This window comes from Candidatus Cardinium hertigii, assembly GCF_003788695.1.
In genome coordinates this window covers 17409-75079 of sequence record NZ_RARA01000027.1, presented here as the reverse complement: position 1 = coordinate 75079, position 57671 = coordinate 17409, and the positions used below count along the sequence as shown (strand labels likewise).

Annotated in this window: 35 protein-coding genes, 4 tRNA genes and 1 pseudogene; 21 read left to right on the top strand and 19 right to left on the bottom strand. The window is 35.6% G+C overall.

The features are described 5' to 3' along the window. Window positions 1–103: 103 nt before the first annotated feature. The 5 genes from EDM02_RS04890 to EDM02_RS04870 all read left to right on the top strand — a co-directional run bounded on the left by EDM02_RS04890 (window position 104) and on the right by EDM02_RS04870 (window position 8125). Entirely contained in the window at window positions 104–2071 is a 1968-nt protein-coding gene (locus EDM02_RS04890) for a DUF3857 domain-containing protein (RefSeq protein ID WP_123663546.1), read from the top strand. Between the two features lie 293 nt (window positions 2072–2364). Further along, on the top strand, window positions 2365–4062 hold the full coding sequence (gene lnt / locus EDM02_RS04885; protein WP_123663544.1) for an apolipoprotein N-acyltransferase: 1698 nt from the start codon (window positions 2365–2367) through the stop codon (window positions 4060–4062). Window positions 4063–4133: 71 nt separating this feature from the next. Continuing rightward, entirely contained in the window at window positions 4134–4424 is a 291-nt protein-coding gene (gatC, locus tag EDM02_RS04880; protein WP_123663542.1) for an Asp-tRNA(Asn)/Glu-tRNA(Gln) amidotransferase subunit GatC, read from the top strand. A gap of 42 nt (window positions 4425–4466) precedes the next feature. Continuing rightward, on the top strand, window positions 4467–5537 hold the full coding sequence (locus EDM02_RS04875; protein WP_123663540.1) for a lysylphosphatidylglycerol synthase transmembrane domain-containing protein: 1071 nt from the start codon (window positions 4467–4469) through the stop codon (window positions 5535–5537). A gap of 461 nt (window positions 5538–5998) precedes the next feature. Next, window positions 5999–8125: a hypothetical protein gene (locus EDM02_RS04870; RefSeq protein WP_123663538.1), complete on the top strand. Its 2127-nt coding sequence runs from the start codon at window positions 5999–6001 to the stop codon at window positions 8123–8125. A 234-nt stretch (window positions 8126–8359) separates the two neighbouring features. Here the strand turns inward: EDM02_RS04870 and EDM02_RS04865 are convergent, their stop codons facing one another. After that, entirely contained in the window at window positions 8360–8974 is a 615-nt protein-coding gene (locus tag EDM02_RS04865; RefSeq protein WP_123663536.1) for a hypothetical protein, read from the bottom strand. Window positions 8975–9081: 107 nt separating this feature from the next. Between EDM02_RS04865 and EDM02_RS04860 the strand changes: the two genes are divergently transcribed. The 3 genes and pseudogenes from EDM02_RS04860 (at window position 9082) to EDM02_RS04840 (ending at window position 15806) form a co-directional block, all read left to right on the top strand. After that, window positions 9082–9339 carry a hypothetical protein gene (locus EDM02_RS04860; RefSeq protein WP_123663534.1) on the top strand — a complete coding sequence of 86 codons (258 nt, stop codon included), beginning with the start codon at window positions 9082–9084 and terminating at the stop codon, window positions 9337–9339. A 2606-nt stretch (window positions 9340–11945) separates the two neighbouring features. Next, a pseudogene (gene leuS, locus EDM02_RS06050) lies at window positions 11946–14723 on the top strand (leucine--tRNA ligase). 201 nt (window positions 14724–14924) lie between these two features. Then, window positions 14925–15806: a DMT family transporter gene (locus EDM02_RS04840; RefSeq protein WP_123663526.1), complete on the top strand. Its 882-nt coding sequence runs from the start codon at window positions 14925–14927 to the stop codon at window positions 15804–15806. Here EDM02_RS04840 and EDM02_RS04835 read toward each other — a convergent pair. Beyond that, window positions 15801–17051 (bottom strand): MFS transporter, encoded by a 1251-nt coding sequence (locus tag EDM02_RS04835; RefSeq protein ID WP_123663524.1) that lies wholly within the window; start codon window positions 17049–17051, stop codon window positions 15801–15803. The two genes, EDM02_RS04840 and EDM02_RS04835, sit on opposite strands and share 6 nt — an antisense overlap. A 934-nt stretch (window positions 17052–17985) precedes the next feature. Further along, a complete protein-coding gene (locus tag EDM02_RS04830; RefSeq protein ID WP_260215057.1) occupies window positions 17986–19098 on the bottom strand; it encodes an HD domain-containing protein in 1113 nt (370 codons plus the stop codon). Between the two features lie 658 nt (window positions 19099–19756). On the opposite strand from EDM02_RS04830, the gene rsmH reads away from it, so the two are divergent. From rsmH to EDM02_RS04805, 5 genes are all read left to right on the top strand, one after another. Continuing rightward, window positions 19757–20677: a 16S rRNA (cytosine(1402)-N(4))-methyltransferase RsmH gene (rsmH, locus tag EDM02_RS04825; protein ID WP_260215056.1), complete on the top strand. Its 921-nt coding sequence runs from the start codon at window positions 19757–19759 to the stop codon at window positions 20675–20677. A 13-nt stretch (window positions 20678–20690) separates the two neighbouring features. Further along, window positions 20691–21446, top strand: coding sequence for a ZIP family metal transporter (locus EDM02_RS04820; protein WP_123663521.1), 756 nt, complete (start codon window positions 20691–20693; stop codon window positions 21444–21446). 251 nt (window positions 21447–21697) lie between these two features. After that, entirely contained in the window at window positions 21698–23710 is a 2013-nt protein-coding gene (gene ligA, locus EDM02_RS04815) for an NAD-dependent DNA ligase LigA (protein ID WP_123663519.1), read from the top strand. Between the two features lie 598 nt (window positions 23711–24308). Beyond that, entirely contained in the window at window positions 24309–24857 is a 549-nt protein-coding gene (locus EDM02_RS04810) for a DUF6913 domain-containing protein (RefSeq protein WP_420886343.1), read from the top strand. Between the two features lies 1 nt (window position 24858). Then, window positions 24859–25989 carry a cysteine desulfurase family protein gene (locus EDM02_RS04805; protein WP_123663515.1) on the top strand — a complete coding sequence of 377 codons (1131 nt, stop codon included), beginning with the start codon at window positions 24859–24861 and terminating at the stop codon, window positions 25987–25989. A gap of 200 nt (window positions 25990–26189) precedes the next feature. Here EDM02_RS04805 and EDM02_RS04800 read toward each other — a convergent pair whose 3' ends face one another. Both EDM02_RS04800 and EDM02_RS04795 read right to left on the bottom strand, forming a co-directional pair. Next, entirely contained in the window at window positions 26190–26657 is a 468-nt protein-coding gene (locus EDM02_RS04800) for a DUF4293 domain-containing protein (RefSeq protein WP_123663513.1), read from the bottom strand. 136 nt (window positions 26658–26793) lie between these two features. Then, window positions 26794–26867: transfer RNA gene (locus tag EDM02_RS04795), tRNA-Asp, on the bottom strand. A 278-nt stretch (window positions 26868–27145) separates the two neighbouring features. Here EDM02_RS04795 and EDM02_RS04790 point away from each other — a divergent pair. Further along, complete coding sequence (locus tag EDM02_RS04790) at window positions 27146–27427, top strand: HU family DNA-binding protein (protein ID WP_123663511.1); 282 nt, start codon at window positions 27146–27148, stop codon at window positions 27425–27427. A 144-nt stretch (window positions 27428–27571) separates the two neighbouring features. Here the strand turns inward: EDM02_RS04790 and pth are convergent, their stop codons facing one another. After that, a complete protein-coding gene (gene pth / locus EDM02_RS04785) occupies window positions 27572–28195 on the bottom strand; it encodes an aminoacyl-tRNA hydrolase (RefSeq protein ID WP_317614980.1) in 624 nt (207 codons plus the stop codon). Next, complete coding sequence (locus EDM02_RS04780) at window positions 28158–28751, bottom strand: 50S ribosomal protein L25/general stress protein Ctc (RefSeq protein WP_317614979.1); 594 nt, start codon at window positions 28749–28751, stop codon at window positions 28158–28160. Before EDM02_RS04780 ends, pth begins: the two co-directional genes overlap by 38 nt. A gap of 454 nt (window positions 28752–29205) precedes the next feature. Here EDM02_RS04780 and EDM02_RS06165 point away from each other — a divergent pair, with 454 nt between their 5' ends. After that, window positions 29206–29475, top strand: a complete 270-nt coding sequence (locus EDM02_RS06165; RefSeq protein ID WP_123663504.1) for a SemiSWEET family transporter — start codon at window positions 29206–29208, stop codon at window positions 29473–29475. A 54-nt stretch (window positions 29476–29529) separates the two neighbouring features. On the opposite strand, the gene EDM02_RS04770 is transcribed toward EDM02_RS06165, so the two are convergent. The 6 genes from EDM02_RS04770 to EDM02_RS04745 form a co-directional block, all read right to left on the bottom strand. Next, window positions 29530–29606 (bottom strand) — tRNA-Arg (locus tag EDM02_RS04770). Window positions 29607–29697: 91 nt separating this feature from the next. Beyond that, window positions 29698–29772 (bottom strand) — tRNA-Pro (locus EDM02_RS04765). Window positions 29773–29802: 30 nt separating this feature from the next. Continuing rightward, window positions 29803–29891 (bottom strand) — tRNA-Ser (locus EDM02_RS04760). Window positions 29892–29954: 63 nt separating this feature from the next. Beyond that, window positions 29955–31334, bottom strand: a complete 1380-nt coding sequence (locus EDM02_RS04755) for a UDP-N-acetylmuramoyl-tripeptide--D-alanyl-D-alanine ligase (protein ID WP_184891151.1) — start codon at window positions 31332–31334, stop codon at window positions 29955–29957. A gap of 89 nt (window positions 31335–31423) precedes the next feature. Then, window positions 31424–32968 (bottom strand): BamA/TamA family outer membrane protein, encoded by a 1545-nt coding sequence (locus EDM02_RS04750; protein WP_123663500.1) that lies wholly within the window; start codon window positions 32966–32968, stop codon window positions 31424–31426. Window positions 32969–33275: 307 nt separating this feature from the next. Continuing rightward, window positions 33276–33497 (bottom strand): DUF2795 domain-containing protein, encoded by a 222-nt coding sequence (locus EDM02_RS04745; RefSeq protein WP_123663498.1) that lies wholly within the window; start codon window positions 33495–33497, stop codon window positions 33276–33278. Window positions 33498–33852: 355 nt separating this feature from the next. On the opposite strand from EDM02_RS04745, the gene EDM02_RS04740 reads away from it, so the two are divergent. Continuing rightward, window positions 33853–35085 carry an ABC transporter permease gene (locus EDM02_RS04740; RefSeq protein WP_123663496.1) on the top strand — a complete coding sequence of 411 codons (1233 nt, stop codon included), beginning with the start codon at window positions 33853–33855 and terminating at the stop codon, window positions 35083–35085. 270 nt (window positions 35086–35355) lie between these two features. Beyond that, the gene (gene metG / locus EDM02_RS04735; protein WP_123663494.1) at window positions 35356–37041 is read left to right on the top strand and encodes a methionine--tRNA ligase; all 1686 of its coding nucleotides are present in this window, start codon (window positions 35356–35358) and stop codon (window positions 37039–37041) included. A 48-nt stretch (window positions 37042–37089) separates the two neighbouring features. Here metG and EDM02_RS04730 read toward each other — a convergent pair whose 3' ends face one another. Continuing rightward, entirely contained in the window at window positions 37090–39654 is a 2565-nt protein-coding gene (locus tag EDM02_RS04730) for a valine--tRNA ligase (protein ID WP_221179614.1), read from the bottom strand. 607 nt (window positions 39655–40261) lie between these two features. Here EDM02_RS04730 and EDM02_RS04725 point away from each other — a divergent pair. Together EDM02_RS04725 and EDM02_RS04720 are read left to right on the top strand one after the other, a co-directional pair. Then, window positions 40262–41209 carry a hypothetical protein gene (locus EDM02_RS04725; protein ID WP_123663493.1) on the top strand — a complete coding sequence of 316 codons (948 nt, stop codon included), beginning with the start codon at window positions 40262–40264 and terminating at the stop codon, window positions 41207–41209. 1016 nt (window positions 41210–42225) lie between these two features. Then, window positions 42226–43689 (top strand): coiled-coil domain-containing protein, encoded by a 1464-nt coding sequence (locus tag EDM02_RS04720; protein ID WP_123663492.1) that lies wholly within the window; start codon window positions 42226–42228, stop codon window positions 43687–43689. Between the two features lie 94 nt (window positions 43690–43783). Here the strand turns inward: EDM02_RS04720 and mfd are convergent, their stop codons facing one another. The 5 genes from mfd to EDM02_RS04695 all read right to left on the bottom strand — a co-directional run bounded on the left by mfd (window position 43784) and on the right by EDM02_RS04695 (window position 54499). Further along, window positions 43784–47119, bottom strand: a complete 3336-nt coding sequence (gene mfd, locus EDM02_RS04715; protein ID WP_184891150.1) for a transcription-repair coupling factor — start codon at window positions 47117–47119, stop codon at window positions 43784–43786. A gap of 435 nt (window positions 47120–47554) precedes the next feature. Continuing rightward, the gene (locus EDM02_RS04710) at window positions 47555–48700 is read right to left on the bottom strand and encodes a leucine-rich repeat domain-containing protein (protein ID WP_123663489.1); all 1146 of its coding nucleotides are present in this window, start codon (window positions 48698–48700) and stop codon (window positions 47555–47557) included. A 743-nt stretch (window positions 48701–49443) separates the two neighbouring features. Further along, window positions 49444–50496: a hypothetical protein gene (locus tag EDM02_RS04705; RefSeq protein ID WP_123663487.1), complete on the bottom strand. Its 1053-nt coding sequence runs from the start codon at window positions 50494–50496 to the stop codon at window positions 49444–49446. Between the two features lie 355 nt (window positions 50497–50851). Then, window positions 50852–52129: a leucine-rich repeat domain-containing protein gene (locus tag EDM02_RS04700; RefSeq protein ID WP_123663485.1), complete on the bottom strand. Its 1278-nt coding sequence runs from the start codon at window positions 52127–52129 to the stop codon at window positions 50852–50854. Between the two features lie 306 nt (window positions 52130–52435). Further along, entirely contained in the window at window positions 52436–54499 is a 2064-nt protein-coding gene (locus EDM02_RS04695; RefSeq protein ID WP_123663483.1) for a ComEC/Rec2 family competence protein, read from the bottom strand. 327 nt (window positions 54500–54826) lie between these two features. Here EDM02_RS04695 and yidC point away from each other — a divergent pair, with 327 nt between their 5' ends. Next, a complete protein-coding gene (yidC, locus tag EDM02_RS04690) occupies window positions 54827–56596 on the top strand; it encodes a membrane protein insertase YidC (RefSeq protein WP_123663481.1) in 1770 nt (589 codons plus the stop codon). A gap of 18 nt (window positions 56597–56614) precedes the next feature. Next, window positions 56615–57229, top strand: a complete 615-nt coding sequence (gene ruvA / locus EDM02_RS04685) for a Holliday junction branch migration protein RuvA (protein ID WP_123663478.1) — start codon at window positions 56615–56617, stop codon at window positions 57227–57229. Window positions 57230–57671 lie beyond the last annotated feature (442 nt).

The window sequence follows — 57671 nt, the reverse complement described above, 5'->3', positions numbered from 1 at the left end:
TTTATATAAATATATTTTGATTGTATTATACATATGCGTAAGTTGCACTTCTAGTTTGTCAGGAACGGGCTAACTAAAATCATTTTTTTAAAAGAATTCCTATATGTTAACATTTACAAATACAAAAAAATACTTTTCATTAACGGTAGCTTTTTTAACCAGTGTGCTAGCTAGTTGCGCACAGTATACAGCTCAAATGCAAAAAGATGCATTAGCCAATCAAAAAATAGCAGAGACAACTGAAGCAAAGTGGGCTAGTTGTGAAGATGCTCCAGTAGAAATCGAGTTTAAAAATCGGGATATTAAAATCAATGCAGATGGTACTTATGAGGAAGTAAAAGAAATTCAACACAAAATACTAAACGAATCAGGTAAAGGAAAACTCAGCTCTTATCAAATTTTTTATTTTGAGAATACATCAGAGCTTAGCATAGTAGAAGCAAAGACTATACATGAGGGTAAAGAATACTTAGTCACCTCAAGTATGATAGAGGATAAACCTGTGGCAAGTACGTGTCAAGGGTTTGCGCAAATAAGGCAAGTTTTGATAGCTTTTCCACATGTGGAAATTGGTGCCAAATTGTACGTAAAATATTTAACAAAAAAAACAAAAACGGAAGTGCCTAATCATTTTAATACTGAATATTCGTATGGTCGATATGATTATTTGAGCAAGAGTCATATAAAAATAAGTTCAGCATTACCACTGCATATGGTAGTAAATGACCCTGAAAACGTACTAAAAATTACCAAAGACAGTGAAAATAACTGTCGTGTTTTAACCATTGATTTAGCTAAACCAATTTACAGAGCTGTTGCGGAGCATAAAGGCTTTATTGATCGTAAGCAGTACACTTGGGTTTCTATATCCACTGCCACTAGCTGGTCGGCATTAGCAAAAAAGTTAGCTCCGAAATTTGTTCAAACGATGAACCAAAATTTACCAGACATTTTTACAGCTATAGTTAATCTAACTAAGCAAGAGCAAGAGGAAGTAATACAAATCAATAGGGTAACTTCTTTATTACGTGAAAAAATCCGCTATATGAGTGATCTAAGAACCTTGGAGGGGCATTATTTTCCTAGAGATTTAGCTACAATTGCTGATTCCCAATTCGGGGACTGTAAAGATTTTTCAGTAGCTACCGCAGCTATGTTAAAAAATTTAGGGTATAAAGTTCAGGGTGCATGTGTAATGTCATCGGATTCCATGCCTATAGTAGATGCATTACCAACCTTGAAGAATTTTAACCATTGCATTATAAAAGTAACTGGTAAGCAAGGGAAGATATATTGGATTGATCCTACTCACGATGTTAGCATGGCTCAAGGTATTTTTTCAAATATTGCTGGTAAGATGGCGCTGGTATTGGATGACAAACAACCAAATTGTTATGAAACCATACCAACTATAGATCCTAAAAATTCCAAGGAAATACGCATACAAAAATTAACCATCCAAGACAATAATGTAGTTAATAATACTGGTACACTGAATTGTATTGGTGAAAAGGCTCGACGCTGGACAGAGTATAGGTTAAGTAATTCTGATCAAGAAATTAAAAATATCCTGTTTGACTACCTAGGTGATAAAAATATATTAGAAAAAAATAAACATGAATTGCAATTGCCCTCAAACCTTGATTCCAGGATAGTAAGTGATCTTACATTCAGCTATAACTTTGATGATGATCACCAATTAGCTAAAACCAATTTCGGGCCTGTTATAAGGCTTAGTTCGCCTCAGTGCTGGAATTTTTATCGCGTGCCAGAAGACAATGTTTCTAGTATGTGTATTGGAGATCCCCAAACGTATCAGTATGAGAGGATTATTAGTAATATGCATATAAAGAACATTAATCGTTTGAATTATAAGGTTGATAAGCCGTGGTGTAGCCTACAAAGAATGTGTGCATACCAGGGAAAGGATACCGTAATCAACGATACGGTTGTAATCAAACAATCCATTATCCCATCTAAAGATGTACATACAGCTAGTTTTAAGGCTTTTAGAGATGATTTACGGCAAAACTTTTTAAATGCTGCAATTGTTTTAGAATCGGTAAGTTAATGCGATAGCTTGTTGCATATGTAATATTAATAGCTAATCTAGGACCCTATGTTTAGACCTATTTTCAATAGGTCTAAAATGGTAGCTGTAGTTGCACTTTTAACCTTTTTGTAAGTTTCTTTTGATTTTGGTAGATTTACCCAGCAATAGACAGCTTTCGAAGCTAAGCTTTAGTAAAATACGTATAATTCAAATAGCCTGATTCCATGCATTTTTATGAATTTTATGTTTTAGTTGCAAAAGCAGTCTATTGAATTTTTGTAACACATTTTCTAAGAAAGACTTTACAATCTATGCGCTCTTACCTGGTTTTTACCGCATACCCCTTATGGGTAGATAAAATTTTTAAACAACTTTGTTCTAAAAAATCCTCCAGTGGTTATATATGCCTTTTAGCGGTCTTAAGTAGTAGTTTTTTTGGTTTAGCTTGGTGTTCTTTTTGGTTTGGTGCTTTACTATTTATAGCTATTGTTCCCATTTTGCTTATCATTAAGCTTTTAACAATGCGTGCCAAGCGTAAATCTTTTATGCATGGCCTGTTCTATGTGTTTTTAACCCTATTTCTTTGGAATACGTTAACGATTTGGTGGATTAGTAATGCTGATTTAGTAGGTTTTATTTTTATAGCCTGTTGTAATGCTCTTTATCTTTCCTTTCCTTGGTTGTTTTATTATTACATGCGAAAATGGGTTGGGGTATATGCAGGCTATGCAGCATTAGTAACTGGTTGGTTAACATTGGAATATGTCCATTTTGCTTGGGAATACTGGGAACTTTCTTTTCCTTGGTTAAATCTGGGAAATGGTTTAGCAGCATTGCCTTACTGGATTCAGTGGTATAGCTATACTGGAATACTTGGAGGTTCTCTTTGGATTTTGGTTCTTAATATCTTGATTTACCATTTGTTGTTTGAAAACATAACTCCTCTTATGGTAAATGGGTTTTTATACTGGTTACTGCTACCCATATTTATAAGCGTAATAATGTATTATAACTATAAAGATCAGGGAATGCCGGTAGAGGCAGTGGTAGTACAGCCTAATATTGATAGTTATACCGAAAAAGATACTTCTTCTTCCAGCTTTATCCCTCATGCCCATCAAATAGATCGGCTATTAACCCTTTCTAAGGAGCAGCTTACGCCAGCAACTGGTTTAGTAGTCTGGCCTGAGTCAGCACTGAATTTTTGGATTGACGAAAGCATGGTGTATGATTATGTATGGTTGCAGCCTATACGGCAATGGCTAGACCAGCTTCCTGCGTTAAGCCTTATAACCGGTGTCAGTTCGTTTCGCTCTTACGGCGCCATTAAAGCCACGAAAACAGCTAGAAAAAACGGAAGAAACTATATGGACTGTTTCAATAGTATTTTCCATTTGAAGGCTGGCAATACATTAGATATATACCATAAGGAAAAAAGATTGCCATTTGGGGAATATATTCCCTATTATAGCGTGCTTCCAGAATGGATATCCTCTTGGATCAGACAAAAGTTTATAGACCTCGGGAATATAGATCCTTGTTTTGGCCAGGGAAGTGGTAGTAAAGTTTTTGAAATAAACCCGAAAATAAAAGTTGCAGCTATTAACTGTTACGATTCGCTTTATGGTGCTTTTGTAGGTAGTGCTGTCCAAAAAGGAGCAAATTTGCTTACTATAACAACCAATGATAATTGGTGGGGCGATACCCCCATATATCACCATCACTTTCAGTATAGCCGCTTACTGGCTATAGCCCATCGCAAAAGTTTAATACGTTCAGCCAATACCGGTATTTCTGGATTTATAAACCAGCGTGGAGATGCAATAGCCAAAACGCAGCGGCTAGTTCCTGCTGCTTTACGTCAAGTGGTTTATGCAAATAACCAAATGACCTTTTATAGTTTATATGGAGATTATATTGGGCACATAGCTGCTTGGGCTTGTTTGCTATTATTTTTTATTTTGTTTATTGCTCGGCTAAAATATCTGGGTCTTTGCAGCAGCAGGTAAACATAAAATTTTGTTCTCTTTAATTTATAAATTAACTTTGTACCCTGTTTAAGGTTTTTTTACCTTTGTTTATGATAATCGATAATGATCTTTTAGATAAGCTAGCTTATCTGTGTCGCCTTGAATTACCCCTTCATGAGCGAGATGCTATGCTTCATGATTTAAATGAAATAGTAGCTTGGGTAGAACAGCTAGATGAACTGGATATTGATAATAATGTGGTGCTAGAACCATCTGTTGTATTGGAAGCTACGCGTTTACGTCCAGATGTTGTATTAAATACCCTGTCGCATGACGAAGCGTTAGCGCTTGCGCCCAGTAGTGATTCAAATTATTTTAGGGTTCCTTCTGTAAAGGGGTAGGCGTAAATACATATACCCCATCCAATTTAAAACCATAGTCAGATGCAACCCGATGCTCCAGAAGCACTTAAAACGTTAAATATTAAAAAAATATGGTTACCCGTTCTATGTGGATTAGCCATTACGGGATTTTTGTTTTATAAATCCGGTAAAATATCGAGGGCAACCGTTGCATTATTAAGTGAACCCAATTGGAATTATTGGTGCATAGCTCTTTTGTGTATTGTTTTACGAGAGGTAGGCCATATTTTCAGGTTGCGTATTCTTAGTAACAGCTCCTTAAGCTGGACTAGCTGCTTTTATATTGCCATTCTTTGGGAGTTTGCTTCTGCTGTAACGCCATCAGTAGTAGGGGGGGGGGTAGTGGCTATTTTTATCTTTTCCAAAGAAGGCCTCTCGCTGGGAAGATCTCTTTCCTATGTTATTGTGAATGGGATTATGGATAATATATTTTTTCTTTTAGCTGGGTTACGTGGTTTTTGGGGGGCATATGAATCTTTTTTTGCTATGGCAGATGAATTCAGTGGTACCGTAAAGACCATTTTTTTTATAAGCTACATGATGCTTTTGATCTATTCCTTGATTATAGCCATTGGTGTTTTTATAAATCCAAAACTATTAAAGTGGATTTTAATGCGTGTGACCAGTATAACTTTTTTGAAAAGATGGCGTCGCTCTGCCTATCAGTTGAGTAAGGATATTATCACTACGTCAAATGAGTTTAGGGGACGTAGTATGCTTTTTTGGAGTAAAATTTTGTTTTGTACCATGCTAACCTGGGTGGTTCGGTATGCTTTTCTTAATTGTCTCATTGCTGCTTATAGTTATAGTGCTGTTTCTTTTAGTGAACACTTGGCTATTTTTGGAAAGCAAGTGGTCATGTGGTCATTGATGCTGGTTCCTGTCTCTCCAGGTGGCAGTGGGATTGCAGAATTTTTGTTTCAACAATTTTTTGAACCTACGTTGGGTGATTATACCTTGATGATAGCAGTGTTATGGCGGGTATGTACGTATTATCTTTACCTGACCTTAGGGGCTATTTTCCTTCCTAAATGGATTCGAAGGGTATATAGCAAAAGTATAAGCTTACACAAATCTGTTTCAGAACTATAACCATAATAGATCTCTTGCCAAACCTCTATTTTTCATAATCCATACCCTTGTATCGTATCCGATATGCTTTTTTTTAGGTTTTTTAGCCGTATCCGTTCACTCAATGGCGTCAACTTAAGGTTTAGCTGTTATTGATAACCAAGTAGAATAGGAGTGTAGGCTAATCATAAATTGCCTTAAGTTGACGCCATTGTCCGTTCACTTACGTGGAAGAAATGTTTTTAATTTAATTATTTCATTACTAAATTACTTGCTGCTTTTTTTGCTTGATCAAAAAAGTTACTGTCTTAAAAAGCAATCATAGTTATTCAATATTATGTTAAAGATTTTAAATTTACATTTTTATTTGTTATATTGGGGTCAGCTAAAAAAGCGTTTGTTTTTTCAGCATCCGATAAACAATATGAGGCCGTTCAGACTTATACGATAAAAAATATAAATCCCTATAAAATGAAAATAATATGTTTTACTTAGGCCCTATTTTTACTTTTATCCTGTTAAGTTTAAGCGGTTGTCAACAGCAAACACTACAAATGGAGGCGGGCAAACGTAATAGTCTATCCCATACACCACCACCTACAGGAGGTGTACAGATGACCATATGCGATCCCAAAAAGATACTCGATCAAATAGGAGGATTTAGACCAAAAGATTACGAAGATTTAGCGTATATATCCAATGTATGGGGCAAAGAAGCATTATTTCAATTCTTAAAGGAGCTAGGGCCTGAAAATAAAAACCTATTAGAACCAGACACCTTTAGGGAAATAGTGGTTATTACTAAAAATAATCCTGGTAGCTGTTCGCTTTTAAGTTTTATTTTTTCGAAACTTGCAGCAAATATGGACGGATTTGCCACGCATATACACTTTAAAAAGTTGATGAAAGCCATTGCGTGTGCCCATTCGTTAGAGGCACCTTGTTTATGCTTTGATAAGCTCATTGAATCGAATTTACTGACTATAAGCAATTTTAATAAGCTTATGGCACAACCAGATAGATGGGACCAAGCATGCGACCTGTTAAGTTTATTTGCTAATTGGAATATCCTGAATCAAGGAACTTTTGATTCCGTTGTTGATATTGAAAATAAGGAACAACTTATAGAAGTATCGAAGACATTGCATATACATCCTTATCACTTAGCATGTACGCCATTGTATGCTGTTACAAAAATTTATCAAAATAATCCATCTTTATTATTCCCAAATATACTCTGGCAATTTACACAATTGCTGGACCATGCGCCTGCCCATTCGTTAGAGGTACTTTGTTTATGCTTTGATAAGCTCATTGAATCGAATTTACTGACTATAAGTAATTTTAATAATCTTATGGCGCAACCAGATAGATGGAACGAAGTAAGATACCTGTTAAGTTTATTTGCTAATTGGAATATCCTGAATCAAGGAACTTTTGATTCCGTTGTTGATATTAAAAATAAGGAACAACTTATAGAAATATGGAATACACTGGATATGCATCCTTCTCACTTAGCATGTACGCCATTGTATGCTATTACAACAATTTATAAAAATAATCCATCTTTATTATCACTACCACCAAATATACTCTTGGCATTTACACAATTGCTGAATCGTAAACCAGTAGCTGTATCACAACCGTTCTTTGCACTGTTACAAGAAGCTTGGATGGTAAGATTACTTACAGAAAGGTCCTTTACGAGATTGATGTATCCAGCACTATATATATATCAAGCTACAGAGAATGGTACAATTATAGCTTTTAATTGTATGGATCAGTTTAATAAACTGGCTGAAATTAAAGATGTATTGTTTGATTCTGGTGTGCTTACTATAGATCTATTAGATGAGCTCATAGATCTAGGTTGGACTTCATGCGAACATGATTTAGTAAGTCGATTAGTAAGTCCTACCATGCAACATATACTAAAAACATATGTTATCCCACAAGAGCAATTTGCATCATTACTAAAATTAAATGAGGCGTGTTGGTCTATATTAGAAAAACGTATTCTAAATAGCTGTGCCATCACGCAAGAGACATTTGAAGTATTAAAAAATCAGCATTGGGTGACCATAAAGGGCATGCTAGATATATTCTCCTTCCAACAGCAGGCATTGGAAGCATTGATGCAATTAGATAAAAAAGATTTTATTCATTTAGAGTCTGTTATAAAGCAATATAAAGACGCAAAAGAAGAGATTAGGTTAGCATTAGATTTTAGTGGTAATGTTAATGTTCTTACTCGATTAGCCAATACGTATATAGAGCAATTTCTAATCAAGAAAGACCAATCATTGCAAACGTTATCTGATCATCTCAAGAACATAATAACATTATTGCGGCGGTATCCACTCATCCACGCGAAAGACAAGGGTGTATCATTATTAAAATTAGACAATGAACGGTTGTCTATACTAGTCGCTATTACAAACGTATATCTAATTAGTGGATTTAATGAGAAAGAATATGAAATTTTACTAAGGTCAGATTATCAAAGGCTAATGAAGATACAGAAGGATCTACAAGACCTTGTAGGTAATAATACACGATCACTTACGGAAGATCAGCTGGATACCATATTGCAAAATTACAGGCATTAAAGGAGGTATCCGTTCAGTGGAGTGGCTTAAATCGGTTACTAGCTCTAAAGAAGTATCCGTTCAGTGGTGTGGCAGGGTGCTGAAATTCAGAATAAAAAGAACCCGATGATCTATTTATTTTATATTTTACCCAAAAAGTAATTTTTAACGTTTTGTTTTTAAAGTTTATTAACAGTACTTTTATAAAGCACATATGTATTGAACAATTGCTTTAAGGTAGGTGGACAGATTTTTTCAATCCGAATTATTTAGCATAGGTTCTATTTCTTTTTTAAATACTTGCCAAGGATCTCTACTATTAAATTCAACATTAATTAATTTCATACCTACTTCTTGAACGATCGGGTGTTCTTTAATGCGTAAAAATCGATTGGAATCTTCAATATATTTTTCTTTTTCTCCTTGATACTCAAAATGTTCCCCAGCACGTTGTGCTGCTGTTGCATAGTTTTCCGTTAATACAATGGAAAGAATAGGATAGTTATTGTTAATATGTTTTATAAACAAAAAGAAAATCTGCTTAGCATCTTCCAAGATCCAATCGGATAATTGATTCCGATAACCAAAAGTTTCTAAAAAAGAGCCTCTAGAAACAACATAATTCTCCCAATCCACTTTATCAAATACTTCCTTGCTACAAGTAAGATAGAGCAAAGCTTCTGTAAAAGCTGAAACCACTACCTTGTAGTCTACAATAATCTTGTTGGCCAGTTCCCCATAAATGGATCCTTTCGGATCTGATATAGTCTGTACTTGTTTTCCTTTTTTTTCAAAGTAAGCTGCTACAAAGCCAGCGATCTCCTGCCTAGGCGTACCTGAGATACCATTAATAGTATACCAAAAAGTCATTGTTATGGTTATTATATTTTAAAAAAATTTACTTAGTTTAAAGATAAGTATCACTATAAATATACTCTTTTGCATAGTATTTTACTAATTGAATAATAAGAATAGGCATGTCACCTTTAGCTATAGACAATAGCATTGTATATGTTTTTCTACTGGTTACTTTAATGCTAGGACTTTTTGCAGGGAGGGGTAAACAAACGATCCACTCCTATGCCATTGCGCATAAACAGCATAGTACCGTTACGTTGGTACTAACTTATCTAGCTACTGATATTGGAGCCGGTAGTTTATTTAGTGACGCAGCCTCAGTATTTAAACAGGGTGTTATTGTAAATCTATCTATTACATCTCTCGCTATTGCATAATTATGTTAAAGATTTTAAATTTACATTTTTATTTGTTACATTGGGGTCAGCTAAAAAAAGCGTTTGTTTTTTCAGCACCCGATAAACAATATGAGGCCGTTCAGACTTATACGATAAAAAATATAAATCCTATAAAATGAAAATAATATGTTTCACTTAGTCCCTATTTTTACTTTTATCCTGTTAAGTTTAAGCGGTTGTCAACAGCAAACACTACAAATGGAGGCGGGCAAACGTAATAGTCTATCCCATACACCACCACCTACAGGAGGTGTACAGATGACCATATGCGATCCCAAAAAGATACTCGATCAAATAGGAGGATTTAGACCAAAAGATTACGAAGATTTAGCGCATATATCCAATGTATGGGGCAAAGAAACATTACTTCAATTCTTAAAGGAGCTAGGGCCTGAAAATAAAAACCTATTAGAACCAGATACCTTTAGGGAAATAGTGGCTATCACTAAAAATAATCCTGGTAGCTGTTCGCTTTTAAGTTTTATTTTTTCGAAACTTGCAGCAAANGCATGTACGCCATTGTATGCTGTTACAAAAATTTATCAAAATAATCCATCTTTATTATCACCAAATATACTCTGGCAATTTACACAATTGCTGAACCATGCGCCTGCCCATTCGTTAGAGGTACTTTGTTTATGCTTTGATAAGCTCATTGAATCGAATTTACTGACTATAAGTAATTTTAATAAGCTTATGGCGCAACCAGATAGATGGAACCAAGTAAGAGACCTGTTAAGTTTATTTGCTAATTGGAATATCCTGAATCAAGGAACTTTTGATTCCGTTGTTGATATTGAAAATCAGGAAAAACTTCTAGAAGTATGGAATACACTGCATATGCATCCTTTTCACTTAGCATGTATGCCATTGTATGCTATTACAACAATTTATCAAAATAATCCATCTTTATTATCATTACCAAATATACTCTGGAAATTTACACAATTGCTGGACCGTCAACCAGCAGCTGTATTACAACCATTCTTTGCACTATTACAAGAAGCTGGGATAGTAAGATTACTTACAAAAGTGTCCTTTCAGAGAGTGAGATGTAGAAGTCAATATCTATATCAAGCTACAGCGAATGGTATAATTATAGCTATGAATTGTATGGATCAGTTTAATAAACTGGCTGAAATTAAAGATGTATTGTTTGATTCTGGTGTGCTTACTATAGATCTATTAGATAAGCTCATAGATCAATTTCATACTGTTTGCGAACATGATTTAGTAAGTCGATTAGTAAGTCCTACCATGCAACATATGCTAAAAACATATGTTATCCCACAAGAGCAATTTGCATCATTACTAAAATTAAATGAGGCGTGTTGGTCTATATTAGAAAAACGTATGCTAAGTAGCTGTGCCATCACACAAGAGACATTTGAAGCATTTATAAAAAATCAGCATTGGGTGACCATAAAGGGCATGCTAGATATATTTTCCTTCCAACAGCAGGCATTGGAAGTATTGATGCAATTAGATAAAAAAGATTTCATTCATTTAGAGTCTGTTATAAAGCAATATAAAGACGCAAAAAAAGAGATTAGGTTAGCATTAGATTTTAATGCTACTAACGTTCTTACTCGATTAGCCAATACGTATATAGAGCAATTTCTAATCAAGAAAGACCAATCATTACAAACGTTGTCTGATCATCTCAAGAACATAATAACATTATTGCGGCGGTATCCACTTACCCACGCGAAAGACAGGGGTGCATCATTATTAAAATTAGACAATGAACGGTTGTCTATACTAGTCGCTATTACAAACGTATATCCAATTAGTGGATTTAATGAGAAAGAATATGCAATTTTACTAGGGTCAGATTATCAAAGTCTAATGAAGATACAGAAGGATCTACAAGACCTTTTTTTCTAGTGTTATTTTGTATCTGTTCAGCGGTATGGCTTATACGTATCCGAGGCCGTTGCAATAGAAAAATTGCAACGTATTTTCTATGGAAATTTAGATGTAATCTATATATTTTTGTACGTTCAAGGTACTAAAATATTGTTTTTTATCTACTCTTAAAGACTTTTTAGTAATGGCTAGGTAGACGCTTGTTTCTTTTATTAAAAATTTTTTTTTTTTTTCTATTGCAACGGTCTCAAAAGGTGTATAATGGTATTGCATACTATGCTGCACTACATATCTAAACTCATGTATACATAAAAAGCTTATAAAATCAACATTGCCGCAAAAATAGGGATTAGCAGTATAGAAATTAGAAAACATCAACCGCCGTGGCAGTGAAGAAAAATAAGTAGGAAAACTACCAAGCAAAAAACAACAACAAGTAATAATAGCTATTCATTCGAAATAAAAACTGTTGATTTATAACAAATCAAATATAATATATTACATATTACGTTGCTAATAATAGGAAAAATTCGAACACCCCTGATGTAACTGTAGTGCATTTTTATGCTTTTCTTATTAATTTTATCTACATTATTATCCACTGTTATTCGGAGAGGATGAAAGTATGAGGGGCATACTATTTTTACAGTCAGGTAGGGGTAACGCTACCCAATTTATAATTTTTTATTATTGATCTCTTTACTAAAGATATTCACATGCAACCATATATATTTACCTCAATAGAACAAAAATGGCAAAGTAGATGGGAAGAGCAAAAAGCTATTATGCAAAATGCATCCCTTAACAATGCACCTAAATATTATATACTGAACATGTTTCCTTATCCTTCAGGATCAGGATTACACGTAGGGCACTACGCAGGTTATGTAGCTTCGGATATCATCTCTCGTTACTATAAACATCATGGATACCACGTTATGAATCCAATGGGCTTTGATGCTTTTGGTCTACCTGCTGAACAGTATGCTATTCAAACGGGGCAACATCCAGCCATTACCACCGAAAAAAATATAAAAAAATATGTACAACAGCTCAAGCAGGCTGCCTTAGACTTCGATTGGGACAGAGCAGTTAACACGAGTGCACCTGCCTATTATAAATGGACACAGTGGATATTCTTACAAATATTCAATGCTTGGTATAATAAAACTACAGAAAAAGCAGAACCCATTGATACACTTATTCAAACATTTGAGCGTAAGGGAAATAAAAAAGTAGATGCTGCCTGTGATACGGATACACCCATTTTTTCAGCTGAGGAGTGGCATGCGTTTTCTGAAACAGAGAAACAAGCTAAACTGTTGCATTATCGATTGGCCTATTTAAAAGATAACATGGTAAACTGGTGCGAAGCACTGGGTACGGTTCTGGCCAATGAAGAAGTCAAAGATGGGGTTTCTGAAAGAGGAGGCTATCCAGTCATTCGCAAAAAAATGAAGCAATGGCACTTACGTATGACTGCCTATGCAGAACGTCTCTTAAGGGACCTAGACACCCTAGAGTGGCCTTTTCCCACTAAAGAAATGCAACGCAATTGGATTGGTCGTTCTGAGGGTGCGGAAATTACCTTTAGAGTACAAGGCCAACGGGACCAGACTATTACTGTTTTTAGTACACGACCAGAAACCATTTTTGGAGCCTGTTTTATCGCCTTAGCGCCTGAGCATCCCTGGGTTGACTTTATGGCAAAAAAAAGAGGTGACCCCGAACTGATTGCCTACATTCTTTAAGCTAAAAATATTTCAGATCGAAATCGTATGGCAACAACCACATTTTTAAGTGGTGTATTTATAGGTACCTGTGTTATCCATCCCTTTACAGGTGCTCCCCTTCCGATCTGGGTAGCAGATTATGTATTGCCCTATGGTACAGCTGCTATTATGGGCGTTCCTGCGCATGATAGCCGAGATTATGTTTTTGCGCAATCTTTTGATTTACTGGCCTTTCCTGTAATAGAAAGTAATATCTTTGTAGAAGATGGTCCATATGAAGAGCCTAAAGGTAGGCTCATTAACTCTGATTTTCTAAATGGCCTCTCTGTACCAGAAGCTTTTGAAAAAATTATAGCAAATCTCACGCAAAAAAGGATTGGAAAATTCAAAGTCAACTATAGATTGCAAGATCCTATATTCAGTCGACAACGGTATTGGGGAGAACCGCTACCCATTTACTACAAGGAAGATCAGCTACCCTATCCTCTTGCTGAGGATCAATTACCGCTATTGTTACCGAATGTAAGCAGCTATCAACCAAACAAGTCTGGCGCACCACCATTGAGTAATGCATTACATTGGGTTACCCCAGAAGGATATCCTTTAGACTTAACTACCATGCCAGCTTGGGCAGGGTCTAGTTGGTATTTTTTGCGTTATATGGATCCGCATAATACAAAAGCTTTTATGGATAAGGAAAAAGAAGCGTATTGGCAAGGGGTAGATTTTTATATAGGTGGGCCTGAACATGCAACTAGCCATCTGCTGTATGCACGCTTTTGGACCAAATTATTACAGGACTTGGGCCATATTTATATGAGTGAACCATTTCCAAAATTGTTTCACCAAGGCATGATCCAGAATTTTGCTGCATTTGTTTATCGAATAAAAAACAGTAATACCTTTGTTAGCTTCAATTTAAAAGCGCAATATGATGTAGTATCTATGCATGTTCCAATAGAATTTGTGAAGAAAGATATTTTAAATAGAGAAGCTTTCAAAAATTGGCGTTCTGAATTTGCGCATGCTACTTTTATTTTAGAGGGAGATAAATATATATGCGGAAAAAAAATGGAAAAAATGTCTAAATCTAAACATAACGTAATCAACCCAGAAACGGTTATAGCCCAATATGGAGCCGATGCATTGCGTTTGTATTTGATGTTTTTAGGACCACTAGAACAATCTAAACCATGGGATTTAGCTGGTATAGAAGGGATCTCTCGTTTTTTAAATAAAGTATGGCGCTTTGTACACCATGCTAAAACTTTTTGGACCCATACTGCATTACTACCTACCCAGGAGACGCTTAAAATCATACATAAAACCATCAAAAAAGTTACGGAATCTATCGAAAAGTGTTCTTTTAACACGGCTATTAGTAGTTTAATGATTTGTATCAATGAGCTGTCAACTTTTGAAAAAGTAGCACAATCTATTGTAGAAAACGTCATTTTACTATTGGAACCTTTTGCTCCCTACATGGCTGCTGAACTATGGGAAAGCATAGGGAAGAAAGGTAGTATTATGAAGGTAGCTTTTCCCATCTGGGATGAAATATATTTAGAAGAAAAAAGTTTTCAGTATCCTATTGCAGTAAATGGTAAATTGCGTACCAAAATGGTTTTTGACTATCATACACCTCATACGGTTATAGAAAAAGAAGTGTTAGCCAATAAAGTCATTCAGAAATGGCTCGGAGATAAAAAGCCTATAAAAGTGATAATTGTTCCCAATAGAATGGTCAATGTGGTCTTGTAACATGAGGTTATGGCAATAGAAAAGTATCCGTTCATTTGCATGGTAGTCATATTTTATGTAACATTGATGATTTTATCCATTTTAAAAGAAGTAGTTTTAAAAAAAAATGGATAAAATCATTAATAATCTATAAAATACGGCTGCCACGCATCTCTGGACAAATATACTTTTTATACTTTTCTTAAAAGCACTGTAAATAATATGGAATTACTTAAAAGATCAAATATGTATGGAGCGATATTTGCAACGCTATCTGCTTTATCCCTTACTATTTCTATGGCACTAACCAGTAAGCTAAGTAGTGATATTCCCACAGTGTTTGTAGTTTTTATTAAAACTTGCTTTGGTTTTACGCTCTTAATGCCTTTTATAATTAAAAAAAAATCACTGATTTCCAAGCCTATAAAATATCCACTTCATCTCTTAAGAATTATTTTATCACTGGGAGCAATCTTATGTACGTACTATACTTACCGTAATCTGCCTGTTGCATTTGCCACTTCTATTGGTATGACAGAAGCTTTATTTACTACTATTCTTTCTGTAATAATATTGAAAGAAAATATTGGATTTTGGAAATGGAGCTTAGTATTTTCCGGATATTGTGGTGTTATATTGATCATAAGACCCACTTCTTTTGCATTGGAATTTGCTATAATTACTGCATTATTAGCAAATTTATTATGCTCAGCTTCTTTCATTATCCTAAAAATTATATCTAGATATAATGCTATCCCTACTATTATGTTGCATGCTAATTTAGCCATTATTATTATTTCAGGGCTACTTAGTGCTATCAGATGGAAAAATATACAGGTAGAAGATCGGGATATGGTTATTCTATTTTGTAATGGTGCATTAGCTATTATATCTCAATTTTGTTCTGTTAAAGCTTTAAAATATGCTAACCCTTCATTTATAGCCCCTTTTCAATATACGAGAATGCCTTTTGCCATTCTCATAGATATAATTATTTTTAAAAAAAGTCCAGATGGATTTACAATAATAGGAAGCATTATTATTATATGCTCCGCTTATTTACTTTCTTATATAGCAGATAAGAAATCCAACTTAAATTTATAATCTTTTCTCAAAATTTTGTACTACACCATATGCTATTATTGCAAATAAAGTAAGATACACAATGGGAAATAAATTAAAATTAAAGTGCTTCATACCTACTAAACAGACATAATTGGCATTACCTCCCATTAACATGGATCCGATAGCGTGCCCAAGGCTTATAGTACGATGGCGATTATGGACAGGCAAATATTTAACAAAAATGCCATGCGCTAGCGCATTAATAGGTGCCACAAAACAGGCTAACATAAAACAAGAAACCAATACAAGATGAAACATTCCATTCTTAACAGCCATAATAAAGAAAGCGCTCGTTAAAATGGTACCAAATAAACCCACTCTTACTACTATTATCTCACTAAATCGATCTGCTAACCAACCAGAAATAGGCATAGCAATAGTAAAGCATACTATTATCCAAATTGAAAAAGTAGAGATCAGGAAAGCAGCTTGCGGCATAACAATAGGCAAATATTGTTTCATAAATATAATGGCAATTTGATAGGTCGCACCAAAACTACCTGAAAGGAATACTACCATTAAAATCATACGCCACTGATTTTTTAATAGCGTACCAAAATTTTCTATTTCCAGTCTTTTTTCCTTATTTTTTATAAAATCTGGTGTTTCAGCAAGCTGCTGACGGAAACATAAAACTATTAAAGCGAGCGGTAAACTTATCCAAAAGGGAATACGCCAACCCCACTCAGGAAAAATAGGCGAACCAAAAAAACTCGTAGCACTGATCCCCAGTAGGAGTCCTAAAGCTCCCGTGCACCGTGCTAAAGCTGAAGCCATAGATCTATATTTGTCTCCTAAATGTTCAATAACATAAATAGCTGCTCCATCATACCCGCCGCCTACAAATGCACCTTGCATCAAACGGCTTAAAACTAAAACTGCTGTACTCCATGAACCAATTAATGCGTATACCGGTAACAATCCTATAATTACAGTAGGAATAGCCATGCCTATTATGGTTATCGTAAGGACGATTTTACGTCCGTACACATCCCCTATACGCCCAAAAAATATAGCTCCTATAGGTTTTGTTGCATAAGCTGTTGCATAAATAGCAAAAACATACATTAAACTAGTTATATGATCAGTATTAGGAAAAAATTTAGCCGCAATAATACCAATTGAAAAGGTGTACAAACTATAATTATAATATTCAATAATGGTTCCTAAAAAGGCCCCAATAACTTTGGTCCCAATAACTTTAGTATTTAATTTTATTTTCATATGCATCGTTAATACATCTTCCTCCAAGATACCATATAATGGTACTATGTGCAATGAGGCCGTTGTAACAGAGCATATTAAAAATTCTGACATACCCTTTACGGCTTTTTAGACGTATTTATAAGGTTATGCAATAGATAAGTAGAACGCTGAGATTTGTCATCCCGATTATTCCTATGCGCATTTATAAGCAATGGTGGACTATGTACAAGGATTGTTAGAACAATTGGGGCTTAATTTTTCTGTATCTGCTTATGCAACGCAAAAGCCAGCGAATACCCAGAAAGAGTATATAAAAAGGTAATATAAACAATCCTAAACAAATAGGAAAGATCATAAGTAAAAAGCAGGTTGACACTAAAAACCCGATTATACCTTTGAAAATTATTAAACATTTAAACAAAAAAATGCCTATACTGGTTAGACATTTAAACAAAAAAATACCTATACTGGTTAGACATTTAAACAAAAAAATACCTATACTAGTTAGACATTTAAACAAAAAAATACCTATACTAGTTAGACTGTATGAATTTAGGAAATTATTCATTGCTTTGATTTTTAAAATGGATAATAGTTAAAAATAGAAGTCATAACTCAAGTTTAGCAACTCAAATTTAGCATATTTTTGTATAAAATTGTTATGGATTATCCCTATAATTGCTAATGAATGTAATAGGTAGATATTACATACTAAGCTAGTAAATTACCATAACCCATTTCCTGAAGAAAATGTAAGTAAGGAAAAAATTTTAAAGTTTTTGGCTAGTTGTAAGAACCGTATCCGTTCAGTGGTGTGGTAGGGTGCTGAAATTCAGAATAAAAAGGACCTGATGATCTATTTATTTTATATTTTACCCAAAAAGTAATTTTTGACGTTTTGTTTTTAAAGTTCATTGACAGTACTTTTATAAAGTACATTTACATTATACGATTACAGTTTGTATTTCCAATGTGCTGCCTCACCCTGCTCTGCTATGTAATCCATTCTTTCTGTACGTATTTGTACCTCTAACCTTCCATATTTATTTGTTTCAAAGGTAAGATGCAGCGATTCATAGCTACTAACCCTGGGTACACTAATCCAGTCCCTTATAACGCTACACATCGGTTCATAAATTTCACTAATAATGCTCAAAACTTTCCAGCAGACTATTTTTTCTTCTGCTAGTGTTTTGCCTTGCATGCCCATGATAATAATTCTAATAGCAGCAAGGTCATTAATTTGGTTAAATTCTACTTTTAATTTTTGAATTTTACGCCAAATGGAATATACAGATTTAACTCGTTTTTTCATGACAAAATCAATGCCATGGTTTTTAACTACGGAATAAACCTCTTCTGAGATCAGATCTAATCTTTTTTGTCTTTGTACTTTAGTCATGCCCAGTTTTGCAGTAATTGCATAGTAACTTAGTGTATCAGCACGTTTTAACCAAAAGTCCGCTAATTTGGTTTGTACGTTGTATAGCTGTATTCTATGTGATAGTGGAATATAAAAACACTTTAACTCAAATAAAAGTTGAGAACTAAAATAGTCCGATGTGGTCTCGTCATTTTCCAATATAACTCCACTACAGTGTACGCGGATGATATCGCAAATTTGCAATAAGATTGCTAAAATATGGGGAGAAGTTAGATCTGGAATACTTGGATAATTACGAATCGTACCACTCTGCAGCTTACAGCTCTTTAACGCATCAAGCTCCGTCAGTATGGAAGCTGCCTTTGCGCCAAAGCGTTGGGTAACTTCTTCTTGCTCGATTAAGCCTGCTAAGAAGGGTGGCGTTAAAATTGCAGCAATAGCAGTAGCAAGGCCCAAATGCATTTCTGTAGCCGCAATAATTGCTACCTGGAGGGACTCTTCTGGACAACGAAAAAATGGAAAGGTAGATGTATTTACTTTTTCCTCAAGGCTTTTTACGAATGTACATGCTTCGTGTACAGCTGTCCATGCCCTCTTAATTCCATTTGAATGGTCTGATACGGCTCTTGCAAGTTGATGCAAATTCCAGGAATCTACATCAGGTATTTCGTTTCTTTTCATTATTTCTTAAATAATAAGGTTTTTTTGCATTATTAACCAATTCTATACTTCTTAAGTGTAAGGTTTTTTTTGCATCATTAACCGATTCCGTGGTCTAGCCATATCTGTAATGCTGTATATTACATACAAATTTATAATCTGTCTTAACAATTTTCTTAATAATTAAAGCAGAAAAAAACAATATCCCCCCGCAATGAGCCACTCACTAAACTGCAATCAACTAGCTAACTAGTTTTAATTGCATCTTAGGTAAAGTTTGTTAGAATAACAAAAAACTGAAGGCTGTTTTTTACAATGCTTGTTTTATACAGTTGAAATAAAATAATTAGTCTTAATAGCTACAAAAACAGTGTCATTTAGATTTTATTTTTATGGTAAGTGTCTTTTTATTAATATTTAAGTTTATCATATTCAGTTTAATCTATTTTAGATACTTTTTCAGTTCCTACTAAACTATTCTATATATTCTATAAACTATTCTATCTAGAGTTAGGTAGATTGGTATACGTTTTGTATGCCTACCTATTGCACGTGATGGCTTTCTGGGTTTAACACAAGCTTGTTTTTTGGATGTTTATATGCTGTTTATTTGTATTTTGAAACGGTCTCATTATCTTTACGAAGAAAGGTAAGTAACCAAACATAAATTTATACTATTTTGGTCATTTTTGCAAGAAACTATCATATACCGGTAATGTTAAATGAAGTGGTTCAAGGATTGGCTATTGTGCCAATAGGTAACTATGCAGACGTTACCTTCGGAGGGGGCGGCCATGCAAAAAAAATAGTTGAATTGCTTACCGCAGGGCATTTATTTGCATTTGACAAAGACCCAAACGCTGCGCAAATAGCTCAATTTTTTACAAATCAATCTTTCACCTTTACCAGGGCGCCATTTCGTTTTGTAAAAGAATTCCTGAACTTTTATGGTGTAATAACTTTAGATGGATTATTAGCAGATTTGGGAACCTCTTCTTACCAAATAGATACACCAGAACGGGGTTTTTCTACACGATTTGATAGTAAGCTGGATATGAGAATGGATCCCAAGTCTCCGCGTACAGCAGAAGCAATTTTGCATAGCTATACAGAAGGGCAACTTGCCCAGCTATTATATGTTTATGGAGAAGTTGCTCAAGCAGCCCCTATTGCTAAGGCGATTGTAAAGGCACGTAGTTATACACCTATTGTAACTACTTACCAGTTGAAAACTATTGTTGAGCCATTTGCTCCTAAAACAAAAAAAGATCAGTATTTTGCAAAAATATTTCAATCATTTCGTATTGAAGTGAATAATGAACTTACGGAATTAAAAAATCTGTTAAATCAAAGTATTGACATAATCAAACCGCAAGGGCGTATTGCCATTATTGCGTATCATTCTTTGGAAGATCGATTGGTTAAAAACTTTTTAAATACAGGAAATGTATTGGGCAAAATAGAGCGAGATGCATATGGCAAGCTATTGCGTCCCTTTATTCCCCTGCAAAAAAAGGCTTTTATGCCATCTATAGAAGAAATACATAGCAACCGCCGTTCACGTAGTGCGCGGTTGCGTATAGGCATACGTGTTGGATAGATAGGATTATAATATGATAGTAGAATTTTTTGCACTTTTCCTTTCCGCATTATTGGGCGGTATAGCAGTTGCCCTTCGAGGTGCCCTCACGGCTAGGGTTTTACAACTTCTACTAGTTTTTTCCGGGGGGTACCTACTGGCTAATACTTTGTTGCACTTGATGCCTGAGCTTTTTGTTTCAAACGTTAATCCCCTTTATATCGGTGGTTGTATAATGATCGGCTTTTTTTTACAGCGTTTTATAGAAACTTTTAGTAGGGGTGTAGAGCATGGGCATGCTATGGCGCCAGCTTCACATCATGTAAAACATCATAAAATATTTTCTTTTTTAAGTTCTATAGCATTGCATGCGCTTTTAGATGGAACCATTTTGACCCATGGTCATCTACATGCACATGGTCATTTACATGCTAAAGAAGGGCTTTTATTAGGTATGATGCTCCATAAGTTTTTAGAGGCCTTTGCTTTAATGAGCGTATTGCGGGGTTTTATAACCTCACGGAGACGTAGTTTGCTCTATTTAGTTGTATTCTCTCTAGCTTCCCCAATGGGATTATGGTTAAGTAACTATGCGAATCATTATATTGCTGGCTGTGGTGGTATGATACTTCTTGCCATTGTAACGGGTAATTTTTTGTACATTTCGGCTACCATCCTCTTTGAAGCTACTCCAGGCCACCATTCAAATCAGGTCATGTTGTGGACCAGTTTACTTGGGGCTTCTCTGGCTGCGTTAGTTGAATTTTTATTAGTATTCTTTCTAAATTGATGTAAGTAACGGTTGTTATCGCATGGATTATCTAGCTTTAGCTTATCAAATGGATAGTATAGATCCTATGAAGTGTAGATACAAAGTATTGACCATGCAGTGTAATTTTAATACAAAAACCAACCAGTAGTCAGTAGTTAGTAGTTGTTTTATTTTTGGTAACCATCTGCTTAAAGACCGTGTATGCGCATAAACCCTTTTGTATTAAGAAAAAACCTTTATAGTAATAGTGTTCATTTAAATATCCGAATATGCAACCATCCGAACTAGCTATAGGTAATGAAATCAAGCGTTTGGTGCATTTGATTAAGCATCAAAATGAGAACTATTTCCAAAAAGGAATTTCTGAAATTTCTGATTATGAGTATGATCAATTACTAAAGCGATTGAGCCTATTAGAGGAAGCCTATCCACATTTAAAACAGTCGCATTCTCCAACGGAAGCGCTTGGGGAACGTCCCATTCCAGGTTTCTCTTTGGTTTATCACCAAGCACCTATGCTTTCTCTTGCTAAGACCTATTTAGAAGAGGAAATAGCGCAATTTGTTACAAGGGTGAACAAGATACTGCCCGGTTCATCTATAGATTTTTTATGTGAGCCTAAAATCGATGGTATGGCTTTAAGTATTGTGTATGAGCAAGGTAAGTTGGTACGTGTAGTTACACGAGGTGATGGTGAAAAAGGTGATGATATCACACGGAATGCTATCAAATGTTTACCATTTCCTAAAACAATAGAAGATTTTTCCTATCAATCATTTGAAGTGCGGGGAGAGGCTTGTATGCCTAAAGCTGTATTTGAAGCATTAAATAACGTAAGAAAAGAGCAAGGCGAAGCATTATGGGCTAATCCGCGTAATATTACAGCAGGAACTTTAAAAACATTAGATATAGATTTAGTTAAAGGGCGTTCATTAGCATTTTATGGATATAGCTTTTATTCTCAAGCACATCCTTGTGCTACACAACAAGAAGGCTTGGCATTACTTTCTAAATTAGGTTTTGCTACTGCACCTTTTTATAAGCTATGTAGTAATACTACAGAAATCATGGCCTATATTCATTATTGGGGACAACACAAAGATGAGCTGCCTTTCGGTATAGACGGCATTGTTATTAAAGTAAATGATTTGACTCAACAAACAGCGATTGGAATGACATCAACATCTCCCCGTTGGGCCATTGCTTATAAGTATCAGCCAGACATGGCCCATTCTATCTTAGAAAAGGTAACTTTTCAGGTAGGTAGAACAGGTGTAGTTACTCCAATAGCCCACTTTCAGCCGATGGCATTGGCCGGAACCATGGTACGTCGTGCATCTTTATATAATGCAGATGCGTTAGCTAAAAAGGATCTCTATGTAGGTGACACCATTTTTATTGAAAAAGGGGGAGGCATTATTCCCAAAGTAGTAGGGGTAGATGTTACCCGGCGTGTTAAAACCAGTATGCCTATTGCTTTTGCCCAAATATGTCCTGCTTGCCACACAGTACTCCAGCGCGAAGAGGGAACAGTTGCCTATTATTGTCCTAATAAGCAGCAGTGTTTGCCTCAACTCAAAGGTGCTTTATTGCATTTTGCCCACCGCAAAGCTATGGATATTGATTCTTTAGGACCTAAAACGGTTGAGGCATTATGTAAAGCTAAATTGGTTACAACAGCAGTAGATCTTTATACACTGCGTTATGAAGAGATGCGTTCTTTGGAAGGGTTTCAACAAGTAATGATCCAAAAACTTTTATCTAATATTAAAAGTTCAAAATCAAAATCTTTTGACAAAGTAGTATTTGCATTAGGTATTCAATATGTGGGAGAAACCGTAGCTAAAAAACTAGCTTTATACTTTAAAAGCATGGCGCGATTGCAGCGTGTTACCATAACCGAGTTATTACAGCTACCAGATGTAGGAGAAAAGATTGCACAAAGCATAATGGATTATCTACAGGATCCTTTTCAACAAGCCATCCTGGTGGGTCTGCAAAAGGCGGGATTGCAATTTGCAATGCAAGAAGAATTAGTTCTGCATAGCAAGCTCCCATTAGCCTCTAAAAAATTTGTTATTACTGGTATATTTCAGCAGTTTACTCGCCAGGAATTGATTAAATATATTGAGCAAGCAGGTGGAACGCTATTGTCTTCTATTTCGGATAAAGTCGATTATTTAGTAGTAGGTAGTAAGGCTGGATCGTCTAAATTGGCAAAAGCAAAAACATTAGCGATTCCCATTTTAGGAGAAAATGATATTGCCCGTTTGGTTCTTTAGTTTTTTTCTCGAAAGCTATTTAAAATTTATAAGCTCAGTTAGTTAGGTATCCGTTCAGTCATGTGGCCTATGCGTATTCGTGTTCGTACCCATTAAAAATAGTACAATAATGTAAGTTTATAGAAAATGCGCCTTGAACAAAGCTGTGATTAGAAAAGAAAGGCTGCAAGCTTAGTAGAAAATCAGCCTGTTTGAGCCCTAGGCTGTAGGCCTGGGCGAGTTCTGATTTTCAGCTTGCAGCCTGAACTTTTCAACAGATTTGTTCACCAGCGCTTGATTTTTTTTGGCTACTTTTTTTGATCAAGCAAAAAAAGTAGCTTTAATTGCTATAATCTATAAAATATGGCTGCCACGCAAGTGAACGGACAATGGCGTCAACTTAAGGCAATTCATGATTAGCCTACCCTCCTATTCTACTTGGTTATCAATAACAGCTAAACCTTAAGTTGACGCCATTGTGTGAACGGATACATTAAATCTAGTATAATATAAAAGAGTGGTTGAGAAAACTAATTAAAACTTGTAACTTGAATACCTGTCTGAGCATGAGCATGCATTTTTGCTGTTTATAAGATTACCCCTTGACCTCTATACAGTTATGAACCTATATTTAACGTTCAAGTTTTTTATTTTAAAAATCATTTCCCGATTTTTGTCGAAAAAAATAGCTATTGAGCGTAGCAATGTAGGACTGAAAAAAGCAGCCACTATAGGGGTAATGTATAGTTATGAGGCACCTGCCAAACATGAAATCGTACAACGTTTTATTCGAGAGTTAAAAAATTTGGATAAAAAAGTTATTGTAGTGTGTTACACTACAGAAAAGGATCGGGTGTACCCTAGTAGTAGTTTACTATATGCTTTTGGGCATGAAGCCATTACCGCTTTTGGCAAAATAAAAAATGATCGTATACAAAAATTCATAGATGTTTCTTTTGATTATCTATTTCATGTAGATATGGAAACCAATCCAGTGTTAGATTATATCATAGCGCATAATCGAGCTAAATGTCGTGTAGGGCATTTTGATCCTATGCGCAGAAGTTTATTTGAAGTGATGGTAAAAGTAAGACGAACCATTCCCATAGAAGATATGAAACGATTAACCCATCAAATGTTACATTATACTGGATGTATGGAGAGCTAGTATGGATATCTATTTAGATAATGCAGCTACAACCAAATTAGATCCAGAAGTATTGGATGATATGATTCCTTATATGACTAATATTTTTGGAAATCCCTCCTCTATTCATCGATATGGTTGTCGGGTTAAATCTGCAATTGAAAAAGCTAGAAAAAAAATAGCTATGTTATGCAATGTTTCTCCTTCTGAAATATTGTTTACCTCTGGAGGTACAGAAGGGAATAATATGCTATTAAGGGGGATTGTAGAAGCGATGCATATCCAAGCTGTTTTAACTTCTCCATTGGAACATCTTTCTGTGCGTGCGCCGCTAGAAAAACTAGCGCAACAGGGCAAAATTACGTTAACCTATGCGCGTGTTAACCAAAGTGGAGATCTATTTCTTGATGAAATAGAACAGTGGCTACAAAGTCATAGTCATGGTCATGCTTTATTAAGTTTTATGCAGGTTAATCATGAAATTGGTAATATAACAGATATAGTGGCCATTGGTCAGCTTTGCCAAAAATATAATGCATTTTTTCATTCAGATACCATCCAAAGTATCTATTATCTAACCCATGACTTCCGATCGCTCCAGCTTGCAGTCGGATCTGCACACAAAATACACGGACCTATAGGTATTGGATTTGTGTATATTGACCCCAAAGTTTCCATTACGCCACTTATTTGTGGAGGAAGTCAAGAATTAAATATGCGCGGAGGTACTGAAAATGTAGCACACATTGTTGGAATGGCCAAAGCCCTAGAAATTGCTTTTCGAGACCGGATAAAAATAGCCAATCATTTATTTTCTATTAAAAAATATATGATAGAACTATTAAAAATGCACGTTCCTAACGTGAAATTTAATGGCCATAGCGAAAGTTTAACCAAAAGCAGTTCCACTTTATTAAACATTTCATTGCCTGCTTGGCAGGACAGCGATATGCTTATTTATAATCTAGCTATTCATGGGATAGCAGCTTCTACAGGCAGTGCTTGTACAAGTGGAAGTGATACAGGCTCGCTCGTTATAGCCGCTTTACAAAAAGAAACCCCTCATGCCATACGTTTCTCCTTTAGTAAATATACTACTCGTGCAGAGATTACAAAAACAGTTGAATGTTTGAGGCAACTGTGTACCAGCTAAAACGTCAGCATCTTCATCACAATGCCCGCCAGGTTTTCCCATCATCGGTCTAGAACCAAACGCGCTGGTGGATTGTCATGGTACTGGCTGGCACAAAGCCGCATAGCGCGGAGAGCTTAGATGCTAATAAACGCTTACCATTATCCAGCCTTCATGGTGATTTCTCTCATGCGGCATTTCTAACGGACTTTGCATAAACATTACCTTAAATTATCTTCATTAACCAGCCTCTCATCATTTTTAATATGATGGCGGGCTAATACGTTAGCTAATAAAGCCATAAAAGGCAATACAATGCCTGCTTTATAGCTGCTTATACCATCTACTAGCAAATATGTGCTATCGGCCTTTCTAATAAGCCAAAAAACCCATACCAATAATAGAATTAATATAACGTTTATGCCAAAGGTTAAACGAAGCTGTAACTTTCTATTATCATGCCGAACAATAGCATATGCAGCACTTAATATACTTAAACAAGCTAACAAACAAGTTAATCCATAAGGCATGGTAATATACTGACCACTAGAACCAACCAGTGCATAGGGCGTCAGGAGAAAAGAACAGGCATTATGCAATGACATTTTTATCCAAACAGAAACACACAGAAAAATGACCATAAAAATAGATACAACAGCTAAATAGAGCGATTGAATTCTTTGAATCATGCGTATAACTATGAAAAAACAAAGTAGATAGATTTACGTATAGAGCTGATGGCGCTACTGCAAAGCCCTTATATGATTAGAGGAGCAATTCTTGATATAATCACTAATCTAAATTATAATATATACCAAATAATAGCGGTCTGGACGGGACTCGAACCCGCGACCTCCTACGTGACAGGCAGGCATTCTAACCAACTGAACTACCAGACCCTTTAATAAAAAAGAATTGCTACATCTACGTACAAATGTAGTGGATAAATTTTTATTTATCAAAAATAATAAGCATCTTATTTAGAGAGAATTATTGCAATTTCAAACGGTCGCATGTAATTATATAAGCGTATTAATTACCTTGTTACAAGTAGAAAAAAACAAATGTGTCTAATATATGGCTCCATTTTCATTAATTTACCGTAAATGATGATGTATCAAAATAAAATTCGAACTTAGATACCGTATCATACAATTTTTAAATCAATTCATAAACCATGACTAAAGCAGAAGTAATTTTAGCAATTTCCCGTAAAACTGGGCTAGACAAAGAAGATATAAAGAACATCATAGATGGATTATTTTCTGTAATCCAAGATTCTGTAGTAGACAATCAACGTGTGCATTTTAGTGGATTTGGGAGCTTTTTTAAAAAGAAACGAGCAAGAAAAATTGGACGTAACATTAGTGCCAACACTGCTATTATTGTAGAAGAGCATTATATTCCGTCTTTTAAACCCTCTAAGTTTTTTGCAGCAAAAATTAAAGCTCTTACATAACGTTATATTAGCACTAGATATCAATTTTTATTGCTAAGGCTATAAAATAGCTGGGTACAATAACTGAATTAGGAAAGACGTTGTGCAAAGCTAACGGATTAGCTTTGCCACAATTCCTACAATTGTGCTTATAGCACAATACCCCTAATTAAACTGGTTCATAGCATGTACGATGCCAGCATGGCACCAGGTAAGTAATATTTCACTTGCCTTGTCTAGCTGAAAAGAGAGTTCTTTTAAGGCCTTTGGTGAAAAATTTTCCATAACAAAATCACCAAGGCCTCCTTTAGGAAAATCATTACCAATGCCCACACGAAGACGGGGATAATAATCTGCTGCTAAAAAAGCAGCGATGCTTTTTAGACCATTGTGGCCTGCAGCAGAACCTTGGGCACGCAAACGCATGGTACCAAAAGGTAGCGTAACGTCATCTGCTGTTACCACCATTTGTTCAATCGGTATTTGTAAGGTATTCAACCAATATCTAACAGCTTTACCACTGTTATTCATATAGGTTGTCGGCTTAATCAAATAGACTTGATGATCTTTATAAGCAAAAGAAGCCATAACAGCCAATCGGTCTGCCTGGAAAGTAACTTTTTGTTGGCGTGCCAGATGATCTATTACCAAAAAGCCCACATTATGCCTGGTATAAACATAATCGGCACCGATATTGCCCAATCCAACTAGCAATAGCTTCATAACAGAAAAGTAGATTTCTGTTTTTATACTACTTCTTACCCTTTTTCTCCTCTTTACTTGTAGCACTACGCAATGCCCTTGGAATCTCAATAGAAGCTATTGGAGTATTAGGCAATGCCAAAATGGTATAGTGTTTTGTGGGAATTTGATGTACGCGCACAATATGACCCAAATCAAGTTCAGAAACGTCTATATCCAATACAGATGGCATATCTTTAGGGTAAGCAAACACAACTAGCTTTCTTTGTTTTTTAGAAAGAACACCCCCTTTTTCCACACCTTTCGCTTTGCCAGTGCATGCCGTAGGTATTTCCATTTTTATTTTTTTGTCATCAAAAATTTGCAAGAAATCTACATGCAATATCATTTCACTTACAGGATGGAATTGTATTTCTTGTAAAATACATCTGTAAACAGATCCTTCAATATTTAAATCTACAAAATGCGCATGAGGCGTGTAAACCAAATCACGTAAAAAAACCATAGGCACAGAAAAATGCACTTGATCTGTTCCTCCATATAGTACACCAGGTACCTGTGCATCTATTCTTAACTTTTTAGATTCAACCTTACCGAGATTTGCTCTTTTATACCCTAAAATCTCTATTGTTTTCATATGCATTAATTTATAATATTTTAAAAATCTAACTCTTCTTGTATGTATTATCTAACTTGTACTTATATGTATTATCTAATGGTTAATCCATAAGCATCCGAAATACCATCCTATTCCTACTCCTGCTCCCTGTTAACAATACAAATACAGGCAAATTTAATAAAAAAAGAGCCAATATAAAAAGGTTGCAGAGAATGATCTAATGCTCAATCCATACCAATCATTGGCGTAAAAATTCAAAGAAATTATCCTTATTAATTTGTATTCCAAATTTAGTAAAAAAGAAAAATTAGTAAAAAAGCTTATACAGTATCTAAAATCAACTAGAAAATATGTAAATTGTTGGTAAGCCTGTAGTAGATAGGTGGATCTGTTCAGGTAAATGTATTACCGGAGGCCTTGTTCAAAGGAACGGGCCGGCCAAGTCCTAACAAAACATAATACATTAATATAATAATATATGTTGCAGTATACAGTAAAACACATAGAAATACTAGGATTCATAGCAGCGGGGTTAGGTACGCTATCGCTTTTGCCTCAACTAATAAAAATTGTATTATCCCGTTCTACAAAAAGTATTTCATTAATAATGTATATAGTAATTACTATTGATTCATTATTATGGATTATTTATGGAATAGCGTTATCATTAACGCCTCTTATTATACAAAGCAGTATCACATTAGCATGCGCTGCGGCTATTATAGTATTGAAATTATTATGGGAGTAGTAGAAATACATTTAGCATATCGATTCCCCTTTCGGTAAAAACGCCACCAAACAATGGTGGTACCGGAAGGACTCGAACCTTCAACCTACTGCTTAGAAGGCAGTTGCTCTATCCAATTGAGCTACGGAACCCACAAAAACGCATACAAAATGTATCTAAGCATTCCAGCATGATACTGACCTTTTTTCTATTTGTTTCTATAATTATGATATAAAGAGGCCGTCGGGGCGGCAGGATTCGAACCTGCGACCTTCTGCTCCCAAAGCAGACGCGATAACCGAGCTACGCTACGCCCCGAATTAAAACAGGCGCTTTCTCTAAAATAAGCGGATAGGGGGGGATTCGAACCCCCGGTACAGAGTAATCCATACGGCAGTTTAGCAAACTGCTGGTTTCAGCCACTCACCCACCTATCCGTTAAAATCTCACCATACGAAGGCTAGCATAAAGTTACTAAAACATAACGAAAATATAAAATCTTATGGCTCCCTTACTAGCTCTACTAGCGTATGTATTTCTACGGTATTCCCCCCCTTGAATAAAATTCCACTATGTTGAAAATGATGACTACGTAAATAATCAGCTAACACTTCTTTATTAGCAAAACCATGCATTTTAGCATGAAATACCTTATCTACAGCAGCCATAAAAAAAGCACCACATAGTAGAACCAAATCATAACCAGGATGCAAAAGCTGTTTAACAATCTTGTTATGCCAAGCAGTAGTTTGGCTCCCTAATTCAGCCATATCACCCAAAATCACCACCCGATAACGTACTTTCAATTGTAACAGTGCATCAAGTGCTAACTGCACCGAAGCAGGACTTGCATTATAGCTATCAATAATGAATTGGTTGCTACCTTTGGTAACAAACTCCATCCGTTTATTGGCGGGAATATAGGCTTGAATGGCTTGATGGGCTGCCGCTGGGGCTACCTTAAAATACTTGGCTACACAAAGCGCTGCTGCTATATTATATATATGGGATTTTCCTAATAAATGGGTAGTAACTTCCGCTCCTTCTGCCGATCTATAACGTAAAAAAGGCTCCTCGGCCATCAAATCAAGCGGTGCATAATCGGTAGCTTGAGGATAAGTAATAGGCTGGGTAAAACGTTTGCTTAAAGTTAGTAATAAAGGGTCTAGCGTATTCAAAAAAACAATCCCCCCAGTAATATAGAGGTAATCATATAATTCTCCTTTACCTTGTATCACGCCCTCTAAAGTACCAAATCCTTTACCCTGCGTCACACGCTTTAAGCTACCAGTTACTTCTAAATGAACCTCTCCAATAGCAGTAATAAGGCCATGCGTAGGTTGAACTATTTTACAACATAAGGCAATATCATCCAATTGTGTGGCACCCATCTCTATAACAGCTATTTGAGTATCTTGAGCCAATTTCAAAAGTGTTAAAGCAATCCCAATAATAGTATTCAAGTTGCCCTTGGTAGCTACTGTTCTATAAGTAGTGCTTAAAACACTATAAATAAGTTCTTTAGTAGTAGTTTTACCATAAGAGCCTGTTACAGCTATAATAGAAAAATCAGGACCATATTGCGAACGATGGTAAGAGGCGAGTTGCACTAACATAGAGAGACTATCCTCTACCACTATATAAGCAGTGGATGGCCCTGCATAGGCAGGGTCATCTATAATGGCATAACTGGCCCCTTTTGCTAAGGCTTCTGCAGCAAAGGCATTACCATTAAAACGAGTACCTCGAATAGCAAAAAAAAGTGCCCCTGGAGGGACATGACGAGCGTCAATGGTTACCGCCCGATTGATCAAATATTTTTGATAAAGTTCTTCTATAGAAAACATATGATAGGTAAATAAGGAATGCACTATTTTCATTGCGTATCTTACGCACATCGTATCTAATCACCTTCTCAAGCGTCAAAAGTTTGGATGCGAAATAAGCCACTACATAATATCAGTAACTATTAACTGTAAGGCACAAGTGTAGGCTTAGCTATATTATTCTTAAAATGACAAATAGAAAGCGTTACCGATGGTACCATCTTGCGTAATAAGGGGCTATACGCCATGGCCAACTCCAGTGTGGGCCATGGTCTGATCATATGCGCTAGTCGAAGAGCCACTCCATAATTGTTTATCAATGTGGGATTCAATAACGCATTATTGCGATTGTAGAGCGCTATAAATTTAGTAAATCCAAGCACAACAAAACGTAGGGGTTTTACTACCATAGGCCTATGGAAGGTGCTATACACATCCACATGTAGCCGTGCATTGATAGGCTGACTAATGCCATACAGATCCTCTTTTTCAGGTTTTGCTAATTCCTCAGGATCACGCTCACTGATTCCCAACATCCGTTCCTTGGGCATACGGTAACCTGTGATATAGTTCATACGGATAAATTGCCGAATATCATTATACTCTGTATACATGAGAGAACCAACATAATCTAATTTTAATGCCAACACTCCTTCTTCTAAAACTTTTTTATGAAGAAAAGCAGCTGTTTTACAGCTCAAGTGTAAATATTTGCAAAAAGAAGAGGAAGTATTTACTACATTTTTAATGCAAGACATGCCGACATATGGCCTATTTCTATTATATTCACTTTTTTGGTACCCACATAATATTTCTATAGATCCTCCCTTGGGTAATAGCTCCAAACACTCAAGCGCATATACATTCTTTATGCTTACGTAACCATCTACTACCCATCCTAGTTTGGCTAAAATAAATTTTTGGTTATGATAAGGCCTATTTTCCATATTGGTAACAGTAGGACGTATAACAAATTTTTTGTTATAACCACTCAAGGCAACAAGCCAATAATAGGACAAAAGTTCTGTTGTTGCTTTTATGTAAAAAAACTTACCGATCCATAGATTTTGAAAATCAAATTTATAAGAATCCTCTTTTTTCTTTTTATTCCTTATTTGTCTATAACATTGACCCCCTAGTAGATAATTCCCATTTAAGCTAGGTAGCTCATATTCTAACCCATATCCCCATCTTTTTTTTAGAAAAAACTGATTGCTTATAATATGCCCATATCCCCATGCATTGTTATGCCTTATGGTAAAAAGAGGCCCCTGTTCAAGATCAAAATCAGCAGTTATAGGGAACCGATCCTGTGTTTGTATGACTATATCAACCACTTCTGTTTGGTTATCAGAAGGAATTGGTTTGCTTGTAACGAATACGGTCGAAAAGTAGGGCAATGCTAATAATTTTTTCTTTATACGCAGCAGATCTTGGTAATGGAAAATAGTTCCGGGCTTGAGATCAATATGTCTATAAATTAACGATTTATGCGTTATAGGGGAAAGCCATTTGATCAAACGGAGATAAGGATATGGCTTAACGGGCATTGGATCCATAGTGGCTATGGATTTTATGGTTATTGTTCCAAGCTTATGCTCAGTAACGCTATGCGCATAGGCTTGGAATCTAAATAGAATAGGTAAAAAAAGTATTAATCCACTGATTAACCTTACACTTTGTAACATATACTTAATTTTTATATGACAGTAGGTACGACTAAAAGTCTCTAGAACCAACATCTAAAAAGATGTAGCATACCAATTTTAATAGAGGTTCAGGATATACCGCTAGCTTAATAGATAATCTTAATAAATAATCTTAATGGATAGTTTTCCCAACTGTATCCAATACAGTCGGTCAACCATGCACTATGATTAAAAAAACAACTGCTTATTTACTAGTAATGATTACCAAAACAAGTGCATGAAAAGCCGTCATGTAAAAATACATATTAAGCTGATACATAGTTATATAAGCTTAATATGTACCTTATTAATACTCATCCTCATTAAAAATAAAATCATCTCCTGTCGGATAATCAGGCCATATTTCTTCAATAGATGTATATGGATAATCATCATCATCCAACTCTTCTAAATTTCTAATAACCTCCAAGGGGGCTCCAGACCGTTTAGCATAGTCTATTAACTCATCCTTAGTAGCTGGCCAAGGAGCATCTTCTAAATGAGATACCAATTCAAGTGTCCAATACATAATACAAAAATGAAAAAATTTTAAATTGCGTTTCTTATATGGTTGCGTTTCTTATTTTATTACTAGTTTTTATAAACTATAACTTAAATAATAAGTTTATAGCTTTTATAGCTTTTAGCAGGTGAAGGTAATGTAAAGTTTACTTTTATGCAAGTGATCAAATGCTTTTTTTAAAATTTAATGCAATAATCCATTGAGTAACCAGAGAGCGAGTTCTGATTTTCAGCTTGCAGCCTGATTTTTCAACAGCTTTGTTCACCAGCGCTTGATTTTTTTGGCTACTTTTTTTGATCAAGCAAAAAAAGTAGCTTTAAAATAAGTAGTTTTTTTAAAAAAATGGATAAAATCATCAACCATGCAAATTTATTTTTTTATCGCGAAGCGTTATGCTAAAAATGAAAAAAAAACATTGGTATACAGGTTATCTAGGCTTACTTGTTACAGCACAGCATTAGGAACGGCTATTTTAATATTAATATTATCTACTATGAATGGAGTGGAAAAATTATACGCTTCTTTATTTTATGCCTATACTTCTGCACTAAAAATAGAGCGCAAAACAGGTAAAACCTTTTTCAGTAATACCAAACTAAAAGCAAGCATTACAGAGATTCCCGGTGTCACTGATATAGTAGAAATTTTGGAAGAAACCTCACTAATACGATATAATGGTAAGCAAGCCATTGTAACCATCAAGGGCGTCTCAGATAATTTTAAACAAAGCGATTTTTACAGAAATTGTAGACGTATAGATGCCATTACCTTTACTGGAACCAAGGGAGGAAAAGAACAAGCTATTATGGGCATACATATTAGAAGATTGTTACAATTAAAATCTAGCAACCATACTATAGAGGTTTTTTATCCCCAAATAAACAGCCTAAACCTTAGCCTAGGTAAACCATATAAACGAGAAATTTTGGAGGTAAGTGGTTTATTTTCTATAACGGATACAATAGATAGTAAATATATTATTACGCCTATAAACTTTGTAGAAAAGTTAACCAACTGCTTACATAAACGTACCTATTGGGAAGTAATTATAGAGAATGGCGCTAATGTAACCAAAACGCAAGCGGATATACAAAAACTTTTACCAAAAGAATTAAAAGTATCCAATCGATACGAGCAGAACGCAGCTAAGCGTAACGCTATTTATATTGAACGACTCTCTGTATATTTTATTTTTACTTTGGTATTACTATTAGCTTCTTTGCATATTTTCTTTATGCTATGTATGCTCATTCTAGAAAAGAAAAAAGATATAGCGCTACTAGCTGCACTTGGTGCTGCGCCAACCCAAATAGGTAAACTTTTTTTATACAATGGGCTTTTGGTATCCTTAGAAGGCATTCTATATGGCTTAATCATTGCAGTAACGGTTGGTTTTTTACAGCAAAAATTTGAACTTATTACACTCACTAAACTTAGCCGTACTGGATCCGTTGCTTATCCCGTAGCCATGCAGGGTAGTGATTGCTTATCTATAGCTATGACAACCCTTATCTTTGGAGCCTTTGCTTCCTTTTGGCCAGCAAAACAAGCTGTTAAATTGGCAAACAAAGAAAAAAATAGGACTAATCATTAAAATAGTATAGTTTATGTCCTTTTTAAGGCTTTTAACTAACACTTTTGTATAGATTTCCTTTTTTTATAAAATTTTTGTTTTCTATTGCAGCGGCCTCAATTTAGGTGTTTAGTCCCAGATTGTGGTGAAGTAAATTATAATTGTGTATTTTGTAAAAACTTACCAACAACAGAAGCATTATGGGACAAATATTACATGGGTGCGCCAAAACGACTTCGGACATTCTGTACTGCATTTTTTGTACGAAATATTTGTATTATCATAATTAAGATGCATAGCAAAAAAAGATATACCATTACTGCTGCGCTTCCCTACGCCAATGGACCCATTCACTTAGGCCATGTGGCTGGTGCGCATCTTCCGGCTGATATTTATGTTCGCTATTTAAGGCAAAAAAAAGCTTCCGTCATTTTTATTAGTGGATCTGATGAGCATGGGGTTCCAGTGACGGTTCGTGCCCAGCAAGAAGGTACTACGCCGCAAAAAGTAGTAGATAAATACCATGCCTTAAATAAGAAATCGCTTGAAAAATTGGGTATAAGTTATGATATTTTTGCCAGAACTTCCTCTCCCACGCATTATGACACAGCCACCGATTTTTTTAAGAATTTGCACCAAAAAGGCATATTCGAAGTAGCGGAAACAGCACAATACTATGACCCTATTCATCAGCAATTTCTATCTGATCGATATATCAAAGGTAGCTGTCCGCACTGCCATAACCCCAATGCTTATGGAGATCAATGTGAAGCTTGTGGAAGCACCCTGAGCCCAGAAGAATTAATAGCACCTGTTTCTGCCATTAGTGGAGAGAAGCCTATTTTAAAATCAACCAAGCATTGGTACTTACCGCTACACAAATATGCAGATTGGCTTAAAAAATGGATTTTAGAAGAGCATAAAGATTTTAAAACCAATGTGTATGGTCAGTGTAAAGGCTGGTTAGACCAAGGGCTACGACCGCGTGCTGTAACCCGTGATTTAACGTGGGGCATTCCTGTACCCCTACCTGAAGGACAGGGGAAAGTACTCTATGTTTGGTTCGATGCGCCCATTGGCTATATTAGTGCAACCAAAGAATGGGCAAAAGCACAACAAGTAGCGTGGGAACCTTTTTGGAAAGATCCCAATACCACACTCATACATTTTCTAGGAAAGGACAATATTGTATTTCACTGTATTATTTTTCCTGTTATGCTCAAAGCGCATGGCCAATTTATTTTACCTCAACAGATACCAGCTAATGCATTTTTAAATTTAGAAGGTAAAAAATTTTCTACTTCCCGCAACCACGCTGTTTGGCTAAACGATTATTTAGAAGATTTTCAAGGAAAAGAAGATGTGTTACGTTATGTACTTTGCACTATCGCACCAGAGAACAAAGACAGCGACTTTACTTGGAAAGATTTCCAAAATAAAAACAATAATGAGCTGGTAGCGAACCTGGGTAATCTAGTTAATAGAACAGTAAGTTTGGTACACCGATATTTTAAGGGAATAGTTCCGCCAAACATGCACCCTAGTATAGCTGATCAAACTTTACTTGATACGTTAACCGCTTCTTTTACAACAGTTGGTGATGAAATAGAACAATTTAAATTTAAAGAAGCACTGCAGTTCTGTATGGGCTATGCTGCCTTGGGCAATAAATACCTAACAGATAGAGCCCCATGGCATTTGGTAAAAAGTTCCCCAGAAGCCGCTGGAACAGTATTACATATTGCCCTACAGCTTATAGCTACGATAGCTTTGTTGATCAAACCTTTTTTACCTACCACTAGTGATAAAATAGCCATTATGCTGGGATTAAAATCAGTAGGCTGGGATGAGGTAGAAATCGCTCATTTGGTAAAGGCAGGAGAACGATTAGCAGTACCTACCTTATTATTTGAAAAAATTGAAGACGCGGTTATAGAAGCACAACGGAAAAAATTAGAAAATAATTATACATTATGAGATGCAAATTTGGTTCCTCTTATCAAGAAAAAAGGATACTATGAAATATTATTTTTTATATGCAAACTGTATCCATATGGAACATTTTTTTCCTACCATTTGCAAACCTGGATGATGCAATGGTGTCTTGCTAAATACCACTTCTGTTGTAGTGGTAACTGTTTTTAGATCTGTCAGTAACGCTTCATCTAAAATGGCACCGCTAATCGTAAGCAGCTGAATAGCTGCCTTTATAGATACTTTTTGATCTGTTTTGGCCTTACGTACTAAACTAATAACTTCCCTAAGTTGATCTACCTGATCCAGTTGCATTTGATTTAAAGAAGCATGTAATGGCTCTTTAGGCCAATTTCCAGTTTGATGTATAGATCCTTTATGTGGATAGAGCCACTGGGAAAGTTCTTCGGTGATATGCGGTAAAATAGGGGCAAACAGCTGTAATAGCACATAAAAAGTATGGTACAGTGTTATAATAGCACTATGCTGGCCTTGGTTATCCATGTTTATTTCGTTGTAAGCCCTAGCTTTGCTTATTTCAAGGTAATCATCACAAAAAACAGACCAAAAAAACTTTTCTACTCCTACCAATGCTTCGGTATAGGCATAAGCTAGAAAGTGCCTATAAGCCTTTTCTACCAGATTGGTTAGATCGTGCAACAGCCATTTATCTAGGGTATGGGTAACTTTTTCTTGCGTAATTTGAAATGGGAGGGTTAATACTTCTTCTTCTAGTTTGCTAACATGTTGTGCTATACATCTAGCTGCATGCCATAGTTTGGTCACCAGCCGTTTTCCATTTTTCATTACATTTTCACAATAGCAAGTATCTGTTCCTAAGCGGGCATTGGCCGACCAATAGCGTATTACATCGGCACCATATTGGGCCAGAAGGGCTTCAGGAACTATAACATTTCCTTTCGATTTAGACATTTTTTGCTTATCGGGGGCTAGGCACCAGCCATTGATCATAATGTTTTTCCAAGGAAGACTATTTTCATGTAAATGCGCTTTGAGTAAAGTATAAAAAGTCCAAGTACGTATAATTTCATGCGCTTGCGGTCTCAAATCCATTGGAAACAACTGGGTATGCCTTTTATAGTCTATACTAAAATCTTGGTTAATCGCATGGGTAGAAAGTTGGGGCGAAATACTACTAGTAGCCCAAGTATCCATTACATCATAGTCTGGTTCTACTTCTTCTCTGGTATAGCCTATTGGTAAATCCTGTAGCGGATTAACCGGTAATTGATCTATCGTCGGAACTAAAATTTTGTTCTCTTCTCCGGAGCGTTTAGAGTACCAAATGGGAAAAGGAACTCCAAAATAGCGTTGACGGCTAATACACCAATCCGAAGTAAGGTTATTTATCCATATTTCAAGCCTATTTCTCATCGAGTCTGGGTGCCATTTTAGCTTATTAGCCTTAGCGAGAATGGCATTTTTATGCACTAATGTGCGTACAAACCATTGTGGAATAGTAAGAATTTCCAATGGTGCTCCAGAGCGTTCCGCACACTTTACAGATTGGCATATGGGTCTATTTTGTACCAAAAGCCCCTTTTCTTTTAAAATTTGAATGATTTTTTCACGTGCTGCTGTTACCTTTAGCCCTTTAAGAGGACCCGTATGGTTAGCCGTAAGTATCCCTTGTTTGTTAAGGATGATATGCGTAGGTAGCTGATGCTTTTTCCACCACAAAATATCAGTTTGGTCCCCAAATGTACAACACATAACCAATCCAGTACCTTTATCAGGCTGTACTAGCTCATCCGTTAGAATAGGTACCCTTATATTAAAGAAGGGCGTGATAGCATAGCTATTGGCTAAATGTTGGTAGCGCAGATCACTTGGATGGTAAAATACCGCTACACAAGCGGGTAACAGCTCTGGCCTAGTAGTAGCGATGCATAGAGGCTCGTTAGTAGCTTCGTGACAAAAAAGAATGTCGTGGATATATCCAGTGCGTTCTTGCTCTTCAATATCAGCCTGTGCCAGTGCTGTGCCATCTACTGGGTCCCATAGCATGGGTTGTGTACTGCGGTATATTTCACCTTTAGCTAAGAGTGCCAAAAAAGACATTTGTGAAATTTTACGGGATAATGGACTAATGGTCTGGTATGCAAGTTCCCAATCGACTGAAAGCGCCATAGTTTTAAAAAGGGTTCTAAATTTTTCTTCTTCAGTTATCACTACTTCCTGGCACAGGGCTATAAAATCCTCTCTAGCCATATTTGCTGCACGAACTCCTTTTTGTTTTTCTACTAATCGTTCCGTGGGCAAACCATTGTCATCAAATCCCATTGGATAAAAAATATTTTTGCCCAGCATGCGTTGGAATCGGACTATAAAATCAGCTTGTGTATAACTACAGACATGCCCTATATGGAGATATCCTGAAATAGAGGGTGGAGGTGTATCTACTACAAACGTATCTACACGAGCGGATACGGGATTCCATTTATATAGTTTTTGTTCCGTCCAAAATTGTTGCCAATATTTTTCTCGTTCCAAAAAATTATAGGATGGAGGTAAAGGGCGTATGGTCATTTTTTTAATTTGTAGGCATAAAAAATGTATTTGTTCACTCAATGGCGTCAACTTAAGGCAATTCATGATTAGCCTACCCTCCTATTCTACTTGGTTATCAATAACAGCTAAACCTTAAGTTGACGCCATTGTTTGTTCACTTGCGTGGTAGAAATATTTTTAATTTAATTATTTCATTACTAAATTATTTCATTACTAAATTATTTCATTACTAAATTATTTCATTACTAAATTATTTGTCACTTTTTTGCTTGATCAAAAAAGTAGCCAAAAAAAATCAAGCGCTATCCTTATCCTTTACAGGGTCGTGAACGGACACTAAAAAATGGCTCTGGTTGTTTCTTATTGGTTTGATAATACAAATATAATGGGTTGGTATGTATTATGCTACCCTAGCAGCATTAATAGATTATTTTTATTACATTTTACCCAAAAAATTTGCTGGTTTAGTTTTTTTTTTTAAGTTGGCGAATATATTTTTCAATAAATGTACGATCGAAACGTCATTGATTGATTGAACCAGTGTACTACATTAACAAATAATAATATAATGCAAACTAGAAATACTAGAAATAAAATCCCCCCCTCACAACTGGGTTCCCTTTTGGTCGTCTTGCCTAGCATCTTCATTTTTAGCGCTAGTTTATCCTGTGGAAGAGGTAATAAAAAAATTATGCAAAAGCCGCAAGCGGTAGACGTTCATATAAAGCAGCGTAAGCAAGAGGTGTTAAATGATACAGTACAAATAGAAGCGTTGCCTCAAACCGTTGAGAACGGTTCTAAAGAAAAAGAATTAGAAATAGCTTTAAGCGAGGAACAGCATGCAAATCAAAAAAAACTTGAAGACAGTGGGCGAAAATTGGATGACGCAATAAATAAAATAAAAGAATTAGAAAAAGAAATAGAAGCAAGAGACAACAGTCACCCTGATTTAGGAGCGTGTTTTTCGGAAAAAGACGCTGAAAAGGAAAATCTTCAAACCGAATGTAATGATTTGAAAAATAAAATAAAAGAATTAGAAAAAGAAATAGAAGCAAGAGCAAATAGTGACCCTGATGTAGAAGCGCATTTTTCGGAAAGAGACGCTGAAAAGGAGAATCTTAAAACCGAATATAGTGATTTACAGCGAAAGTTGTATGACGCAATGAATGAAATAAAAGAATTAAAAGAAAAAATTCGCGGTAAAAATGTGCCTTCTGGACCACCACCACCTGCACCACCACCTCCTCCAGGTTTAGCAGAGTTATTAAAGAATAAGAATAAACGATTTAAAAATGTTAAATGGTATGGATCTACACTTGAGGAGCAAAGGGAAGAAAATAATAGACCAGAGATAAATATGCAAGACATTCTAACGAAGCGGAATCAACTAGATAAACAAAGAGAAAGAAGGAAAAATGAAGCAAAAAGAAAGAAAGAAAATGAAAAAGGGTCTACTAAAGAAGCTGATACTAATGAAAATGAATTTAAAGAAAATCATTCAGGTGAATCAGCAGATATAGATATAGAAGAGCTTATAAATCATGATAAAAGGTTGCATAAAAACAAGTGTCCTAAGGAGAAAAGCGAACTGGATAAAAACAAACTTTTTCTTAATGCAGGGAATCTATTGACATCATAGACATTTTGAGGCCGTTGCAATAGGAAATAACACGACATGGTTTAGCCTTCTACCGCTTCAGCATGTTGCTTGATAGCTTGCGGGGTATATCCGTATCCGGATTCGTACTCATTAGACATAGCGCAATAATGCAAGATCATAAAAATGCGCCTTGAACAAAGTTGTGATTAGAAAATTTCAGTCTGAAAGGTAGTAGAAAATCAGCCTGTTTGAGTCTACTCTTCGTCTTTGAAAAGCTGGCTGCGTTCCGCTTCGGGATTCAGTGTACTCGCATAGTGGGTACTATGCTGCGTGCGCTTCACCCTCGCGCGCCTTGCCAGCTTTCCAAATCCATTGAGTAACCGTAAAGGGCGAGTTTTGATTTTCAGCTTGCAGACTGAATTTTTCAACAGCTTTGTTTACCAGCGCTTGTTTTTTTTGGGCTACTTTTTTTGATCAAGCAAAAAAAGTAGCTTTAAAAGAAGTAGTTTTTTTTAAAAAAATGAATAAAATCTTCAATAATCTATAAAATATGGCTGCCACGCAAGTGAACGGACAATGGCGTCAACTTAAGGTTTAGCTGTTATTGATAACCAAGTAGAATAGGAGGGTAGGCTAATCATGAATTGCCTTAAGTTGACGCCATTGAGTGAACGGATACCAATATGGGACTAAACATCCGTCTAGACTCCAGCTATATAATTTTTGTTCCGTCCAAAGTTCTTGCCAATATTTTTCTCGTTCCAAAAAATTATAGGATTAAGGTAAAAGGGCGTATGGTCATTTTTTTAAGTTTTTAGGCATAAAAAATTGCTTTGGTTATTTCTCATTGGTTTGATGATACAAATATAATGGGTTGGTATGCATTATGCTACCCTAGCAGGGTTAATGGATTATTTTTACTACGTTTTTACCAAGAAAATTTGCTGGTTTAGTTTTTTTTTTACAACTTAGCAAATATATTTTTCAATCAATGTACGATCGGAGCGTCATCGATTGATTTACTGAACCAGTGTATCACATTAACAAATAATACAATGCAAACTAGAAATACTAGAAATAAAATTTCTCCCCCACAACTGGGTGCCCTTCTGGTCGCCTTGTTTAACAGCTTCATTTTTAGCGCGTATTCATCCTGCGGAAGAGGAGTAGGAGTAGGAAATAATGAAAAAATTATGCAAAAGCTGCAAGAGGTAGACATTAATATGAAGCAAAGTAAGCAAGAAGCGTTAAATGGTGCAGCACAAACAGAAAAGCTGTATCAGGCAGTTGAGGAAGGGTTTAAAGAATTAAAAATAGCTTTAAGTGAAGGGGAAAATGCAAAACAAGTAGAAGTAGAAGAGTTATATCAAAAACTCATTAAAAAACTTGACGCTATAGAAGCATGGCCAGGAGAATCATACGTTTATTCCTATGGAATAGGTAACCATTCAGACGAAACGGTAAAAAAAAAGCTTAACGAAAGTGAGCAAAAGTTGACTGATGCAACCGATACAATAGAAGAATTAGGAAAATTATTAGCAGAAAAGGAAACAATTCGGCTTGATTTGGAAAAAAAATTGCAGGAAACCGATGTTAGGGTAAACTGTTTAGAGAATGAAAACAATACATTAAAAGGATCTAATAAGAAAAAGGACGATGGAATATTAAAGTTGAAAACTATCTTGAAAAGATATCTTGAAGATATAGAAGTGCTAAATAATATAAAAAAGAAGTTAGAAACGCGTATTTCGAAAGAAAGAGATATAAACGAATCGCTTCTAGCCGGTCTTGATTGTTCGGAAAATGATTTTAGAAAAAACAATCCAACAGATGATAAGGCTGGAATAAAAGAAATTAAAAATATTAAAGAAGAGGTTTGTGAGTCTTGGGAAGCATTTCAAGCATCTCAAGCGGAATATCAGGATGAAATAGCTGGATATCAGGCTATAATAGCCATGTTACAAGAGAACATAAGCGATTTAAGAATTGATAATAGCGATTTAAGAACTGATAATAGCGATTTAAGAATTGATAATGAATTACTGACATATTACAATGATCTATTAAAATTAAATCGCAAAATTGAAAACAAAAAAGAAAATGAGCAAACAAAAAAATCTAATAAAGAAGCTGACAAGTGGAGAAAGGAATTAATAAAAAAGGATGGAAAATTAGACAAGTCAAAAAAACAGGTAGAAGACCTTCAGCAGGCAAACGCTAATTTGAAAAATGAATTAAACGAGCTCGGTCCATGTATAGTGATAGATGGTAATATGGAACGTGTACAGAACACAAACAATCAGCTTTCCAATGAGCTTAAGAATGAAATAAAGAAACGAGAAAAAGCAGAAGAGGAACTTGCATATCTAAGGGAGATATGTGAAGAATTTTCGAGAGAAAATAAAGAATTAAAAGAAAAAGAATACGCATATTTAAAGGAAAAAGAATACATATATGAAAATCCTTTAAAGACAAAATTGAGTCGAGATCAATGTGAAGGCGAAGTTGTGTATGAGTAAATCCATTATTGCGTGCTGATTAAACTAAACAGATACAATCTATAATATCGCTGCCATGCAAGTGAACAATACGGTTGGTTGAATACTAGCAATTTTATATAATATCCAGAGGGGTACCTATGGTAGCTAGTAGATTCTTTGCCGAAACAATGCTATTGATCTGTGTATTAATAGTAAAGATTAGATTACCTTCTATCTTTTTTAATTGACAGCAAGTTGCGTTTTGTTGAATATATTGGATAATATAATCCCACATTTCTTGGTTTCTTTTCTGAAAATCAGATCCTAAGTAACAACATAAGATTTGGCCCTTTAATGAAAGTTTTTGAAAACCAATTCGTTGTGCTTCCCAGCGAAGTGGTATCGTTTCCAATAAGGTTTCTACGGGAATGGGTAGGGGACCAAATCTATCTACTAGCTCTTCTTTAAAGAGGTTTAATTGATTATTATCTTTAATTTTACTTAACCTTGTATAGAGCAACATCCGCTGAGCTGTATTTTGAACATATGTTGATGGTAAAAGCGCTTCGTAATCGGTTTCAATAGAACATTCGCTGTAGGGTCGTGTTGTTTTTGGATCTTTGGTAAATAACGTTTTAAAATCTTTATTTTTGACCTCTTCTATAGCATCTTCTAATATTTTATAGTAGGTCTCACAACCAATATCTGCCATAAATCCACTTTGGGCTGCTCCGAATAGGTTGCCAGCACCACGTATGTCTAAATCCCTCATAGCCAGTTTAAAACCATCACCTAATTCTGATAATTCTTCCAATGCAGCTAGCCTGAGTTTTGCTTCTGGTGTAAGATTAATATTTTCGGGGATCAATAGGTAACAAAAGGCTTGGGTATTAGAACGCCCTACTCTTCCACGTATTTGATGTATATCAGCAAGACCCAAGAGATGACTATCATTGATGATAATGGTGTTAGCATTGGGGATATCCATGCCAGATTCTATAATACTGGTGGCTACTAATACATCGTAACGTCCTGCTATAAACTGTAATATCTTTTCTTCAAGGGTAGAGCCGGTCATTTGACCATGGGCTACACAAATGCGAGCAGTGGGTAATAAGCTTGCTAAGGTTTGCGCTATGGCGTTAATGTTATTTACCTTATTGTGTAGGAAAAATACCTGCCCATTGCGGGCTATTTCAGCTTCTATAGCAGCCTTAATAATTTTCAAATCAAAGTGATATAACGTTGTTTTAACAGGACGCCTATTGGCAGGGGGTGTGGTAAGCATACTTAAATCCCTTGCACCCATCAAAGAAAAATGAAGGGTGCGTGGAATAGGTGTAGCGGTTAAAGTTAAGGTATCTACGTTTAAGCGTAGCTGTTTGAGTTTTTCTTTAGCACTTACGCCAAATTTCTGTTCTTCATCGATAATCAGCAATCCTAAATCTTTAAACTTTACATCTCGCATAAGCAGTTTGTGTGTACCAATAAGGATATCTATCTTACCAGAAGCCGTATAAGCTAGCGTTTGCTGAATTTCTTGCTTGGTTTTAAAACGATTGATATAATTGACTCGAATCGGTAGATTCGCCAGTCTATTGATAAAAGTGTTATAATGTTGTAAAGCTAAAATAGTAGTAGGCACCAGTAAGGCAACTTGTTTACCATATTCTGCTGCTTTAAAAGCGGCACGAATCGCTACCTCTGTTTTACCAAATCCTACATCACCACAAACCAGTCGGTCCATGGGTTCGGGGCGTTCCATATCTTCTTTAATAGCAGCAATAGCCAATGCCTGGTCTGGTGTATCTTCATAGTAAAAGGAGGCGGCTAATGCTGCATCTAGTACCGTATCTTTTCCAAAAGCAAATCCTGTAGTTTTTTTGCGTTCTGCATATAGGGTTATCAATTCTTTGGCAATATCTTTGATCTGTTTTTTTACGGCACTTTTTTTATTACTCCAGGCAACCGTACCCAATTTATGCAAATTGGGTACGGTGCCATCTTTGCTAGTGTATTTGCTGATCTTATGTAAATCATGTACGTTTACATAGACCACGTCATTGTCTTTGTAAATCAGTCGAATAGCTTCTTTTTTATGCGTATTGATAGGCAAGGTGTGTAATCCAGAAAATCGACCAATACCAAAGTCACTGTGTACCACATAATCCCCAATTTGGAAATGGCTAAATGTATCTATGAGTAACGCTTCTGTAGGGGAGTAGCTTTTGGGTGGTTGATACCTGTAGTATCTGTTAAAAATTTGATGATCGGCATAGCAGACTATCTTGGCTGTATGATCTATATAACCTTCTCGTAAACCAAGTAGAAGAGGGGTAAAGACTGGTTTGGGTTCTTTTTCGTGTAAAATGGCGTCGAGTCGTGCCAATTGCCCTGTAGAAATAGCCGTAATAAATACCTTATAGTTATGTTGATTTCTCTTATAGAGATCTTCAGTTAAAAGATTAAAATTTTGTTGAAAATAGGGTTGTTTTTCAGAATCGTAATCTATAATCAGCTCCTGAGCTGAAGCAATGGATTGCGTTTGTCCAAATGTAATCTGGTGAAAGGGGGCAATAGAGGCTATAAAACTTTCACGGGTTTCATAGGGGGTATGCGTAGCGGTTAATGGATCAATAGGCACAGTATCGTTAAGTTTTTGAAGGGCTTCCAAAGCATTACTTTTATTTTGTATCCAGATGCAAGTTCCTGCTGGTAGACAACTGGAAAAGGAAGTGTAAGCTAAACGATGTTCTGCTATAATTTCTTGATTGGATAAAATGGTTACAGTTGTTGTTTTTTTGAAAGTTTTTTGATCTTTAGGATTAAAAATGCCTATGCTGGAAACGGTATTGCCCCATAGTGTGATCCGGTAGGGAAATGATTCAGAAGCGGAATATATATCAATAATGCCTCCGCGTATGGCAAATTCGCCTTGCTTATAGACAAAGTCTACCTTTGTAAATCTTTGGGCCCTAAGTGTTTTTTTTAATTCTTGAAGCGATAACGTTTGACCTACTTCTATTTTAGAGCTTATGTCAGTGATTAGAGATGGGTCTAAGATCTTTTCTGATAGCGCTGCTATATGGGTAACCACCCATGCAATAGATTTTTTTTCACTGATAGCATGTATTATTTCTGTTCGTTTATGTTGAATAATTTTGTTATGCGCTGAGGAGTCTACTGTTCTCTTTTCTAAACCAGGCAGCAGCAGAATGGAATGGGCAGGTACTAGATTGCTCAAATCTCCATAAATAGCCCATGCTGCTTCTTTATTTTCGAGTACAACTAGCTGTAGCTGATTGGAGTAATGCTGTAGTGCAGCGATTAGCAGCGCATCTAAGCTTCCTGAGATGCCCCGTAGATGTGGGTGCAGGGTTGTATGCTGCGGATCCTGTTTGAGGTACGCTTTTAGCTTTTGTACAATTTTGTTTTCTTGGTATAATGCTATAAAATCTTTGATCTGCAAGATAGGGTAGGGTTAAGGTAATCTGATATTTATAGTCTTTCAGTGTATCCGTTCACTTGCATGGTAGCCATATTTTATAGATTATAGCAATTAAAGCTACTTTTTTTGCTTGATCAAAAAAGTAGCCAAAAAAAATCAATCGCTGGTGAAAAAACTGTTGAAAAGAAATGGAAAAAACCGAAAATCAAATCTCGCCCCTACGGAGCTCAGACAAATTGATTTTCTTTTATTTTTTCCATTTCTTTTCTTTCCACAGTTTTTTCAAGGCGCATTTTCTATAACTTACATTATATGTACTATTTCTAATTGGTACGAACACGAATACGCATAGCCCACACTACTACGCATAGCCCACACTACTAAACGGATACCATATCATCTAACAGTTTATATTGCTATAAATATAATAAACTGTTAGATTAAATTCAATTCAATTTAGTACGAGACGCTAATGCCTCTATTCCGTAGTTCCGCTATTTCCTTGTTATTTATCAGGTTACCGGTTAGATAAAGCCATCTTAGCTGCGTTAGGTTCTCTAATCCAGTAATAATAGCTGTAAGTCGGTTATAGCTTAGGACGAGATATTCTAATTGCCTTAAGTCCTCTAATCCAGTAATATCTGTAAGTCGGTTACTGTTTAGATAAAGTTTTTGTAGCTGCGTTAAGTTCTCTAATCCAGCAATAGCTGTAAGTTGGTTATGGTTTAGGTAAAGACATTTTAGCTGCGTTAAGTTCTTTAATCCAGCAATAGCTGTAAGTTCGTTATTGCTTATGTCAAGTTCTAGTAGCTGCGTTAAGTTCTCTAATCCAGTAATAGCTGTAAGTTGGTTATGGTTTAGGTAAAGAGATTTTAAGTGCGTTAAGTTCTTTAATTCAGTAATATCTGTAAGCTGGTTATTGCCTAAGTTGAGATATTTCAATTGCGTTAATTTTTTTAATCCAGTAATAGCTCTAAGTCGGTTACCGATTAGATAAAGCCATCTTAGCTGCGTTAAGTTCTCTAATCCAGTAATAGTCGTAAGTTGGTTATGGTTTAGATTGAGATGTCTTAAATTATTTTTAGTATCCTCAGATAAGACCGATAAAAATGCATTTAATGCATCATCACCAACATTTAGGCCATTTAGGTCAAGTGCGCCCAAAGGGGCCCTATCTTGGTTAAGTAAGTGAAGGGATAGCAATGGCCTATCGTTCCTGTTCAACAGATTTACTAGTCTTATTAAGGAACGTATACGATTCTCATCCATAGGGCCACAATAACGAACATGTTGTATCCTAAATGCTTTCGCATAAGAAAGTCCTTGCTCAAAAAGCGCTTGACTACTTCCATTTATTTCATAAGGTTTATGGGCATTCTTATACCGCTCCCTAACTACGTCTTCTGTAACATTTTTAAACCGTCTATTGACAAAACGTGATGATTGCATGTCCTCTTCGTCATAGAGATGCCCTATAATTTCACACAAAAGCTCATTAGAGACATCAGTAATATTAACATGCTGCTTACCTTCTTGACAAGAAATAACTATACTACATGCCAGAAAATGTAATGCTTTATGTAGATTGGAATGGTTCTGCATAATATTTTATATTTTTTACTATTATATCTTGTTATTTTTTATTTTAGATGATCTACTCCGTTCAAAAATTAAAAGCAAGGGAATGTTAGCAAGGCAATGTTAAAATTGTGTTAACTACCAAAGATCACTACAAATTATAAAGTAAACAAAACATAAGACACGGTATAGATATGCAATATGATGCAGGCATTGTGCATTTAAAATATGCATTTCTTACATAGGTCAACAAAACAAATAAGGTATCCGTTCACTTGTTTGGCAGCGGTATTATAGATTACAGTAAATGGCTAATAATTGATGATTTTATCCATTTTTTTAAAGCTACTTTTTTGCTTGATCAAAAAAAGTAGCCAAAAAAAATCAAGCGCTGATGAACAAAGCTGTTAAAAATTCAGTCTGAAAGCTGAAAATCAGAACTCGCCCTCTACGGTTACTCAATGGATTTGGGAAGCTGGCAAGGCGCGCGAGGGTGAAGTGCACGCAGCATAGTACCCACTATGCGAGTACACTGAATCCCGAAGCGGAACGCAGCCAGCTTTTCAAAGACGAAGAGTAGGCTCAAACAGGCTGATTTTTTACCACCTTTCAGACTGAATTTTTCTAATCACAACTTTGTTCAAGGCGCGTTTTTTATAAACTTACATTATTGCGCATTTCTAAATACGAACGTGAAAAAATACGAATAGGCCACACCACTGAACGGATAGTGATGAACTTCCTACGCTACTACTTGTCCATGTTAATTATTGTATAACCATATTAGGCAATTCTGAGGAGATTGTGTCAAGATCTGTGTTATATGCTTTTGTCGCTGCTATTGCTACTTCCGCTAAGCTTGAGAAGAAGAGCGTTAAATTTACTTCTTTGCTATTTTCCTTTAGATATACAGCATGGGCTTCACAAAATTTACTATTTGCTACCGAAGATGCAGCAGCGGCTTCTTGAAAATACTCCTTAACTTTTATATTACTTGCTACGCTTGCTGCTAGTTTAAATGCTTTCGCTGTTTTTACTAATGCCTGGTCCAATGCTAGTAATGCTTCTCTTTTTTGTGATGCTATTTCTGAGGCTAATACTATTTTAGATGTAAAGTCATTTTTTTTAAATTTAGAGTTATCTTTGACTGATAAATCCTTAAATCTTGCCCATAAGCCTTCTATCAACGTTGCATATTTGTCTGCTGCTACCTCTACCTCCAAGTTTTCTACTGTAGAAGATACAGTTGCTGCTTGTTGGAATTCCTTTAATGCCAGTTGGCATGGTACTAGATCCACACTACTAAGGGACATAAGTAGTATATATTGCGTGAGATTATAATCTTTTATGGCTGCTTCATGAAATGCTTGTGCTGATACGTTAAATGCCTCTGCGACTGTCGCATTTTTTTCTACAATTGCTGCTCTTTTCAGGGCTTCTGAGTAAAGATGGTATATTAGACTGGCGTTAACTATGCCCTTATCAGCCCATTGTTTAAGGTAGTTAAAAATAACTATAGGATCTTTAGCTTGTATAGCTGAATCTTGGTATTGGCTGCTAGAAGGAATTTCAGGAAGTTCTTCCTCTTGTTTAAGGTAGTTAAAAATAACTGTAGGATCTTTAGCTTGTATAGCTGAATCTTGGCATTGGCTGTTAGAAGGAATTTCAGGAAGTTCTTCCTCTTGTTTTACTTCTTGCTTTGGCGTTAGCAAAAAGCCCCTTTTCATATTACTTACCTGTTTGCTACATCCAGCTAAGGCTAAAGCTAGGGTCGTTCTATACAATAGAGGAGTTAATATTGTTTTGGTTCTGTTAGTCATATTGTTTAAATATTTTGTGTTAATTAAATTGCAGTTATCGTATGCAGTTATCGTAAATTACTTATCTATAATTACTTATCTATTTTTGGATATTCTTCATTATGGATAATAACCTGCTATAAATAATATAGTACCAAATATAGGGACAAAAAGATTTAAATTGCAAATTATACACTAACTAATTAGGCAATTTTGTTTGTTCAAGGCGCGTTTTTTATAAAATTACATTATTGCGCATTTCTAAATACGAACGTGAAAAAATACGAATAGGCCACACCACTGAACAGATACCATATCATCTAACAGTTTATATTGCTATATATAAAATATAATAAACTGTTAGATTAAATTCAATTTAGTATGAGACGTTAACGCCTCTATTCCGTAGTTCCGCTATTTCCTTGTTATTTATATTTATCAGGTTACCGGTTAGATAAAGCCATATTAGCTGCGTTAATTTCTCTAATCCAGTAATATCTGTAAGTTGGTTATGGCTTAGGTCGAGATCTTTTAATTGCGTTAATTTCTCTAATCCAGTAATATCTGTAAGTTGGTTATGGCTTAGGTCGAGCCTTCTTAGCTGCGTTAATTTCTCTAATCCAGTAATATCTGTAAGTTGGTTATGGTTTAGGTTGAGATCTTCTAATTGCGTTAATTTCTCTAATCCAGTAATATCTGTAAGTCGGTTATGGCCTATGTCAAGTTTTTGTAGCTGCGTTAATTTCTCTAATCCAGTAATATCTGTAAGTTGGTTATAGCTTAGATAGAGGTTTTCTAGCTGCGTTAAGTTCTTTAATCCAGTAATATCTGTAAGTTGGTTACTAAATAGTAAAAGCAATCTTAGCTGCGTTAATTTCTCTAATCCAGTAATATCTGTAAGTTGGTTTTCGTGTATAAGAAGTTCTTTTAGCTTCGTTAAGTTCTCTAATTCAGTAATATCTGTAAGTTGGTTATAGCTTAGATAGAGGTTTTCTAACTGCGTTAATTTCTCTAATCCAGTAATATCTGTAAGTTGGTTATTGCTTATGTCAAGTTTTTGTAGCTGCGTTAAGTTCTCTAGTCCAGGAATAGCGGTAAGTTGGTTACCTCTTAGATTGAGTTCTCTTAAGTTATTTTTAGTATCATCAGATAAGATCGATAAAAATGAATTTAATGCATCACCAATATTTAGGCTATCTAGGTCAAGCTTGTTCACAGGGTCCCTATTTTGGTTAAGCAAGTGAAGGGATAGCAATGGCCTATCGTCCCTGTTCAACAGATCTGCTAGCCTTATTAAGGAACGTATACGATACCTATCCATAGGGCCACGATAACGAACATGTTGTATCCCAAATTTTTTCACATAAGAAAGTCCTTTCCTAAAAAGCGCTTGACTACTTCCATTTATTTCATAAGGTTTATGGGCAGTCTTATACTGACTCCTAACTACGTCTTCTGTAACATTTTTAAACCGTCTATTGACAAAACGTGATGATTGCATGTCCTCTTCGTCATAGAGATGCCCTATAATTTTACACAAAAGCTCATTAGAGACATCAGTAATCTTAGCATGCTGCTTGCCATTTTGACAAGAAATAATTATACTACATACCAGGAAATGTAATGCCTTATGTAGATTGAAATGGTTCTGCATAATGTTTTATATTTTTTACTATTATATCTTGTTATTTTAGATGATCTACTCCGTTCAAAAATTTAAAAGCAAGGGAATGTTAGCAAGGCAATGTTAAAATTGTGTTAACTACCAAAGATCACTACAAATATAAAGTAAACATAAGATAAAGCAAGGTATCTGTTCAGTCTTGTAGACTATGCGTAGCTTGCTTCTTTTATCAAATTTTTTTGCTATTGCAACGGCCTTATAAGGATTAATACCCTGAAAAATAAATAATAGCCATAAATAATAGCCCATTTTGCAATGGCTCTTACTATAGCATGTCTATTGCTTTATGGACCATGTTAGCATTTTTTGCATCCCTGGCCTGAGCCAAATAACGTCTGTACTTAGTTTTTTGTCTATCTTTTTTATTTCAGCCGTATCACGCAACTTTATTTCAGCCGCATCACGCAACTGATGGTGATGGGCTGTATGGCTATATATTACCAATGTTTGGAACTTAACAACTTTTTCTAAAGTAGTTATCTCATCTAACAATTTTTGTTTTATTAGGAGGTAGTCTGCCTCAAGTTTAGCGCCATGCCAGCTATACCAATCAGATGGAATAGAGTCGATGGCAAGGATAACTTTTCCATGCCAGACTGCCATTATGCCCCCGGACCAGCGCCGTAGATAAGGAACGTTGTGGATGGGTTGTAAATTATGGCAAATTAAATCTCCGTTATGATCTTGTAAAGTAAAAGATAAGGCGTAGTTATGATAGCAAATCAATTTACATTGACGTTGAGCTGCTATAGTAGATTGTATAGCGCCTGCAGCATAACATGCTATGCATACAGTTATGAGAAGGGGATAGATTAGATTTTTATATTTGAGAAATAAACAAATAGATATTAATATGAGATATAGTAAAAAAACTTCATAACCCGTTACAGAGCAATTTTGTAAAGTGCTCATAGGCCATTGGGCCATCCAACAGACAAAGGTATTGGTTACAAAAATTAATTTGGTTAGGGTAAAGCCCAGCACTGTGCCTACTATGGGTAAATAACTACCCGCTAGCCATAAAAGGCTCAATATAAGGATCATAAATATAGCGGGTACGACTGCCCAATTGGCGATAATAAAGTAGAGAGGAAATTGTTTAAAATAATACAAAATAATTGGTAATGTACTGATTTGTGCTGAAATAGATAAGGAAGTAGCCGTCCAAATTTTTTGTAGCCAATAATTTTTTACGGTTATTACGCTATGGATATGGGGTTGCAGATAGAGAATGCCCAAAGTTGCCATATAGGAAAGTTGAAAACTGCAATGCAGTAGTAAGCATGGATTCCATATTAATATGGCAAAAGCAGAAAAAAACAATCCATTGTAATGGTTGGACCCTCTACGCATTAAAAAACCTAATCTTGCCATAGTGATCATAGTAGTAGCTCGTACTATAGGCGGAGAAAAGCTACATAACCAGCTATATAACCAAAGCACAAGCATTGTACAAATTTCTGATAGCGTAAAAAATCCCATTTTTGTAAAAAAAAATCTAAAAACAGCACCTATTAGTGTATAGACCATGGTTACATGCAAACCAGAAACGGCTAATACATGAATGGTACCTGTATCTATATAGGCTTTGCGTATGAGAGGATTAAATCTGTCTTTTTGGCCAAATAAGAGCGTTTCTACCATCGCAATGGCTTGTGTATCTTGTAGCTTTGTGGTAAGAATTTGGTTACACCATTGACGTATTATTACAGGCCATGTACGATTTTGTTTGGATTTTTGGGTTGACAGCTGAATAAAATCTTTATCCATTTTATGTAAAGTATGATGATATAGGGGCTGATGCGTATTATGTAAGGATATAATGCTATGCGCTTGTGGTATTTGGCTATGATATAGGCTGCGAACGGGAGTGCCACGGATCAGTAAGGTATGGCCTTTTATGGGTTCATACGCATCTTTTTTAGAAAAATAAAGTCGTAGGTGTCCATTGCTGCTATGCCAGCCTGAATGGTTTCGTATATGGGTTACAGAAGCTTTACAAACATAACGAGATGCCTTGTAAACCTTTTCAATATAGATTTGATATCCTTCTAAATTTGGATTGACTGATAACCATGCAGTTAGGCTATTTTGCTGCTTTTGGACGGCATGCAATAATACATTTCCATAGCTCATGACCAGAAGGACAAGAAGCCCTATTGGGTTAAGCCAAGAAAAATCTACTGGTGCAATGTTACCCTTTATAAATTTAAAAGCACCGATATATAGCGTAATGAGTGCACATAAAAGAACAAGCGTAATGGAAAGTTTTATTGGGTAGTAGATGGCCAATATAATTCCGATGATCCAAACTATTGTTAGGCGCAGAAAAGGGATCATCCTTTTCTGCTTTTGCAGATTGCTAGTGCTTGCTGATCCGTTTCCATAATTCCATCTGTATTTTTGGTCATAATATCAGTTGTATATAATACTTCCAAACTATTTGCATAAAGATGCTTTACGAATTCTTTTTGTTTTATATAAAAATATTTTGGTCAATATGCTTATAGCGTATAATATTTTTTATAAGTATTTTAAATGATTATATTCGTCAGTCCCTTTATTAATGTAGAGAGGCAGCTATAGGGTTAACATAATAACTTTATTTCATAATTTCAGCTAGGCTAATGATTTTTTAGTTTACATCTTTCTTTTCCCGTTATTGTTATGGATACAAACAAAATTATTCGATTATTATTGATATCTACCAGTTTTTCTCTGGTATATTTTTATATTCTTAAACCGAAGTCAGAAACCCAGCCTACTACATGTCCTGTTGGTAGTGAAAAGATGGTTCCATTGGGTTTGCCAAGTCCATCTGATTTCGGGATGTCTCTTCCTTTTGCAGCTGCTCTTCAAGGGCAAGAAAAATATATAACGGTTGAAAATGAATTGTTTAAAGTGTTTCTTAGTAGCAAAGGTGGTACTATAAAAAGAGTGGTACTTAAGAAGTACAAAGATAAAGATGGGAAGGAGTTAGCGTTATTGGATAAGCAAAGCAATATGGGTCTTGTTTTTCCTTATAAGGATTTTCTTATAGAAACACAGGCCTTATTTTTTCAAACTGCAGCCAATACCCTCCATACACTCAAAGGTACCCAACAGGCTTCAATAGTTTTTCGATTAGCATTGAGCCCATCGCAATACCTAGAGCAGTGTTTTGAATTTTCTGGAAATAGCTATAAAATACATTACGCTTGGAGAGCCGTTGGCATGGAGGAATACCTAAACAAAGCATGCAATGCCTCTTTTCAATGGCAGATGGATATGAAGAGTCTAGAAGCTGATAGTAAAGCAGATATGTCTAAAAGTACTATTAATTATTACTTATCGGATCGGACATTTGGTGGACTAGAAGAAAGCTCAACAAAGGCTCAAAAAAAGAAATTAGAAGCGCCGATCAAATGGGTAAGTCTTACGCAACGTTTTTTCTCTTCTGCTATTATTGCTGACGATATTTTTGCTACAGGAGATATCAGTATGGAGCCGATATTAAATAAGCAGGATGTAACCAAGGCGGCAAGATTGTCTCTTACATTATCCGCAAAAGAAAAAGAAGAGGGGCGTAGCGCATTTACCTTCTTCTTTGGGCCCAATGACTATAAAACACTTCAAAAAGTTACTGAAGGATTCGAACAAAATTTACCATTGGGGTGGGCAGTGTTCAAATGGGTTAACAAAGGGCTGATTATACCACTTTTTTATTTTTTGGAAAAGTATTTTTCTAACTATGGGCTAATCATCTTTTTAGTGGTTATTATAATCAAATTATTATTGGCTCCACTTTCCTATAAATCTTTTATTTCTATGGCTAAAATGAAGGTCATTAAACCGGAGTTAGATAAGATAAAGGAAAAATATGGGAATAATTTACAAAAAGTACAAACTGAACAATTGGCCTTCTATAGGGAATTAGGCATTAATCCATTGAGTAGTTGTATACCTATGTTACTGCAAATCCCTATTCTGTGTGCTATGTTTAATTTCTTTCCCAATGCTATTGCTTTACGGCAGGTTCCCTTTTTATGGGCACATGATTTATCAACCTATGATAGCATCATACGACTTCCTTTTACTATACCGGTGTATGGCAGCCATGTAAGTTTATTTACCTTGTTAATGGTGTTAGCAACCATTTTTAGTAATCATAGTCAAAGTAGCGCTACAGAAGGTCCCATGAAGGGATTATCCTATATTATGCCTTTAGCTTTTATGTTTATGCTAAACTCTTCTCCCGCTGGGCTAAGTTTTTACTATTTTATTCAGACGGTTATGACCTCTTTACAACAAAAGCTTATAAAATATTTTGTTAACCAGGAAGATATTAAGGAAAAATTAATGGCTACGCAACAAAAAAGAGCAAAACAAGGTGAAAAACCTTCTTTTCAATCTAGGGTTGCTGCTGCTATTCAGGCTAATAATAAAAAAAAGAAATAGCGTTACCTTATTGTATGTATGATTGCCCAGCTAATAGGAAAGTTACTGCACAAAGAGCCAACTTATGTTATCCTAGATGTAGGAGGCGTAGGCTATGAGTTATATATTTCGTTATATACTTTTGCGCAAATAAAAGCATTAGAGCGTTGCACATTGTTGAGTGCTATGCATGTAAAAAGCGAGGTTTTTACCCTTTATGGTTTTTATACGCTAGCAGAGAAGGCATGGTGGTTGCGGCTTATTTCCGTCAGTAGCATTGGCCCAAAGACTGCTTTAACCATTTTGTCTTCCCTTGCTCCAGAAGAATTACATTATGCTATCCTGGATAAGAATGAGCGGTTACTTACCTCTATTAAAGGTATTGGTGCAAAAGCTGCTCAGCGACTTATATTAGAATTGACAGATCAAGCTCAAAAATTGCGTTATGTAGTAACGCCTAATACCATAGCACAAAACGCAGTAAACAGTATGGAACAAGATGCCATAATGGCTTTAACTACCTTGGGGCTTACGCAAAAAGTAGCCGAAAAGGCTATTGCAGCGGTAAGAGCACAAGCCATAATGCCACTTACATTAGAGGAACTCATTAAAAAAGCATTGAACCCATTTAGGGATATAGATAACCATATATAACATATATCAAAATAGATTCGTTCACTTGCGTAGCAATCATATTTTCTTGCTGTATTGTGTTTTGGATAAAGATTAGGATTTTTAGGGTTTATGTTTTAAACTTGTTGTACCCTGAAGTAGGGCAATGCTTACATAAAGACATGTGGGCAAATGTATAGCTTATTTATTCAACCATTTTACACGTAAAAAACATATGTTCCGGTTAACATGTATAGTACTATTTAGTCTAATATTTATGATGAGTTGTCAAAAACATAATCACCATATGGATCCGTTAAAGGATACCCCTACTGCTAGTACTAGTGCCCTATCCAATCCAGATCATGAACCAGATCTAGAACCAGATCCTAACGTAGAGGAGATCATAAAAGATTTTAAACAGCTTAGTTTAACAGATTGTAAAAATTTATTTAACCAAATAGAAGGTTTTACTTTAGAAGAT

Bases quoted from the DNA above. Each gene is read 5' to 3' on its own strand.
- EDM02_RS04700 (WP_123663485.1), bottom strand. From the start codon at position 52,129: ATGCAGAACCATTTCAATCTACATAAGGCATTACATTTCCTGGTATGT.
- EDM02_RS04705 (WP_123663487.1), bottom strand. From the start codon at position 50,496: ATGACTAACAGAACCAAAACAATATTAACTCCTCTATTGTATAGAACG.
- EDM02_RS04820 (WP_123663521.1), top strand. From the start codon at position 20,691: ATGATAGTAGAATTTTTTGCACTTTTCCTTTCCGCATTATTGGGCGGT.
- yidC (WP_123663481.1), top strand. From the start codon at position 54,827: ATGGATACAAACAAAATTATTCGATTATTATTGATATCTACCAGTTTT.
- EDM02_RS04725 (WP_123663493.1), top strand. From the start codon at position 40,262: ATGCAAAAGCCGCAAGCGGTAGACGTTCATATAAAGCAGCGTAAGCAA.
- EDM02_RS04860 (WP_123663534.1), top strand. From the start codon at position 9,082: ATGTCACCTTTAGCTATAGACAATAGCATTGTATATGTTTTTCTACTG.
- EDM02_RS04805 (WP_123663515.1), top strand. From the start codon at position 24,859: ATGGATATCTATTTAGATAATGCAGCTACAACCAAATTAGATCCAGAA.
- EDM02_RS06165 (WP_123663504.1), top strand. From the start codon at position 29,206: ATGTTGCAGTATACAGTAAAACACATAGAAATACTAGGATTCATAGCA.
- EDM02_RS04790 (WP_123663511.1), top strand. From the start codon at position 27,146: ATGACTAAAGCAGAAGTAATTTTAGCAATTTCCCGTAAAACTGGGCTA.
- EDM02_RS04695 (WP_123663483.1), bottom strand. From the start codon at position 54,499: ATGATCCCTTTTCTGCGCCTAACAATAGTTTGGATCATCGGAATTATA.
- lnt (WP_123663544.1), top strand. From the start codon at position 2,365: ATGCGCTCTTACCTGGTTTTTACCGCATACCCCTTATGGGTAGATAAA.
- EDM02_RS04720 (WP_123663492.1), top strand. From the start codon at position 42,226: ATGCAAACTAGAAATACTAGAAATAAAATTTCTCCCCCACAACTGGGT.
- EDM02_RS04830 (WP_260215057.1), bottom strand. From the start codon at position 19,098: ATGAAAAGAAACGAAATACCTGATGTAGATTCCTGGAATTTGCATCAA.
- EDM02_RS04730 (WP_221179614.1), bottom strand. From the start codon at position 39,654: ATGAATTGCCTTAAGTTGACGCCATTGAGTGAACAAATACATTTTTTA.
- EDM02_RS04870 (WP_123663538.1), top strand. From the start codon at position 5,999: ATGTTTTACTTAGGCCCTATTTTTACTTTTATCCTGTTAAGTTTAAGC.
- EDM02_RS04890 (WP_123663546.1), top strand. From the start codon at position 104: ATGTTAACATTTACAAATACAAAAAAATACTTTTCATTAACGGTAGCT.
- EDM02_RS04800 (WP_123663513.1), bottom strand. From the start codon at position 26,657: ATGATTCAAAGAATTCAATCGCTCTATTTAGCTGTTGTATCTATTTTT.
- EDM02_RS04755 (WP_184891151.1), bottom strand. From the start codon at position 31,334: ATGAAAATAGTGCATTCCTTATTTACCTATCATATGTTTTCTATAGAA.
- EDM02_RS04835 (WP_123663524.1), bottom strand. From the start codon at position 17,051: ATGAAAATAAAATTAAATACTAAAGTTATTGGGACCAAAGTTATTGGG.
- EDM02_RS04745 (WP_123663498.1), bottom strand. From the start codon at position 33,497: ATGTATTGGACACTTGAATTGGTATCTCATTTAGAAGATGCTCCTTGG.
- EDM02_RS04710 (WP_123663489.1), bottom strand. From the start codon at position 48,700: ATGCAGAACCATTCCAATCTACATAAAGCATTACATTTTCTGGCATGT.
- gatC (WP_123663542.1), top strand. From the start codon at position 4,134: ATGATAATCGATAATGATCTTTTAGATAAGCTAGCTTATCTGTGTCGC.
- metG (WP_123663494.1), top strand. From the start codon at position 35,356: ATGCATAGCAAAAAAAGATATACCATTACTGCTGCGCTTCCCTACGCC.
- EDM02_RS04780 (WP_317614979.1), bottom strand. From the start codon at position 28,751: ATGCATATGAAAACAATAGAGATTTTAGGGTATAAAAGAGCAAATCTC.
- EDM02_RS04750 (WP_123663500.1), bottom strand. From the start codon at position 32,968: ATGTTACAAAGTGTAAGGTTAATCAGTGGATTAATACTTTTTTTACCT.
- EDM02_RS04865 (WP_123663536.1), bottom strand. From the start codon at position 8,974: ATGACTTTTTGGTATACTATTAATGGTATCTCAGGTACGCCTAGGCAG.
- ligA (WP_123663519.1), top strand. From the start codon at position 21,698: ATGCAACCATCCGAACTAGCTATAGGTAATGAAATCAAGCGTTTGGTG.
- EDM02_RS04810 (WP_420886343.1), top strand. From the start codon at position 24,309: ATGAACCTATATTTAACGTTCAAGTTTTTTATTTTAAAAATCATTTCC.
- ruvA (WP_123663478.1), top strand. From the start codon at position 56,615: ATGATTGCCCAGCTAATAGGAAAGTTACTGCACAAAGAGCCAACTTAT.
- EDM02_RS04840 (WP_123663526.1), top strand. From the start codon at position 14,925: ATGGAATTACTTAAAAGATCAAATATGTATGGAGCGATATTTGCAACG.
- EDM02_RS04740 (WP_123663496.1), top strand. From the start codon at position 33,853: ATGCAAATTTATTTTTTTATCGCGAAGCGTTATGCTAAAAATGAAAAA.
- EDM02_RS04875 (WP_123663540.1), top strand. From the start codon at position 4,467: ATGCAACCCGATGCTCCAGAAGCACTTAAAACGTTAAATATTAAAAAA.